Origin of the sequence: Crenobacter luteus, from assembly GCF_004345725.1 — a bacterium.
GTDB lineage: Bacteria > Pseudomonadota > Gammaproteobacteria > Burkholderiales > Chromobacteriaceae > Crenobacter > Crenobacter luteus.
Map to the genome: position 1 here is coordinate 1 of NZ_SLXG01000020.1, position 48719 is coordinate 48719.

54 protein-coding genes and 8 tRNA genes are annotated in these 48719 nt (G+C 67.3%); 41 read left to right on the forward strand and 21 right to left on the reverse strand.

What is annotated here, in order from left to right; translation table 11 throughout:
- Window positions 1-90 precede the first annotated feature (90 nt).
- Window positions 91-339: a DUF5677 domain-containing protein gene (locus tag EV683_RS11350; protein ID WP_131862845.1), complete on the reverse strand. Its 249-nt coding sequence runs from the start codon at window positions 337-339 to the stop codon at window positions 91-93.
- 356 nt (window positions 340-695) lie between these two features.
- Between EV683_RS11350 and EV683_RS14310 the strand changes: the two genes are divergently transcribed.
- Window positions 696-863, forward strand: a complete 168-nt coding sequence (locus tag EV683_RS14310; RefSeq protein WP_165916822.1) for a hypothetical protein — start codon at window positions 696-698, stop codon at window positions 861-863.
- A gap of 384 nt (window positions 864-1247) precedes the next feature.
- Here EV683_RS14310 and EV683_RS11355 read toward each other — a convergent pair whose 3' ends face one another.
- From EV683_RS11355 to EV683_RS11370, 5 genes are all read right to left on the reverse strand, one after another.
- Window positions 1248-1589 carry a hypothetical protein gene (locus tag EV683_RS11355; protein ID WP_131862846.1) on the reverse strand — a complete coding sequence of 114 codons (342 nt, stop codon included), beginning with the start codon at window positions 1587-1589 and terminating at the stop codon, window positions 1248-1250.
- Window positions 1589-2224, reverse strand: a complete 636-nt coding sequence (locus EV683_RS11360; RefSeq protein ID WP_131862847.1) for an AAA family ATPase — start codon at window positions 2222-2224, stop codon at window positions 1589-1591. The genes EV683_RS11355 and EV683_RS11360 overlap by 1 nt, the downstream gene beginning before the upstream one ends.
- A gap of 50 nt (window positions 2225-2274) precedes the next feature.
- Entirely contained in the window at window positions 2275-2445 is a 171-nt protein-coding gene (locus EV683_RS14315; RefSeq protein WP_165916823.1) for a hypothetical protein, read from the reverse strand.
- Window positions 2446-2805: 360 nt separating this feature from the next.
- Window positions 2806-2896 (reverse strand) — tRNA-Ser (locus EV683_RS11365).
- A 69-nt stretch (window positions 2897-2965) separates the two neighbouring features.
- A complete protein-coding gene (locus EV683_RS11370; RefSeq protein ID WP_066609428.1) occupies window positions 2966-3295 on the reverse strand; it encodes a YegP family protein in 330 nt (109 codons plus the stop codon).
- Between the two features lie 84 nt (window positions 3296-3379).
- Between EV683_RS11370 and EV683_RS11375 the strand changes: the two genes are divergently transcribed.
- Window positions 3380-4537 (forward strand): pyridoxal phosphate-dependent aminotransferase, encoded by a 1158-nt coding sequence (locus EV683_RS11375; protein ID WP_165916824.1) that lies wholly within the window; start codon window positions 3380-3382, stop codon window positions 4535-4537.
- A 147-nt stretch (window positions 4538-4684) separates the two neighbouring features.
- On the opposite strand, the gene EV683_RS11380 is transcribed toward EV683_RS11375, so the two are convergent.
- The 3 genes from EV683_RS11380 to apbC all read right to left on the reverse strand — a co-directional run bounded on the left by EV683_RS11380 (window position 4685) and on the right by apbC (window position 6743).
- Complete coding sequence (locus EV683_RS11380; protein ID WP_131862849.1) at window positions 4685-4966, reverse strand: barstar family protein; 282 nt, start codon at window positions 4964-4966, stop codon at window positions 4685-4687.
- Window positions 4957-5418, reverse strand: a complete 462-nt coding sequence (locus tag EV683_RS11385; RefSeq protein ID WP_131862850.1) for a ribonuclease domain-containing protein — start codon at window positions 5416-5418, stop codon at window positions 4957-4959. Before EV683_RS11385 ends, EV683_RS11380 begins: the two co-directional genes overlap by 10 nt.
- A gap of 230 nt (window positions 5419-5648) precedes the next feature.
- Window positions 5649-6743: an iron-sulfur cluster carrier protein ApbC gene (gene apbC, locus EV683_RS11390; RefSeq protein ID WP_243694754.1), complete on the reverse strand. Its 1095-nt coding sequence runs from the start codon at window positions 6741-6743 to the stop codon at window positions 5649-5651.
- A 184-nt stretch (window positions 6744-6927) separates the two neighbouring features.
- Here apbC and EV683_RS11395 point away from each other — a divergent pair, with 184 nt between their 5' ends.
- The 15 genes from EV683_RS11395 to ribA all read left to right on the forward strand — a co-directional run bounded on the left by EV683_RS11395 (window position 6928) and on the right by ribA (window position 22145).
- Window positions 6928-7761: an aldo/keto reductase gene (locus EV683_RS11395; RefSeq protein ID WP_131862852.1), complete on the forward strand. Its 834-nt coding sequence runs from the start codon at window positions 6928-6930 to the stop codon at window positions 7759-7761.
- A 174-nt stretch (window positions 7762-7935) separates the two neighbouring features.
- On the forward strand, window positions 7936-9180 hold the full coding sequence (locus EV683_RS11400; protein WP_131862853.1) for an MFS transporter: 1245 nt from the start codon (window positions 7936-7938) through the stop codon (window positions 9178-9180).
- A gap of 52 nt (window positions 9181-9232) precedes the next feature.
- The gene (locus EV683_RS11405) at window positions 9233-9595 is read left to right on the forward strand and encodes a nucleotide pyrophosphohydrolase (RefSeq protein ID WP_066609422.1); all 363 of its coding nucleotides are present in this window, start codon (window positions 9233-9235) and stop codon (window positions 9593-9595) included.
- A gap of 95 nt (window positions 9596-9690) precedes the next feature.
- Window positions 9691-11754 (forward strand): methionine--tRNA ligase, encoded by a 2064-nt coding sequence (gene metG / locus EV683_RS11410; RefSeq protein WP_131862854.1) that lies wholly within the window; start codon window positions 9691-9693, stop codon window positions 11752-11754.
- Window positions 11755-11975: 221 nt separating this feature from the next.
- Entirely contained in the window at window positions 11976-12158 is a 183-nt protein-coding gene (locus tag EV683_RS11415; protein WP_066609420.1) for a hypothetical protein, read from the forward strand.
- 248 nt (window positions 12159-12406) lie between these two features.
- Window positions 12407-13573: an MFS transporter gene (locus EV683_RS11420; RefSeq protein WP_131862855.1), complete on the forward strand. Its 1167-nt coding sequence runs from the start codon at window positions 12407-12409 to the stop codon at window positions 13571-13573.
- A gap of 39 nt (window positions 13574-13612) precedes the next feature.
- Window positions 13613-14419, forward strand: coding sequence for a bifunctional hydroxymethylpyrimidine kinase/phosphomethylpyrimidine kinase (gene thiD / locus EV683_RS11425; protein ID WP_131862856.1), 807 nt, complete (start codon window positions 13613-13615; stop codon window positions 14417-14419).
- Window positions 14420-14576: 157 nt separating this feature from the next.
- A complete protein-coding gene (locus EV683_RS11430) occupies window positions 14577-14858 on the forward strand; it encodes an acylphosphatase (protein ID WP_131862857.1) in 282 nt (93 codons plus the stop codon).
- 274 nt (window positions 14859-15132) lie between these two features.
- A complete protein-coding gene (locus tag EV683_RS11435) occupies window positions 15133-16146 on the forward strand; it encodes a thiamine ABC transporter substrate-binding protein (protein WP_131862858.1) in 1014 nt (337 codons plus the stop codon).
- Entirely contained in the window at window positions 16146-17672 is a 1527-nt protein-coding gene (locus tag EV683_RS11440; RefSeq protein WP_066609416.1) for an ABC transporter permease, read from the forward strand. The genes EV683_RS11435 and EV683_RS11440 overlap by 1 nt, the downstream gene beginning before the upstream one ends.
- Complete coding sequence (locus tag EV683_RS11445) at window positions 17656-18609, forward strand: ABC transporter ATP-binding protein (protein ID WP_131862859.1); 954 nt, start codon at window positions 17656-17658, stop codon at window positions 18607-18609. Before EV683_RS11440 ends, EV683_RS11445 begins: the two co-directional genes overlap by 17 nt.
- The gene (locus tag EV683_RS11450) at window positions 18606-20123 is read left to right on the forward strand and encodes a sensor histidine kinase (protein ID WP_066609414.1); all 1518 of its coding nucleotides are present in this window, start codon (window positions 18606-18608) and stop codon (window positions 20121-20123) included. Before EV683_RS11445 ends, EV683_RS11450 begins: the two co-directional genes overlap by 4 nt.
- Window positions 20092-20706, forward strand: a complete 615-nt coding sequence (locus EV683_RS11455) for a response regulator transcription factor (RefSeq protein ID WP_066609413.1) — start codon at window positions 20092-20094, stop codon at window positions 20704-20706. Before EV683_RS11450 ends, EV683_RS11455 begins: the two co-directional genes overlap by 32 nt.
- 130 nt (window positions 20707-20836) lie before the next feature.
- A complete protein-coding gene (locus tag EV683_RS11460) occupies window positions 20837-21319 on the forward strand; it encodes a GlcG/HbpS family heme-binding protein (protein ID WP_131862860.1) in 483 nt (160 codons plus the stop codon).
- Window positions 21320-21521: 202 nt separating this feature from the next.
- A complete protein-coding gene (gene ribA / locus EV683_RS11465) occupies window positions 21522-22145 on the forward strand; it encodes a GTP cyclohydrolase II (protein WP_066609411.1) in 624 nt (207 codons plus the stop codon).
- A gap of 240 nt (window positions 22146-22385) precedes the next feature.
- On the opposite strand, the gene EV683_RS11470 is transcribed toward ribA, so the two are convergent.
- From EV683_RS11470 to EV683_RS11480, 3 genes are all read right to left on the reverse strand, one after another.
- Window positions 22386-22461, reverse strand: a tRNA-Ala gene (locus EV683_RS11470).
- Between the two features lie 249 nt (window positions 22462-22710).
- The gene (locus tag EV683_RS11475; protein ID WP_066609410.1) at window positions 22711-22923 is read right to left on the reverse strand and encodes a hypothetical protein; all 213 of its coding nucleotides are present in this window, start codon (window positions 22921-22923) and stop codon (window positions 22711-22713) included.
- Window positions 22924-23013: 90 nt separating this feature from the next.
- The gene (locus EV683_RS11480; RefSeq protein ID WP_131862861.1) at window positions 23014-23529 is read right to left on the reverse strand and encodes a DUF1269 domain-containing protein; all 516 of its coding nucleotides are present in this window, start codon (window positions 23527-23529) and stop codon (window positions 23014-23016) included.
- A gap of 284 nt (window positions 23530-23813) precedes the next feature.
- On the opposite strand from EV683_RS11480, the gene EV683_RS11485 reads away from it, so the two are divergent.
- The 5 genes from EV683_RS11485 to EV683_RS11505 are packed head-to-tail and all read left to right on the forward strand — an operon-like array spanning window position 23814 to window position 28345.
- Entirely contained in the window at window positions 23814-24932 is a 1119-nt protein-coding gene (locus EV683_RS11485) for a cytochrome c oxidase subunit II (protein WP_131862862.1), read from the forward strand.
- Between the two features lie 10 nt (window positions 24933-24942).
- Window positions 24943-26652, forward strand: coding sequence for a cytochrome c oxidase subunit I (gene ctaD, locus EV683_RS11490; RefSeq protein ID WP_131862863.1), 1710 nt, complete (start codon window positions 24943-24945; stop codon window positions 26650-26652).
- An 11-nt stretch (window positions 26653-26663) separates the two neighbouring features.
- Entirely contained in the window at window positions 26664-27233 is a 570-nt protein-coding gene (locus EV683_RS11495; protein ID WP_131862864.1) for a cytochrome c oxidase subunit 3 family protein, read from the forward strand.
- Between the two features lie 28 nt (window positions 27234-27261).
- Entirely contained in the window at window positions 27262-27945 is a 684-nt protein-coding gene (locus EV683_RS11500; protein ID WP_131862865.1) for a heme-copper oxidase subunit III family protein, read from the forward strand.
- A gap of 10 nt (window positions 27946-27955) precedes the next feature.
- Window positions 27956-28345, forward strand: coding sequence for a cytochrome C oxidase subunit IV family protein (locus EV683_RS11505; protein ID WP_131862866.1), 390 nt, complete (start codon window positions 27956-27958; stop codon window positions 28343-28345).
- A gap of 63 nt (window positions 28346-28408) precedes the next feature.
- Here EV683_RS11505 and EV683_RS11510 read toward each other — a convergent pair.
- The 6 genes from EV683_RS11510 to EV683_RS11535 form a co-directional block, all read right to left on the reverse strand.
- A tRNA-Glu gene (locus tag EV683_RS11510) sits at window positions 28409-28483 on the reverse strand.
- Window positions 28484-28489: 6 nt separating this feature from the next.
- Window positions 28490-28566, reverse strand: a tRNA-Arg gene (locus EV683_RS11515).
- 2 nt (window positions 28567-28568) lie between these two features.
- Window positions 28569-28644, reverse strand: a tRNA-Glu gene (locus EV683_RS11520).
- Window positions 28645-28669: 25 nt separating this feature from the next.
- Window positions 28670-28745, reverse strand: a tRNA-Ala gene (locus EV683_RS11525).
- A gap of 11 nt (window positions 28746-28756) precedes the next feature.
- A tRNA-Glu gene (locus EV683_RS11530) sits at window positions 28757-28832 on the reverse strand.
- A 58-nt stretch (window positions 28833-28890) separates the two neighbouring features.
- A tRNA-Ala gene (locus EV683_RS11535) sits at window positions 28891-28966 on the reverse strand.
- Between the two features lie 140 nt (window positions 28967-29106).
- On the opposite strand from EV683_RS11535, the gene hpnC reads away from it, so the two are divergent.
- The 8 genes from hpnC to EV683_RS11575 are packed head-to-tail and all read left to right on the forward strand — an operon-like array spanning window position 29107 to window position 35543.
- On the forward strand, window positions 29107-29919 hold the full coding sequence (hpnC, locus tag EV683_RS11540) for a squalene synthase HpnC (protein WP_131862867.1): 813 nt from the start codon (window positions 29107-29109) through the stop codon (window positions 29917-29919).
- 42 nt (window positions 29920-29961) lie between these two features.
- Complete coding sequence (hpnD, locus tag EV683_RS11545; RefSeq protein ID WP_131862868.1) at window positions 29962-30807, forward strand: presqualene diphosphate synthase HpnD; 846 nt, start codon at window positions 29962-29964, stop codon at window positions 30805-30807.
- Window positions 30804-32084, forward strand: a complete 1281-nt coding sequence (gene hpnE / locus EV683_RS11550; RefSeq protein WP_131862869.1) for a hydroxysqualene dehydroxylase HpnE — start codon at window positions 30804-30806, stop codon at window positions 32082-32084. The genes hpnD and hpnE overlap by 4 nt, the downstream gene beginning before the upstream one ends.
- Entirely contained in the window at window positions 32081-32839 is a 759-nt protein-coding gene (locus EV683_RS11555; RefSeq protein WP_131862870.1) for an SDR family oxidoreductase, read from the forward strand. The genes hpnE and EV683_RS11555 overlap by 4 nt, the downstream gene beginning before the upstream one ends.
- 35 nt (window positions 32840-32874) lie before the next feature.
- A complete protein-coding gene (locus tag EV683_RS11560) occupies window positions 32875-33378 on the forward strand; it encodes a hypothetical protein (RefSeq protein WP_066609399.1) in 504 nt (167 codons plus the stop codon).
- Between the two features lie 4 nt (window positions 33379-33382).
- Complete coding sequence (radA, locus tag EV683_RS11565) at window positions 33383-34744, forward strand: DNA repair protein RadA (RefSeq protein ID WP_131862871.1); 1362 nt, start codon at window positions 33383-33385, stop codon at window positions 34742-34744.
- Window positions 34745-34803: 59 nt separating this feature from the next.
- Window positions 34804-35364 carry a sigma-70 family RNA polymerase sigma factor gene (locus EV683_RS11570; protein WP_066609397.1) on the forward strand — a complete coding sequence of 187 codons (561 nt, stop codon included), beginning with the start codon at window positions 34804-34806 and terminating at the stop codon, window positions 35362-35364.
- On the forward strand, window positions 35361-35543 hold the full coding sequence (locus EV683_RS11575; protein ID WP_066609396.1) for a zf-HC2 domain-containing protein: 183 nt from the start codon (window positions 35361-35363) through the stop codon (window positions 35541-35543). Before EV683_RS11570 ends, EV683_RS11575 begins: the two co-directional genes overlap by 4 nt.
- 94 nt (window positions 35544-35637) lie before the next feature.
- Here the strand turns inward: EV683_RS11575 and EV683_RS11580 are convergent, their stop codons facing one another.
- The 3 genes from EV683_RS11580 to EV683_RS11590 form a co-directional block, all read right to left on the reverse strand.
- Window positions 35638-35988 carry a DUF2325 domain-containing protein gene (locus EV683_RS11580; RefSeq protein WP_131862872.1) on the reverse strand — a complete coding sequence of 117 codons (351 nt, stop codon included), beginning with the start codon at window positions 35986-35988 and terminating at the stop codon, window positions 35638-35640.
- Window positions 35989-36203: 215 nt separating this feature from the next.
- On the reverse strand, window positions 36204-36992 hold the full coding sequence (locus EV683_RS11585; protein WP_131862873.1) for a hypothetical protein: 789 nt from the start codon (window positions 36990-36992) through the stop codon (window positions 36204-36206).
- Window positions 36989-38677 (reverse strand): ABC1 kinase family protein, encoded by a 1689-nt coding sequence (locus EV683_RS11590; RefSeq protein ID WP_131862874.1) that lies wholly within the window; start codon window positions 38675-38677, stop codon window positions 36989-36991. Before EV683_RS11590 ends, EV683_RS11585 begins: the two co-directional genes overlap by 4 nt.
- Before the next feature lie 118 nt (window positions 38678-38795).
- On the opposite strand from EV683_RS11590, the gene EV683_RS11595 reads away from it, so the two are divergent.
- From EV683_RS11595 to EV683_RS11645, 11 genes are all read left to right on the forward strand, one after another.
- Window positions 38796-39650, forward strand: a complete 855-nt coding sequence (locus EV683_RS11595; RefSeq protein ID WP_131862875.1) for a C40 family peptidase — start codon at window positions 38796-38798, stop codon at window positions 39648-39650.
- 65 nt (window positions 39651-39715) lie between these two features.
- Entirely contained in the window at window positions 39716-39934 is a 219-nt protein-coding gene (locus tag EV683_RS11600; RefSeq protein ID WP_207910451.1) for a hypothetical protein, read from the forward strand.
- A gap of 13 nt (window positions 39935-39947) precedes the next feature.
- Window positions 39948-41195 carry a lipoprotein-releasing ABC transporter permease subunit gene (locus tag EV683_RS11605; RefSeq protein WP_066609390.1) on the forward strand — a complete coding sequence of 416 codons (1248 nt, stop codon included), beginning with the start codon at window positions 39948-39950 and terminating at the stop codon, window positions 41193-41195.
- Window positions 41188-41880, forward strand: a complete 693-nt coding sequence (gene lolD, locus EV683_RS11610) for a lipoprotein-releasing ABC transporter ATP-binding protein LolD (RefSeq protein WP_131862876.1) — start codon at window positions 41188-41190, stop codon at window positions 41878-41880. The genes EV683_RS11605 and lolD overlap by 8 nt, the downstream gene beginning before the upstream one ends.
- A 51-nt stretch (window positions 41881-41931) precedes the next feature.
- Window positions 41932-43251, forward strand: a complete 1320-nt coding sequence (locus EV683_RS11615; RefSeq protein ID WP_243694753.1) for a mechanosensitive ion channel family protein — start codon at window positions 41932-41934, stop codon at window positions 43249-43251.
- A gap of 2 nt (window positions 43252-43253) precedes the next feature.
- Complete coding sequence (locus EV683_RS11620; RefSeq protein ID WP_066609388.1) at window positions 43254-43895, forward strand: response regulator transcription factor; 642 nt, start codon at window positions 43254-43256, stop codon at window positions 43893-43895.
- A complete protein-coding gene (nudB, locus tag EV683_RS11625; protein WP_131862878.1) occupies window positions 43892-44344 on the forward strand; it encodes a dihydroneopterin triphosphate diphosphatase in 453 nt (150 codons plus the stop codon). The genes EV683_RS11620 and nudB overlap by 4 nt, the downstream gene beginning before the upstream one ends.
- Window positions 44332-45096, forward strand: coding sequence for an endonuclease/exonuclease/phosphatase family protein (locus tag EV683_RS11630; RefSeq protein ID WP_066609386.1), 765 nt, complete (start codon window positions 44332-44334; stop codon window positions 45094-45096). The genes nudB and EV683_RS11630 overlap by 13 nt, the downstream gene beginning before the upstream one ends.
- Before the next feature lie 495 nt (window positions 45097-45591).
- Window positions 45592-46938 carry a sigma-54 dependent transcriptional regulator gene (locus tag EV683_RS11635; RefSeq protein ID WP_165916825.1) on the forward strand — a complete coding sequence of 449 codons (1347 nt, stop codon included), beginning with the start codon at window positions 45592-45594 and terminating at the stop codon, window positions 46936-46938.
- Between the two features lie 68 nt (window positions 46939-47006).
- Window positions 47007-48158 (forward strand): transporter, encoded by a 1152-nt coding sequence (locus tag EV683_RS11640; RefSeq protein WP_131862879.1) that lies wholly within the window; start codon window positions 47007-47009, stop codon window positions 48156-48158.
- A 246-nt stretch (window positions 48159-48404) separates the two neighbouring features.
- The coding region (locus EV683_RS11645; protein ID WP_131862880.1) for a transposase at window positions 48405-48719 on the forward strand (315 nt) is incomplete at its 3' end.

The following is a 48719-nucleotide window of genomic DNA, read 5'->3' on the forward strand; positions in this document are numbered from 1 at the left end:
GCTCTTCCGTGAACCGCTTCTTCAAGTCCGTTCTCCTCGTATAAAACGAACTTTACTAAGTTTCAGGTGGCCCTGTTTAGGGGGAGCAGGTCAGTTCGCATGCTTGAGTCGCATCGCGTTGTCATGGCTCAGTAGCTCGTCGAAGGTAACCGCATTTTCCGCAATCGCGAGCATTACGAAACACGTTTCCAGTAGCCCCCGCGAAATCGTGAGCGATTCGATCGTCATCCCGCTTTCAGCAAGCAGGAGTCCGGCCTCGAAGTGCGACAGGGCGCGGGCGAAAAACTGGGAAACAACGATCTGCCTGCTTGCACGCGCCAGCGGCAATAGCGCCGACATGTCGAGTGCGACCCTAGTGCACTTGTCGGCAAAACAGAACAGAGACAAATGCTCTAGGTGCAGCCTAGCTCGAAGGTCTGCTGATCGAGTGTCAGCGCGGCCATTCTGTTCGAAGGTACCCACAGTTGCGTTCCCCCGTTTGTCTGCAGATGACGTTGGTTTTTGGCTCGGCATCTTGGGTTGCCTGTTGGTGCAAGAGGCTAAAGTCTACTGACCTCGTCTCCGCAATGGCTATCAGCAATGCTGTGGGGACTTTGTTCCTGGTAGGGGGCAGACAACATTTGTTAGCCCCCGGCGCGCGCCCTCGTGACCCCGCCACGCCCCCGCGCTTCATGTGTGGGAAAGCGTGCAGCTGCATGAACCGACTGGAAAGCCCGCCAGTGCTGGGCTTCCGGGCAGTGTATGCCATCCCTGAAAACTTGCAGATTCATGCAGCCATGCACTTGCAATCATGCACCGACTTTCCTGCAGAAGGGGTGGGGGCTCTCAAAAAAGGTAACCACGGTTATCGGCAGGTCGGTTGACTTGTAAGTCAATGATTGCAAATAAATTATCTGGTTACCTTTGTGGGGTAATCAGCGGTAACCAAAAAGGTAATATTTCCGTAAGCTATTGAATTTATTGGAACATTCGAAACGAGTAGGTGACGGTTTGAAAAGGTAATCTGGTTACCTAGAAATTACCTCTAGATTACCTTTTTGCATTTGTCGTGAAGCCCCGTCGCTATTGAGTTTTCTGGCCGAATTGCCGGGCAGGTTACCTTGGTTACCTTTTTTTCGACCCCCACCGACTTGGCGAAAAGTCCGCGCACGTGATGCACGAGCGCACGCGTATGACGTGCATGAACATCATCGAAGCGGACAACAAAAAGCCCCGATTGCTCGGGGCTCTTTCATTGGAGGGCTGGGTCATTCGCCACCCTTGATCTCCTTGGCCATCTCCTTCAGCCGAGGCAGCAGGATCGACTCCAGCAGCTTCTGCTTGCTCTTGGCCGTGCTGTGCTTGAACACAAAGTCCAGCTCCTGAAACACCGCCGGTGTGCAGCGGAATAGCACGGCCTCAGACAGCTTGCTGCCTTGGTCGTACTCCGGCACCGGGATGATCTTCAACGGCACCTGCTCGGCCGGAGTTGCCGCGGCTGGCTCCTGCTCATGCGCGTCAGCGCCCGCCGTGAACCTCGTCAGTGCCTCCGGGTCGACGGGTTGGCCGCCGCCGGCCGCCATGCCCCGCTTGAAACGATTGCCGCTCATCACCTCTCTCCGAAAATTTCGTTGGCCAGCAGCTGGATCTCGGCCCTGGCCTTGGTGTTGTCCATCTCTACCACACCGCGGCCCTCGAGGAGCGCGTCGCGATAGATCTTGCGATCGCGCACGATACTGCGCGCGAGACCGATCTCCGGGTAGTCAGCCAGCAGCTCGCGCGCCTCGGCCACCTCCGTGATGCTCGGGTTCGTCGGGGCACGGGCGATCATGGCCATCACCTCGAGCGTCGAGTTCATTGCCTTGGCCATCCCGATCACCTCGGCCATATGCTCGATCGTCTCCAGGTCGGCGATGCTCGCCTGGATAGGCATGAGCAGCAGATCTGCCGCCACCATCGCCGAGCGCAGCTCCTTGCTATCGCGGCCGCCGGCGTCGACGATCACGAGTTCATAGCGTTTGGCCAGATCATTGGCCGTTGCGTAGACCTCGCCGGTCTTCTGAGCGCAGTGGATCATTGGTAGCTCGGCTGCGTTGCGGCGCGCGACCCACTTGCTGGCCGTGCATTGCGGATCCGCGTCCAGCAGCATCACATCGACGCCACGTTGCGCCATCACCACCGCGAGATTCGTGGCAGTCGTTGTCTTGCACGAGCCGCCCTTTTCACCACCCACCAATAAGATCATAGGTATGCTCCGATATGATATGAAATCATACGATATGATATCACTTGATATCAAAAAAATAAGCGGACAGGTATATTTACCTGGTACTCGCCGGCATGCGGGGCAACGTTCACGCCACGAGCGCCCTCTGCCAGTTTCTGGCGGGCGTAGGCGATAGCTTCGGCTTGGCTGGGGAAGGCTACCAGTTTGCGCAGCAGCACGTTAGAGATGATGGTCGGCATGATTGCCTCCTGAGGATTTAGGAAGTCCACCCAAAGCGGGGTGGGGGCGCTCCTACGGCCTCAGAGCCGCCGGGGCATTGCTGCTACCCGACACCCCCCTCGATCGACATGCCACCGTACGTGCAGACGCACGTTGGCCGATAAAGAAGGCGCAAAAAATCCGCGTGACAGACGCGGGGCACTGCTGAGGCTTTAGGAGGTATCCAGCATGCCATCGGAGGTGGTGCTGGTCAAATCAACGAAGCGTTTTTTTAGAACGAAACTGATTTTTTTAGAACGAGCATGTGACGCCATTTGAGTGATGAAGGCGTGCCAAAAAACAAAAAAGCCCTTGAATAATCAAGGGCTTAATTGGCTGACTGGCGGAGAGGGAGGGATTCGAACCCTCGGTACGCTATAAACGTACGCCTGATTTCGAGTCAGGTACATTCGACCACTCTGCCACCTCTCCGCGGCGAATCAGTGGGGCGCAGTATAGACAGGGTGCCCCGGCCTGTCAACGTCTTTTTTCATATTTCGGTCAGATGTCGACCACGCTGGCATCCGGCGCGTGTTTTTTGACCGACTCGATGCCGTTCTCCATCGCCGCCTTGCTGCTGTAGTACTCGCTGCGGCCGATCTCCTGGTGGTTGGCGGCCTTGAGGATGAAGTAGGGCTCGCCGTTCTTGTTCTCGCGCCGCTCGTAGCGCTCGTCGTCCGGTGCGTTCTTCTTCACCGACTCGACGCCGTTCAGCGCCGCCGCGTGGGTCTTGTAGAGTTCGCTGGTCAGGATGACCTGGCCGTTGCTCGCCTTCAGGTTGAACATGAACTGGCCGTCTTTGGCGGTTTTGACTTCGAACTTGCCTGCCATGGTGGGCTCCCCCGGGGGTTGGTACACTCGACCTTCTCAGGTTGGATGACGGCGTCCCCTTTGTCATCCCTTGCGTAAAGGAGAGTGGCTTTGAAGTTGGCCGAGCGTATGCGGGAGATCGCCCCGTTCCGGGTGATGGCGATTCTGGAGGCGGCGCGCGCGCGCGAAGCGGCCGGGCGCGACGTGATCCATCTCGAGGTCGGCGAGCCGGACTTCGCGACGCCGCCGGCGATCGTCGAGGCGGGGCGCCGGGCCTTGGCCGAGGGGCAGACCTTCTACAGCGCGGCGCAGGGGCTGCCCGAGCTGCGCTGCGCGATCTCGCGCTGGTACGCCGAGCGTTACCGCGTCGACGTGTCGCCCGCGCGCATCCTCGTCACGCCGGGCGCGTCCGGCGCGCTGATGGTGGCGCTGGCGCTCCTGGTCGGCGACGGCGACGAGGTGGTGATGGCCGACCCGACCTACCCGTGCAACCGCCACTTCGTCAGCCTGTACGGCGGCACGCCGGTGTCGCTGCCGGCCGGTCCCGAATCGTGCTACCAGCTCACCGCGCCGATGTTGGCCGAGGCCTGGGGCGCGCGCACCGTCGCCGCGATGGTGGCGAGCCCGGCCAACCCGACCGGCGGCGTGCTGAGCGCGGCCGAGATCCAGGCGTTGGCCGAGGTCTGCCGCGACAGGGGAGGGGCGCTGATCGTCGACGAGATCTACCACGGGCTGACTTACGGCTGCGACGCGGCCAGCGCCTTGCAGGTCGCCGACGACGCGCTGGTGATCAACAGCTTCTCGAAGTATTTCCAGATGACCGGCTGGCGCCTCGGCTGGCTGGTGGTGCCCGAGGCGCTGGTCGAGCCGGCGACGCGGCTGGCGCAGAACCTCTACCTGTGCGCGCCGGCGCCGGCGCAGGCGGCGGCGCTCGCCGCGTTCGAAGCGGACACGATCGCCTTGCTCGAAGAACGCCGCGCCGAGTTCGCGCGCCGGCGCGACTTCTTGGTCGACGCGCTGCCGCGCCTGGGCTGGAAGCTGCCGGTGGTGCCGGACGGCGCCTTCTACCTGTACGCCGACGTGAGCGCCGTCACCGACGACAGCCTCGCCTACTGCGCGCGCATTCTGGAGGAGGCCGACGTCGCGATCACGCCGGGGCTGGACTTCGGCCAGCACCGCGCCAACACCCATGTGCGCATCGCGTACACGACCGGCGTCGACCGCTTGGCCGAGGCGGTCGAGCGCATCGCGCGGCTCGGTTGACGCGGCGCGAGAAAAAAGCCGGCCCGCGGGCCGGCTTTTTTGCGTCGCGACGGCGTGCACGACCGCACGCCGGGCATCTCGTCCGGCAGCCCGGCCGGCGGCCGGGTTGGCCGAGCCGGGCCAGAAATAAAGATCGCGAGCCGGGGCTCAGGGTTCGAGGCGCAGCGTGACGTCGTCGCGCTCGTCGGCGACTTCGCGCAAGAGGTCGATCAGGCTGTCGAACAGCGGCGCGCCGAGCGCGGCGCGCGCGGCAACGGTGTCGCGCCACTCGATCGCGAACGGGCCTTCGACGTCGTTGGCGAGGCTGTCGAACAGCGCGTCGAGGTTGCGGCCGAAGTGGGGCGGCAGGCCCAGTTGCGCGTCGAGCGCGCGGTAGACGTCGTCGAGCGAGCCGACGCGCTCGATCACGCAGGTTTTCGTCAGCGGCATGGCGGAATCTCCCGGAAGGTCTGGTAGTGGTCGACGGTGACGAAGCGCCGTCCCGAGTCGGCGAACAACAGCCGCTTGGCGTTGCGCTTGCCGCCCTGGTAGTCGAGGTCGGCTTCGCGCCAGTGCGCGTCGGGCAGTCGTCGTTCGCGGTTGCCGAAGCGGTCGCCGCCGATCGACTTGCCGTTCAGGCCGGGCACGCTCCACAGCCCGGTGCCGGGGCGCCAGCCGGCCTCGCGCGCCTCGCGCTTGGTGACGAAGCGGTCAGGCAGGCGGCCGTGCCGGTTCAGGCTGGTCAGCACCTCGGTCAGTTGGGGCTCGTCGAGCTGGCGGCCGAGTTCGCGGTTGAGCGAAGCGACCACGTCGCGGCAAGCCGGCGCGGCGTGCGCGCTGCCGACGATCAGGCCGAGCGCGAGGGCGGCGAGGCGAAGGGGGCGGGCGCCGAATGGGGGCATGTCGGTGAATCTCCGCAAAGTCTGTCGAACAGCGATGAGCGCGGGCCGGCCGTGGCGGCTGTCCTTCCCGGCGAGGGAGGGGCGACGTTGGCCGAGGTCTGCGCTCCGTCACGATAGCAGAGCCGCGGCGGTGGCGAGGGGAGAACGGCGCCGGGCGTGCCCGGTCCGGCGGGGTGAAAACGGACGGCCCGCGCAGGGCGGGCCGTCGGGGCAAGGCGGGGCGAAGCGCCTCAGTTGTTCTGGATCACGATCTTCGGGAACTTGGCGGAGAAGTCCTGCGCCTTCTCGCCGACCTTGACCGCGACGCGGCGCGCGATCGCCTTGTAGATGTCGGCGACCTGGCCGTCGGGGTCGGCGACGACGCTCGGCCGGCCCTCGTCGACGGCGAGGCGGATGCCGATGTCGAGCGGCAGGGAACCGAGCACCTCGACGCCGAAGTCGGCCGCCATCCTGGCCGCGCCGCCCTCGCCGAAGATGTGCTCGGCGTGGCCGCAGTTCGAGCAGACGTGGATCGCCATGTTCTCGACCAGGCCGATGATGGGCACGCCGACCTTGTTGAACATGGTCACGCCCTTGCGGGCGTCCAGAAGCGCGATGTCCTGCGGCGTGGTGACGATCACCGCGCCGGTCACCGGCACCTTCTGCGACAGCGTCAGCTGGATGTCGCCGGTGCCCGGCGGCATGTCGACCAACAGGTAGTCGAGCTCGTTCCAGCGCGTGTCGTTCAAGAGTTGCTGCAGCGCCTGGCTGACCATCGGGCCGCGCCACACCATCGCCTGGTCCGGGTCGACCAGGTAACCGATCGACATGGTCTGGACGCCGTGGTTCTCGACCGGGATCAGGTGCTTGCCGTCCTCGGTCTCGGGGCGTTGTCCGGCCAGACCCATCATCAACGGTTGCGACGGGCCGTAGATGTCGGCGTCGAGGATGCCGACGCGCGCGCCCTCGGCCGCCAGCGCCAGCGCGAGGTTGGCCGTGGTGGTCGACTTGCCGACGCCGCCCTTGCCCGAGGCGACCGCGACGATGTTCTTCACGCCGGGCAACAGCGGCACGCCGCGCTGCACCGAGTGGCTGACGATCTCGCTACGCACGTTGGCCGAGACGGCGCGGCCGCCGGCCAGCGGCGCGAGCGCGGCCTCGAATTCGGCCTTCACGCGTTCGAACTGGCTCTTGGCCGGGTAGGCGAGTACGACGTCGAGCGTGACGCTGTCGTCGCCGATCTTGAGGTTCTTCACCGCGCGGCTGGCGGCGTAGGTCTTGCCGGTGTTCGGGTCGACAAGGCCGGCGACGGCGTCGAGCACCTGGGCGTCGGTCAGGGCGGGCATGGTGGACGGGATCTCCTTGGCGGAATCGGAAAACAGTTTGCTCAGTCTGGAAAACATGGTGTCTCGGCCGGGGTGGGGCAATACCTGAGTATTTTACTCGCTTTTTCGGACGGCCGGCATCGCCCTACAATGATGGCCGGATGAGCGACCCACGCTGACATAACGCAAACAAAGAGGAGACAAAATGAAAACCGTCACGCTGCCTTCGGGCGTCAAGGTGCCGGCGCTCGGGCAGGGCACCTGGTTCATGGGCGAGCAACGCGCGCGCCGCGCCGACGAGATCGCCGCGCTGCAGCACGGCATCGACCTGGGCATGACGCTGATCGACACTGCCGAGATGTACGGCGACGGCGCGACCGAGGAGCTGGTCGGCGAGGCGCTCGCCGGCCGCCGCGACGAGGCCTTCCTCGTCAGCAAGGTCTACCCGTGGAACGCCAGCCGCAAGGGCACCCGCCAGGCGTGCGAACGCTCGCTCAAGCGCCTCAAGACCGACCGCATCGACTTGTACCTCTTGCACTGGCGCGGCAACGTGCCGTTCCGCGACACCATCGCCGCGATGGAGGAGCTGGTCGCCGAGGGCAAGATCCGCTACTGGGGCGTGAGCAACCTCGACACCGACGACATGGACGAGCTGTACGAGTTGCTCGACGGCGAGCGCTGCCAGGTCGACCAGGTGCTGTACAACCTGACGCGCCGCGGCCCGGAATACGATCTTCTGCCGTGGTGCCGCGAGCGCCGCATGCCGATCATGGCCTACAGCCCGATCGAGCAGGGCCGCGTGCCGGTCGACGGCGCCCTGGCCGACGTCGCCGCCCGGCACGGCGTCAGCCCCTACCAGGTCGCGCTCGCCTGGGTGCTGCGCGACGACAAGGTGATCGCGATCCCGAAGGCGGCGCGCGTCGAGCATGTCGCCGAGAACCGCGCGGCGCTCGACATCGCGCTCGACGCCGACGACCTGGCTGCGCTCGACGCCGAATTCCCGCCGCCCGACTGCAAGACGCCGCTCGAGATGCTGTGAGCCGGCCCCGGGCGATGCTTCCCGCATGGCCCGCCGCGCCGCGCTGGCCCGGGTCGCCGGTTTTCTATAGCATTCAAGGGCCTGACACGACGGGCGGCGACCGCGCCGCCCGCTCCCGAGCCGCCGACCCCACGAGGGTCAGGCGGCTTCTGTTCTTTGCGAAAAGGCCCCTTCATGCAAGAAAAATACGCGTCCCTGAGCCGCGCGACGCTGTGCTTCCCGCTCGCGCTAGTGCTGTTCGAATTCTCCGTCTACATCGGCAACGACATGATCCAGCCGGGCATGCTCGCGGTCGTGGCCGAGTTCGGCGTCGATTCCGGCTGGGTGCCGTCGTCGCTGACCGCCTACCTCGTCGGCGGCGCGATGCTGCAGTGGCTGCTCGGCCCGCTGTCCGACCGCGTCGGCCGCCGCCCGGTGATGTTGGCCGGCGTCGCCTTCTTCGTGTTGTCCTGCGTCGCGACCTTCTTCTCGCGCAGCATCGAAAGCTTCATGCTGCTGCGCGTGCTGCAGGGCATGGGCCTGTGCTTCATCACCGCGATCGCCTACGCCTCGGTGCAGGAGGCGTTCGAGGAGGCCGCCGCCGTCAAGGTGACCGCGCTGATGGCCAACGTCGCGCTGATCGCGCCCCTGGTCGGCCCGCTGGCCGGCGCCGCGCTGATCGCACACTGGCCGTGGCGCGTCATGTTCGGCCTGATCGCCGCCTGCGCCTTCGTCTCCTGGCTGGGCCTGATCCGCACGATGCCGGAAACGGTCGTCAAGCCGGCCGGCAGGCTGTCGGTCGCCGGCGTCGCGGGCGACTACCGTGCGCTGCTGAAAAACCGCCGCTTTGTCGCCGCCGCGCTGGTGCTGCCGCTGATGTCGCTGCCGCTGTTGGGCTGGATCGCGCTGTCGCCGGTGATGCTGATGGAAGGCGCGGCGATGAGCCCGACCGGCTACGGCCTCGCGCAGCTGCCGGTGTTCGGCGCGCTGATCGCCGGCAACCTGACGCTGGTGCGCCTGACCGACAAGGTGCCGCTCGGCCGCTCGGTGGTGTACGGCCAGGCTTTCCTGCTGGCCGGCGTCGCGACGATGGTCGCGACGAGTTGGTTGCCGCCGCTGGCCGCCGGCCTCGGCCTGATGGCGGGCGTCAGCCTGATGTGCTTCGGCGAGGGCCTGTCGTTCGCGGTGCTGTACCGCTTCGCGCTGACCGCCAGCGACGTCAGCAAGGGCACGATCGCCGCGACGATCGGCATGCTGTCGATGTCGGTGTACGCGGTCGGCATCGAGGCGTTCAAGCACGGCTACTTCGCCGTCGGCCCGTTCGGCTACGCGGCGCTGTCGCTGGTGTGCACGCTGCTGTTCTGGCGGCTGTCGCGCCGCGTGGTCGCCAGCGCGATGCGCGAGCGCGCCGACGGTGCGCTGGCCGCGCTGCGCGCGTGAGCGGTTGGGCTGGGCCGCGCTCGGCCAACTTTTTTCACCAAGGAGAACCCAGATGGACGAGGCCCAATTGGCCGACCTGACGGCGCGCTGCCGCGCCTTCCGCGACGCGCGCGACTGGGCGCGCTTTCATTCGGCGTTCAACCTGATCGTCAGCCTCAACCTCGAGGCGGCCGAGTTACTCGAATTCACGCAGTGGCAGACCGAGCAGGGCCTGGCCGAGCGGCTGGCGGGCGACGCGCAAGCGAAGGAAGCGCTGGCGCACGAGTGCGCCGACGTGATGATGTACCTCTTGATGCTCGCCGACGCCGCCGGTGTCGATCTTCATCGGGCCGTGCTCGACAAGCTCGCGATCAACGAGACGCGCTACCCGGTCGACAAGGCCAGGGGCGTTGCGACCAAATACCGCGAGCTGTGACGCGGCCTCGGCCAACGTCGTTCGGCCGGGGCCGGTGCTATACTCGGCGGTTTGCGATTTCCAGCGATTCCAAACCATTCAGGGGGAGCCCCGGCATGAGCCAACAACGCCAGATTCTGGTGACCAGCGCGCTGCCTTACGCGAACGGCGCGATCCACCTCGGCCACATGGTCGAGCACATCCAGACCGACGTCTGGGTGCGCTTCCAGAAAATGCGCGGCCACGAGTGCTACTACGTCTGTGCCGACGACACCCACGGCACGCCGATCATGCTGGCCGCCGAGAAGCAGGGCGTCACGCCCGAAGCGCTGATCGAGCGCGTGCAGGCCGAGCACCTGGCCGACTTCACCGGCTTCCACATCGGCTACGACAATTACTACAGCACCAACAGCCCGGAAAACCGCGAGTACGCGCGCAGCATCTACAACACGCTGAAGGCCAACGGCAAGATCGTGTCGCGCACCATCGAACAGCTGTTCGACCCGGAAAAGCAGATGTTCCTGCCCGACCGCTTCGTCAAGGGCGAGTGCCCGAAGTGTTCGGCCAAGGACCAGTACGGCGACAACTGCGAGGTGTGCGGCGCGACCTACAGCCCGACCGAGCTGAAGAACCCGTATTCCGCCGTATCCGGCGCGACGCCGGTGCTCAAGACTTCCGAGCACTTCTTCTTCCGGCTCGGCGACTGCGCCGACTACCTGAAGGGCTGGACCGCCGGCAGCAGCGTGCGCGGCGACGGCGAAACCCAGCCGCACCTGCAGGCCGAGTCGCTGAACAAGATGAACGAGTGGATCGAAGGCGGTCTGAACGACTGGGACATCAGCCGCGACGCGCCGTACTTCGGCTTCGAGATCCCCGACGCGCCGGGCAAGTACTTCTACGTGTGGCTGGACGCGCCGGTCGGCTACATGGCGTCGTTCAAGAACCTCGCCGACCGCATCGGCCTGAACTTCGACGACTGGTTCAAGCCGGACTCCAAGGCCGAGCTGTACCACTTCATCGGCAAGGATATCCTGTACTTCCACGCGCTGTTCTGGCCGGCGATGCTGCACTTCGCCGGCTTCAGGGCGCCGACCGGCGTGTTCGCGCACGGCTTTTTGACCGTCGACGGCCAGAAGATGTCCAAGTCGCGCGGCACCTTCATCACCGCCAAGTCCTACCTCGACTGCGGTCTGAACCCGGAGTGGATGCGCTACTACATCGCCGCCAAGCTGAACGCACGCATCGAGGACATCGACCTCTCGCTCGACGACTTCGTCGCGCGCGTGAACTCCGACCTGGTCGGCAAGTTCGTCAACATCGCCAGCCGCTCTGCCGGCTTCATCGCCAAGCGCTTTGGCGGCCAGTTGGCCGAGGCTGTCGCCGACGGCGAGATCCTCGCCAGGTTGCAGAACGAGGCGGCCGCCATCGCCGCCGCCTACGAGGCGCGCGAATACGCGAAGGCGCTGCGCGACGTGATGGGCCTGGCCGACCTCGTCAACGCCTACGTCGACGCGAACAAGCCATGGGAACTCGCGAAGCAGCAAGGGCAGGACGCGCGTCTGCAGGAAGTCTGCACCGTGCTGATCAACGCCTTCCGCCTGCTGACCATCTACCTCAAGCCGGTGCTGCCCAAGTTGGCCGAGGGCGTCGAGGCCTTCCTCAACGTCGCGCCGCTGACCTGGCGCGACGCCGACAGCCTGCTCTTGGGCCACACCATCGCGCCCTACCAGCACCTGATGCAGCGCATCGACCCGGCCCTGATCGAAAAACTGATCGAAGCGAACAAGCAGAGCATGGAACCACAAGCCGCGCCGGCCGCCGCCGGCAACTTCGAGCCCTTGGCCGACACCATCACCATCGACGACTTCGCCAAGCTCGACCTGCGCATCGGCAAGGTGCTCGACTGCCAGTTCATCGAGGGTTCGGACAAGCTGTTGAACTTCACCGTCGACCTCGGCTTCGAGACGCGCACCATCTTCTCGGGCATCCGCAAGGCCTACCCGGAGCCGGAAAAGCTGATCGGCCGCAAGGTGGTGGTCGTCGCCAACCTCGCGCCGCGCAAGATGCGCTTCGGCACCTCGTCCGGCATGATCGTCTGCGCGTCGGGCGCCGACGACGGCTCGGGCCTGTTCCTGCTGGACGCCGACCAGGGCGCCGCGCCGGGCATGCGCATCGGCTGATCGACCCCGGGTTGGCCGAGCGCCGACCTGTCCGCCCCGCCCGCGCCTGGTGCGCCGGCGGGGCGTTTTTGCGTCGGGCAAGTGCAATCAATCCGTCATCAATGTTTGTTATGTTGAGCCGGATTAAGGAACTTTTAGCGTATATTGTGTCTGATATGATGTTTCGATAAGCGTCGGCGGCAAGGATCGCCGGCGCACGATTGCGTTCAAGGAGAAAAATAGTGCGTATCAAACAACTGAAACCGGGCGTCACCATCCGCGACTGGCTGAACGGCAAGGTCATCCATTTCGAGGTGCTCGACGTCAAACCGGTCGGCTCGCGCTTCGAAGTCACCTTCCGCTCGCCGCTGGGCCGCAGCAGCGCCATCTACCCGGGCGACGCCTTCGTCGCCGTCGCGCAGTAAGCCCCGCCCAGCCGTTTTCCGGGCCGTGTCACGGCCCAAGCCCTCCGTCCCCGCTTCCCCCCGAGAGATCGCCGCGACCGGTGCCGCCGGTCGCGCACCCGTGCCTTTGACCCCTTCCGCCCGCGCGCTTCCACGCTGCGTGTTCGTACGGATGTTGCAATCGGACGGCATGTTGGACAATCATCCGATGTCTGGACCGCCACGCGCGACGCCAAGGGGGCGCAGCGGGCGCAGCCAGCTGGACAGTCATGGACAAGAGGATTTTCCTGCTCGCCTTCGCGAATTTCGCGATGGGCCTGGTCGAGATGTTTCCGGTCGGCATCCTGAGCCGCATCTCGAACGATTTGTCGGTACCGGTCGGCGCCGCCGGCCAGATGCTCGGCGTGTTCTCGCTGACCTTCGCGCTCGCCGCGCCCATCCTGCAGGTGCTGACCGCGCGCTTCGACCGCCGTCGCGTGCTGATGGCGGCGATCGCGGTGTTCTCCGCCGGTACGCTGTGGGCGTGGTTCGCCGACGGCTTCACCGGCCAGCTCGCCGCGCGCGTGGTGCAGGCGGCCGCCGGCGGCCTGATGTGCGGCACCGCCTTCGGTCTCGCCGCGCATCTGGCCGCGCCGAGCTTCCGCGGCCGCGCGATCGCGCTGACGGCGATGGGCATCAGCAGCTCGATCGTGCTCGGCGTGCCGCTCGGCATCCTGGTCGCCGAACAGATCGGCTGGCGCGCGATGTACCTGATCACCGCCGCCTGCGCGCTGTTGGCGCTGGCCGGCGTGTGGCGCTGGCTGCCGCCGGTGGCCGGCAGCGGCGCGGTGCCGATCTCGCAGCAGTTGCGTACGCTCAGGAGCGCCAAGCTGTTGTCGGCGCACGGCGTGACCTTCCTGTTGATGTGGGGGCACTTCGCGATGTACGCGTTTCTGGCGCCGTTCATGGAGCAGGTGGTGGGGCTGGACGCGCACTGGATGAGCGTCGTCTACCTCGCCTTCGGCGCGGCCGGCATGAGCGGCGGCTTCCTCGGCGGCTACAGCAGCGACCGCTGGGGCGGCGTGCGCGCGGCGATGGGCGCCGGTTGTGCGCTGGCGGTCGCGCTGGCGCTGTTGCCGTTCGCCTCGGCCAGCGTCTGGCTGGTGCTGCCGGTGGTGGTGGTGTGGGCGATGTCGGCGTGGGGCTCGACGCCGTCGGTGCAACACTACATCACCGCGACCTCGCCCGAGACGGCCGGCATCCAGCTAGGGCTCAACCTCGCCGCGCTGAATTTCGGCATCACGATGGGTTCGGCGGTCGGCGGGCTGACGCTGGAGTTCGTCTCGGTACGCTACAACCCGTGGGTCGGCGCCTTGGTGGTGATCGCCGGCGTGCTGCTGGCGCGCTACTCGGCCAGCCTGCCGCGTACCCGGCTCGCAGCGGCGCGCGCGGTGTAAACTCGGCGCCGTTCCCTTATCGATCGCGAGGAGCGCCGCATGGCGAGCTACAACGTCCTGACCGTCGCGGGTTCCGACTCCGGCGGCGGCGCCGGCATCCAGGCCGACCTGAAGACCTTCTCGGCGCTCGGCGTCTACGGCGCCAGCGTGCTGACCGCGCTGACCGCGCAGAACACGCGCGGCGTCGCCGCCGTACACGCGGTGCCGGCCGACTTCGTCGCCGCGCAGCTGGACGCGGTGTTCTCCGACATCCGCGTCGACGCGGTCAAGATCGGCATGCTCGCGACCGCCGACATCGTCGCGGCGGTCGCCGAGCGCTTGCGCCACTGGCAGCCCGCCGTCGTCGTGCTCGACCCGGTGATGGTCAGCAAGGGCGGCGCGCCGCTTCTGGCGCCCGAGGCCGAGGCGGCGATCCGCGCGCATCTCTTGCCCTTGGCCGACATCGTCACGCCCAACCTCGGCGAGGCGGCGGCCCTGCTCGGCGTGCCGGTCGCGGCCGACGAGGCGGCGATGCTCGCGCAGGCCGAGGCGCTGCTCGCGCTAGGCGCGCGTCGCGTGCTGATCAAGGGCGGGGCGCTCGCCGGTGCGAGCGACAGCCCCGACTGGCTGGTCGGCGCGAGCAGCGGCCGCGTGCGGCTCGACGGCGCGCGCGCGCCGCACGGCTACACGCACGGCACCGGCTGCACGCTGTCGGCGGCGCTGGCGGCGCTCTACCCGCTGCGCGGCGACTGGAGCGCGACCGCGCGCGACGCCAAGGCCTACCTGAACGCGGCGCTGGCGGCGGCCGACCGGATCGAGGTCGGCGGCGGCATCCACCCGGTGCACCACTTCCACGCCTACTGGTGAGCGCGACGTCGGCCGCAGCGCCTCGGCCAACGCGGGTGGGCATATCGGGGAAGGCCGCGATGGCGCGCGACGCGACGGCGCGGCATCATCGCCGGCGTCGTCATTCGTCCGGCGACGCCGGCCGCCGTCGCGGCCCGCGCCGGGCCAGGAGTCCGAGATGAATCCCGTTTGCAAACGTTTGACCATCCACGGCCGCGTGCAGGGCGTCTACTACCGCGACAGCGCGGTCGAGGCGGCCGCGCGCCTGGGCGTCGCCGGCTGGGTGCGCAACCGGCGCGACGGCACGGTCGAGGCGCTCGTCTGCGGCCAGAGCGACGCCGTCGCCGCCTTCGTCGCCTGGGCGCACGAGGGGCCGCCGGCGGCACAGGTCGCGCGCGTCGACGTCGCCGACGCGGCGGTGCCGCCGCCCGAGGGCTTTAGCCGGCTGCCGACCGTCTGAGCCTATACTCGAAGGGTCCGCGCCGCGGACCCTTCGCCTTTGCGGCGGGCACCCGTCACGGCAGCCGCGACGAGCGTGCAGCCGGCGTCGCGACGTTCCGCCGCTTGTGTCGGCGTTTGTGTGGGGCAGGCCGGGCGTGTCCCTCGACGACCGCTCGCTCGAGCCGTCACCCGATGTCGCGCTGCCGGCCCGGGGCGGGCGGCGGAGGCGGCGGTCGCGGTATACTCGGGGGTTTGCCCGCACGAAGCGGGCGCTGTTCACGTCCGGAGTCTTCATGTCCTTGTTGCGTCGCCTGCTGCCGCCCCTGCTCGTCGCCTGCGCCGCGTTCGGCGTCCAGGCCGCCGAATTGCGCCTGATTACCCATTCCTCGTTCGATCTGCCCAAGCCACTGATCGCCGACTTCGAGAAGCGCGCCGGCGTGAAGCTGGTGGTGGTCAAGGCCGGCGACGCCGGCGAGATGCTGAACAAGCTGATCCTGACGCGTGCCAACCCGATCGCCGACGTGGTCTACGGCATCGACAACACGCTGGCGGCCAAGGCGGTCAGGGCCGGCGTGATCGAGGCGGCGCCGTCGGCCCGGACCGCGCACACGCTGCCCGGCGGCCTGGCGGCGATCGACTACGGCGTCGTCACGCTGAATATCGACAAGGCGTGGTTCGCCAGGCACAAGAAAGCGCTGCCCAAAACCCTGGCCGAGCTGGCGACGCCGGCGTACAAGGACCTCGTCGTCGTGCCGAACCCGGCGACCTCGAGCCCCGGGCTCGCCTTCCTCGTCGCCACCGTCGACGCGCTGGGCGAGGAGGGCGCCTTCGCGTGGTGGGCGCGACTGCGCGACAACGGTGTGAAGGTCGCCAAAGGGTGGAGCGAGGCCTACTACACCGACTTCTCGCGCAACGGCGGCGCGCGCCCCATCGTCGTCAGCTACGCGACCAGCCCGGCCGCCGAGGTGTTCTACGCCAAGGAAAAACCGGCGGCGCCGCCGACCGCGACCCTCGCGCTGCCGGGCGGCAGCTTCCTGCAGGTCGAGGGCGCCGCGCCGGTGGCGGGCGGGCGCGAGCCGGCGGCGGCGAAGGCCTTCGTCGCCTGGCTGCAGGGCGCGCCGGTGCAAAAGGCGCTGCAGACGACGATGTGGATGTACCCGGCGGTGCCGGGCACGCCGCTCGACCCGGTGTTTCGCCACGCGCCCGAGCCGGCCGGCGTCAAGCCGGTCGACGCCGGCCGCATCGACGCGAACGCGCCGCGCTGGGTCGCGCGCTGGACGCGCGTGGTGCTCAAGGGCGGCCGTTGATGCTCGCGCGCCGCGCGCTGTGGCTGCCGTCGGCGGCGCTGCTGGCGGCGGGCCTCGTCGCGCCGCTGTTGCGGGTGTTGGCCGAGGGCGCCGGCGGTTTCGACCTCGCGCTGCTGCTCGATCCTTATCTGGGCTGGCGCGTCGCCTGGTCGCTGATCCAGGCGACGGTGACCTGCGCGCTTGCGCTCGTCTTCGGCCTGCCGCTCGCGTGGGCGCTGGCGCGCTTCGACTTCCCGTTGCGCGCCTTCGTGCTGCGCGCGCTGATGCTGCCCTTCGTGATGCCGACGCTGGTCGCCGCGATCGGCGTGCTGGCGCTGTTCGGCCCGCACGGCGTCACCGGGCTGAACCTGCAGGACACGCCGTGGCTCCTGCTGTACGGCAACCTGTTCTACAACTTGCCGCTGGTGGTGCGCGCCGGCGTCGACGGCTTCGCCGCGGTGCCGGCCTCGCAGCTGGCGGCGGCGCGCACGCTCGGCGCCTCGCGCCTGCGCGCGTTCTGGCGCGTCGAGTGGCCGCTGGTGCGGCCGTGGCTCGCGTCGGCGCTGTGCCTGGTGTTCGTCTACTGCTTCGCCGGCTTCGGCCTCGCGCTGCTGCTGGGCGGTCAGCGCTACGCGACGGTCGAGGTCGAGATCTACACGCTGGTCGCCTACGAGCTCAATTTCGCCGACGCCGGCCTGCTGGCGCTGCTCAACCTCGTCGTCAGCTTCGCGGTCGCGCTCGCCTACGCATGGCGCGAGAGGACGCTGGCGGTCGCGCTCAAAGTCGAGCGCTTGGCGCCGCAAAAGCCGCGCACCTTGGCCGAGCGGCTGGCCCTTGCCGCCGCGCTCTCGACGCTGCTCTTTACCAGCTTCGCGCCGCTGGCGGCGGTCGCCGCGTCGGGGCTGTCGGCGGGCTGGGACGTGTGGCGCGGCTTGTGGAGCGAAGAGGGGCGGCTCGCCGCCTTCAACACGCTGCGTTTCACCGCGCTCGCGACGCTGTGCGCCGGCCTGTTCGGCGTCGCGCACGCGCTGGCGGCGCGCCGCTCGCTCGTCTGGCGCGCGGCGGCCAACCTGCCGTTCATCGTCTCGCCGGTGTGCGTCGCCTTCGGCCTCTTGCTGCTGTATCCGGCCTACGCCGCCAGCCTGCCGCTCCTGCTGGCCGCCTACGTGCTGCTGGCCTACCCCTTCGTCGCCAAGAGCCTCGCGGCGGCGCTCGACGCCGAGCCGCCGGAACTGGCGCGCGCGGCGCGCACGCTCGGCGCGAGCCCGTGGCGCGCGTTCCGGCGCGTGCGCTGGCCGCTGCTGCGCCCGGCCTTGTCGCGCGGCCTCGCGTTCGCGGCGGCGACCGCGGTCGGCGAATTCGCGGTCACGCTGTTCCTGTCGCGCCCCGAGTGGCTGACGCTGACGACGTGGATCTACCAACTGCTGGGCCGTCCGGGCTCGGCCAACCTCGCCGCCGCCCAGGCGCTCGCCACCGTGCTGATGGCGCTGTCGCTCGTGGCGTTCTGGCTGATCGAAAGGCAGACCGACCATGCTCGAACTCGTTGACGTCCGTAAGCGTTACGGCGGCCGCGTCGTCGCCGAGGCGGTGTCGCTGGCGCTCGCGCCCGGCGAGCTCGTCGCGCTCTTGGGCCCGTCCGGCTGCGGCAAGAGCACGCTGTTGAACATGGTCGCCGGCCTCGTCGCGCCCGACGCCGGCGAGATCCGCTTCGCCGGCGCGCGCGTCGACGCGCTGCCGCCCGAGCGGCGCGGCTTTGCGCTGATGTTCCAGGACTTCGCGCTGTTCCCGCACCTGGACGTGCTCGACAACGTCGCCTTCGGTCTGGTCGAGCGGCGCGTGCCGCGTGCGGCGGCGCGCGAGCGCGCGAGGCGCGAGCTGGCTGCGGTCGGCCTGGCCGGTTTCGAGACGCGCCGCGTCGCCGCGCTGTCCGGCGGCGAGAAGCAGCGCGTCGCGCTGGCGCGCGCGCTGGCGACCGACCCGCGCCTGCTGCTGCTCGACGAGCCGTTCTCCAGCCTCGACGCTCACCTGAGGGCGAGCCTGCAGGTGGCGACGCGGCAAAGGTTGGCCGAAGCCGGCATCCCGGCGCTCCTGGTCACCCACGACCGCGACGAGGCGCTGGCGATGGCCGACCGAGTCGCGGTGCTCGACGCCGGTCGCGTCGCGCAGCTGTCGCCGGCCGCCGAGCTGATGGCGAAGCCGGCGAACGAGCGCGTCGCGCGCTTTCTGGGGCTCGCCAACGTCACCGGCCTCGGCTACTGGCCGCAGGCGGCGCTGCGGCTCGGCAGCGGGGGCGACGCGCGGGTGCTCGCCGCGACGCCGCGCGCCGGCGGGCTGACGCTGGAGCTCGCGCTGCCCGAGGGGCGTTTCGTGCTCGAATTGTCGGCGCGCGAGGCGGCGGCGTTGGCCGAGCCGCCGACGGTCGGCGCGCGCGTGCCGGTGACGCTCGACGCGGCGGCCTTTTGCCGTTTCGGGGCGGGCGCATGAGCCGCCAGCTGCAGCTGATCCTGTTGTGGATCTTCATCCAGGCGACCTTCGCCGGCTGGATGCTGAGCAGCCGGCTCGACGCGCTCGAGCTGCAGTTCGAGCAGGACGCGCGTATCGCGCACCGGCTGCTGAGCCAGGAGGCGGTCGAACTCGACGCGGTGCTCAACACGCTGGTCGCCGCGCGACCGCCGGCCGACACCGACGCGGCGCTGGGCACGCTCGCGCACAAGCTGACCGCGGTCTACCCGCAGATCGTCGACGTCGCCTTCTTCCTGCCGGCGCGCGGCTGGCGGCGCGCCGGCGGTGCGGCGACGCCGGGCGCGCTCGACACCGCCTACGCGCGCAGCCAGACGTTGTCGCGCAGCGTGATGACGCGGATGGCCGGCGCGCCGGTGCGCTACTGGCTGGTGCGCACCCGCGACGACGGCGCCGCCTACGCGCTGTGGCTGGAGCCGGCGCGTTTCGTCGCGCGCGCCGAGTGGCCGAAAACGCTCGCGCCGGTGCTGCTGCGCGACGGGCGCGACACCCTTGCGCTGGTGGCGCCGGGCGCCGACTCGCGCTTCGCGGTGCGGCTGGTCGACACGCGCAACCTCGCCAGCGTCAGCCAGCCGCTGGTGGTGCAGGCCGAGACGCGCATCCTGCCGGCGCAACTGCCGTGGGCGCCGGCGGCGAGCCTGGCGCTGGCGACCGGTTTCATCCTGTGGGGGCTGAACGCCTTCCTCGACCAGCGCGAGACGGTGCGCCGCGCGAGGCGGCAGGCGCGCTTCGTGCAGGTCGCGCGGCTGAACACGCTGGGAGAGATGGCCGCCGGCATGGCGCACGAGCTGAACCAGCCCTTGACCTCCATCCTCGCCAACTGCCAGGCCTCGCTACGCATGCTCGACGACGACGAGCCGGACGCGGCGCTGATCCGCGAGGCGCTGTCGCTGTCGGTCGCGCAGGCCAAGCGCGCCGGCGAAATCATCACGCGGCTGCGCGGCGACGTGCTGCGCCCGCGCGAGGCGCGTCGCACCCAGCTCTTGCCGCTGGCGCAGGTGGTCGACGAGACGGTCTTCCTCGTCGAGCCCGAGTGCCGCGCGCGCGAGGTGCGGGTCAAGTTCGCGCGCCGCGACGACAGCCTTTGCGTGCGCGCCGACCGCGTCGCGCTCGAGCAGGTGATCCACAACCTGCTCTCGAACGCGATTGAGGCGATGCGCGACACGCCGCCCGAGCGCCGGCTGATCGAGCTGACGGTGCTGCCGCGCGGCAAGGAAGCGGTGCTCACCGTCACCGACCGCGGCCCGGGCATCCCGCCCGAGGTGCTGCCGCGGCTGTTCGAACCTTTCTTCACCACGCGCCAGACCGGCATGGGTCTGGGCTTGTCGATCTGCGAGACGCTGATCGGCGAAATGGGCGGCGTGATCGCCGCCGACAACCGAGCCGTCGGCGGCGCGCGCTTCGTCGTGACGCTGCCGCGCGGCGACACCAAGGACAAGCGCCAACATGGACCACTCCCCGATCATCTATCTGGTTGACGACGACGACGCGGTGCGCCAGAGCCTGAGCCTCTTGATCCGCACCGTCGGCCTCAGGGCCGAGGTCTTCGCACGACCGGACGACTTTCTCGCCGCCTACGACGCCAACGCCATCGGCTGCGTGGTGCTCGACATCCGCATGCCCGGCATGAGCGGCTTCGAGGTGCTCGAGCGCCTCGCCGAGGCGCGCGTCACGCATCCGGTGGTGATGGTTACCGGCCACGGTAGCGTCGATTTGTGCCGGCGCGCGTTCAAGACCGGCGCGATGGAGTTCCTGCAAAAGCCGATCGACGACCAGCTCTTCCTCGACACGCTGCAAAAGGCGGTCAAGCAGCACATCGCGACGCGCGAGAAGCAGCGCGTCTCGCACGAGGCGCGCCAGAAGTTCGACCGGCTCTCCGAGCGCGAACGCGAGGTGTTCGCGCTGATGGCCGAGGGCCTGTCGACCAAGCAGATCGCCAAGGAGCTCGGCCTGTCGCCGCGCACCGTCGAGACCCACCGCGCCCACCTGTTCGCCAAGCTCGAGGTCGAGTCGCTGGTCCAGCTGATCCGCGTTTATTGCGGTTTGTTATCGGAAGAATAAGACCGCTGCGGCCGTGCAGGCCTTATGCTCGTCCCGTCCGTAGCAATACGGATGCGCGAGCGTAGCCGAACGGATAGGCGCCGTCGGCGCCGACGACTACGCTACACGGAAGACGAGAGGGGCAAGCCCAATGCACAAGATCCTGATGACCGCAGCGCTGTTGTCCGCCGCCGTGGCCGCGCACGCCGAGGTACGCAGCGAGAAGAACATGTCGGCCGCGCTCGCGCAGACGCTGGCGACCGATACCGTCGCCGCCTGCCGCGACAAGGGCTACGCGGTGACCGCGACGGTGGTCGACCGCGCCGGCCAGGTCCGCGCGGTGCTGCGCGGCGACAACGCCGGTCCGCACACGCTCGAGGCCAGCCTCCGGAAAGCCTATACCGCCGCGTCGGCCAAGAGCGCGACGTCGGCGATGATGGAAAACGCCCAGAAGAACCCGGGCGCGCAGAATCTGACCGACATTCCCGGTTTCCTGCTGCTCGGCGGCGGCCTGCCGGTGAAGGTCGGCAACGAGGTGATCGGCGCGATCGGCGTCGGCGGCGCCCCGGGCGGCCACCTCGACGAGCAGTGCGCGCAGGCCGCGCTCGACAAGGCCCGCGCCGCGCTCAAGTAAATCCCGAACCCCGCGCAGTCGGTGTGATTACCGACGGTTTTTCCTGCCCCGGCAACCCCGGGGCATTTTTTTTGTCCGAAGCGGGAGGGGGCCCGGTCGCGCCGGCGAAAAACCCTGGCGCCGCCGGCTTTTCTTCGACGATCAGGCCCGTTACCATCTGGCCCTTCATTTCGCCAGAATCCGTATCCAGCAGGAAAACATCATGCAACAGCAATCCGCCGCCGCGCCGAACGCGCCGCTGGTCCGCCATGTCGCCCGCTGCAAGCTGCCCACGCAGTGGGGCGAATTCACCATGCACGGCTTCGAGGAAGTCGGCACCGGCAAGGAGCACGTCGCGCTGACGATGGGCGATTTCCACGACGGCGAGCCGGCGCTGGTGCGCCTGCACTCCGAGTGCCTGACCGGCGACGCGCTGTTCTCGCTGCGTTGCGACTGCGGCTTCCAACTGGCCGCCGCGCTCGACGCGATCGCCAGGGAAGGCCGCGGCGCCTTGCTGTATCTGCGCCAGGAGGGCCGCGGTATCGGCCTGATCAACAAGATCCGCGCCTACCGGTTGCAGGACGGCGGCGCCGACACCGTCGAGGCCAACGAGCAGCTCGGCTTCCCGGCCGACGCGCGCGACTTCCGCATCGCGCACGACATGTTGGCCGAGCTCAGGATCGGCAAGGTGCGCGTGATGACCAACAACCCGCGCAAGATCGACACGCTGCGCCGCGTCGGTATCGAGGTGGTCGAGCGCGTGCCGCTCGAGGTCGGGCGCAACCCGCACAACGACAAGTACCTCGACACCAAGGCCGAGAAGCTCGGCCACCTGTTCGGTCTGTAGATCGGGGCCGGATTCCGGCCGCAGACGACGCCCGGCCCGGGCGTTTTCGCGCACGGGTCCGGATGCCGCATGCCCGCGCGGGCGGGGCGTTCGTCCCGTAACCCATGCGAGTGGGGTCGTGTCGTCGCGTGCGTGAAAGCCGGTGGAGCGTGGCCGGCACGTTGGCCGAGCCGCCGGCGGGCAAGGCGGCCGCCGCATGCGGACATGAAAAAACCCGGGGCCTAGGCCCCGGGTTTTGTCTGGTGGAGGTAAGCGGGATCGAACCGCTGACCTCTTGCATGCCATGCAAGCGCTCTCCCAGCTGAGCTATACCCCCAGAAATCGGCTGACGACCCGCCTGCGGCGTTGTCGTTCGAGAGGACGGCACTATAACCCGACCGCATCGCCGCGTCAATGCCCCGTGTGCGCATCGTCGCGCCGCTCGGCCGCGGGCCCGTCGCGGGGAATCACCGGCGTTGCTGCGATCGAACGGGGCGACGCCAGGGAGGGCTCCCTGTCCCGCGACGCACGGTTCGTCGGACGCCGAAGGCGCCGGCGGGGGCGGGTAGGCCGCGGTCCGGCGCCGCTAGAGGAAGGTTTCGAGCGGCCTGACCGCCCAGTGGCCGGTGTAGTTGGCCTTGCGCTGCGCGACTTCGAGCAGCTTGTGCACGCTGATCACGTCGCCGGCGGCGATGTCGCCGTAAGCTTCGACGACCACCACCGCGTAGCGGTAGCCGTCGGCCAAGAGTTCGCGTGCGTGCGGCGCGTCGAGCACGATCTTGTCGGAGTGTTTTCCCACGGGGCGGTCCTGGAGCGGATAAGGCTGGGTCGGGCCGACATTATGCGGTGCCGCGGCGCCAGCGAAAAGCGCCCGGCCAGGGCCGTGGCGTCAGGGAAAGGCTGGTATGGTCGGCTCGGTTCCTTCGAGGTGGGCCTCGGGGTGGATTTTCTTCAGCAACTGCTCGATCGCCTCGACCTGGTCGTGCGGCACGTCGACCATCAGCAGGATCTTGCCGGCGTCGATCGCCGGGCGGAAGGGCTTGAGCCGGCTGTTGGGCACCGAGCTGCCTATCATGCTCGCCGCCCACGCGCCGAACAGCGCGCCGAACAGGCAGGTGACCAGCACGATGCCCCCCCACGGCAGGCCGCTGTCGGACAGGATGAAAAAGGCGGCCGCGAAGCCGGTGAACAACCCCGTCATGCCGCCGACCGCCAGCCCCATCTCGGCGCCGTGCACGATGTCGGACTCCTGCAGCAGGTTGGCGCGGTGTAGCGTCGACAGGTCGCTGCCCTCGCGGGCGAGAAAGTGGATGTGTTTTTCCTCGATACGCGCGAGCAACAGGTCATTCATGACCCGCTTGGCGCTGTCGAGGTCGGGTATCAGGTAGTAGATCCGTTTGCGCATGTCCGCCTCCAGTGGGGCCGTTGACGAACTCGGGACAACAGGCGTTTTCCCGTAAGCCTATGTATATACCCCGGCTGCCGGAGCTTCAAACCCGGTCGGCGGTTTACACGTTTGGGTTGAAAATTTTGCAAAAACAAGGAGATATGCTTGGTTTTTTGCGGTGCGGCGTTGCGCTGCCGTGTCCGTTGCAGACGGTGTGCTAAGTTGAGAAAACGAAGCCGGAATCGCCGCGAAGCATCGCGGTCCCCTGGGGGGCGGCGCGGGCATCGGAGGGGGCGGCAGCCGTGGCAATCGCAATCGTCTTGATCGTCATCGTGATCGCCGCGCTCGCCTTCCACGCGCTGAGCCCGTGGTGGCTGACCCCGCTCGCGTCCAACTGGGGGTTGATCGACGACACGCTGACGGTCACGTTGCTGATCACGGGCGCCGTCTTCGTCGCGGTCAACCTGTTCATCGCCGTCGCGGTCATCCGCTATCGTCACCGGCACGGGCGGCGCGCCGCCTACGAGCCGGAAAACCGCAAGCTAGAGCATGGCCTGACCTGGCTGACCGCCGTCGGCATCGTCGCGATGCTGGCACCCGGCCTCGTCGTCTACGCCGAGCTGATCTCGCCGCCGAAAGATGCCCTGGTGGTCGAGGTCGTCGGGCAGCAGTGGCAGTGGGCCTATCGCTTCCCCGGCGAGGACGGCCGGCTGGGCACGTCGGCGATGCGTTTCGTCGGCGCCGACAACCCGCTCGGTCTGAATCCGGCCGACCCCGCAGGACGCGACGACGCGCTGGCGGTGGGGCCGGAGCTGCACCTGCCGCTCGGCCGGCCGGTGCGGGTCTTGCTGCGCTCCAAGGACGTGCTGCACAACTTTTTCGTGCCACCCATCCGCACCCGGATGGACATGGTGCCGGGCATGGTCACCGAGTTCTGGTTCACGCCTACCCGCGCCGGCCGTTTCGACATCCTGTGCGCCGAGTTGTGCGGCGTCGGCCACTACAATATGCGCGGCGTGATGGTGGTCGAGCCGCAGGCCGACTTCGAGCGCTGGCTCGCCGGCCTGCCGCGCTTTGCCGCCGCCCGGCAGGTGGCCGCGACGCCGCCGGGAGGCGATCTGGCCGCGCGCGGACGCGGCATCGCCCAGGCGCGTGGCTGCTTCGGTTGCCACAGCGTCGACGGCGCGGCGAGCGTCGGGCCGGGCTGGCGCGGCCTGTTCGGCCACGAGGTCGAGCTGGCCGACGGCAGCCGCCTGAAGGCGGACGCTGCCTATATCGCCGAGTCGATCCGCGCGCCGGCGGCCAAGCTGGTCAAGGGTTATCCGCCGATCATGCCCCCTTACGCGCTAGACGACGGCGAGGTTGCGGCGATCGCCGCCTACATCGCCTCGCTCGACGGCGCGGCGGACGGGACTCGCTAGGGAGGCCGCGATGCACGACAGCCACGACGCGCCGCACGGTTTCTGGACCCGCTACGTGTTCAGCCAGGACCACAAGGTGATCGCCATCCAGTACACGGTCACCGCGCTCGCCGTCGGCCTCGTCGGTCTGGTGCTGTCCAATCTGATGCGGCTGCAGCTCGGCTTTCCCGGCCACTTCGACTTCATCGACGCCAACCGCTACTACCAGTCGCTTACCCAGCACGGCATGATCATGGTGGTCTACCTGCTGACCGCGATCTTGCTCGGCGGCTTCGGCAACTACCTGATCCCGCTGATGATAGGCGCGCGCGACATGGTGTTCCCCTTCCTGAACATGCTGTCCTACTGGGTCTACCTGGTCGCGGTGCTGGTGCTGCTGGCAAGCTTCGTCGTGCCGGGCGGCCCGACCGGCGCGGGCTGGACCCTCTATCCGCCGCAGTCCATCCTGCCCGGCACGCCGGGCGCCGACTGGGGCATCATCCTGATGCTGGTGTCGCTGCTGATCTTCATCGTCGCGGCGACCATGGGCGGGCTCAACTATGTGACCACGGTGCTGCAGGCGCGCGCCGAGGGCATGACGCTGTTCCGCCTGCCGCTGACGGTGTGGGGCATCTTCATGGCGACCATCCTGGCGCTGTTCGCCTTCCCGGCGCTGTTCGTCAGCGGGGTGATGCTGCTGTTCGACAAGGTGCTCGGCACCAGCTTCTTCATGCCGGCCATCGTGTCGATGGGTCAGCCGCTCGCCTACGAGGGCGGCAGCCCGCTGCTGTTCCAGCACCTCTTTTGGTTCTTCGGCCATCCCGAGGTCTACATCGTCGCGCTGCCGGCCTTCGGCATCGTGTCGGACCTGATCAGCACGCACGCGAGGAAGAACATCTTCGGCTACCGGATGATGGTGTGGGCCATCGTCGCGATCGGCGTCCTGAGCGTCGTGGTGTGGGCGCACCACATGTTCGTCAGCGGCATGAACCCGGCTTTCGGCTTTTTCTTCGCGGTGACCACGCTGATCATCGCGGTGCCGACAGCGATCAAGGTCTACAACTGGCTCTTGACGCTATGGCGCGGCGACATCCATCTGACGGTGCCGATGCTGTTCGCGCTCGGCTTCATCAGCATGTTCGCGATCGGCGGGCTGACCGGCCTTTTCCTCGGCAACGTCAGCGTCGACATCCCGCTGTCCGACACCTACTTCGTCGTCGCGCACTTCCACATGGTGATGGGCGTCGCGCCCATCCTGGTGATCTTCGGCGGCATCTACCACTGGTTTCCCAAGGTCAGCGGCCGGATGATGAACGACACGCTCGGCCGCTGGCACTTCTGGCTGACCTTCGTCGGCGCCTACGCGATCTTCTTCCCGATGCACTACCTCGGCTTTCTCGGCATGCCGCGGCGCTATTACGCCTACGAGAACTACGCCTTTATTCCCGAGTCGGCGCACACGCTGAACGCCTTCATCACGGTCGCGGCGCTCGTGGTCGCCGCGGCGCAGCTGCTGTTCCTGTTCAACCTGGCCTGGAGCGCCCGGCGCGGTCGGCTGGCCTCGGCCAACCCCTGGGGCGCGACGACGCTCGAGTGGCAGACGCCCGACACGCCGCCCGGTCACGGCAACTGGGGGGCGCAGGTGCCGGTGGTGCACCGCTGGGCCTACGAGTTCAGTCCACCCGGACAGGCGCGCGACTTCGTGCCGCAGAACGCGCCGCCCGACGCGCCGGTTGAATGAGGAGGGCCGCGATGGAAGCGTCTATCGACCTGGCAAGGCCGGCGCGGCCGGCGACGGCGCGCGTCGCGGTATGGCTGTTGCTCGGCGTCGTGTTCGTGCTGTTCGTGCTCTGCCTGCTCGCCTACGCGATGCGCATGCGCCTGGGGGACTGGCGCGCGCTGCCATTGCCGTGGCAGCTGAACGTCTCCACCGCTATGCTGATTCTGAGTAGCGCCTCGCTGCAGTGGGCGAGTGTGGCGGCACGGCGCGGCGGGCGGTGCGCAAGAGGCGCGCTGTTTGCCGCCTTCGTGTTCGCCGCGGCCTTCCTCGCCGCGCAGGCCTGGGCGTGGCAGGCGCTGGTGGCGCAAGGCCGGCTTGCCTCGGCCAACCCTTCCAACGGCTTCTTCTTCCTGCTGACCGGCCTGCACGCCCTGCACGTGCTCGGCGGCATCGTCGCGCTGCTGCTTGCCGGTCGGCGGGGTGAGCGGCTTGGCCTGTGCGCGCTCTACTGGCACGGTTTGCTGGCGGTGTGGTTGCTGCTTTACGCGACGATGGCCTGGCTGACGCCCGCCATCGTCGACTTCATCTGCGGCGTAGCCTGAACAGGCAGCCGCGCGGGAGGTGGACGAGATGGCGCACGAGAGCTCGGACAGTCCATTGGGCACGACGGCGTGGCGGGACTTCGTCGCCGACTGGTCGGCCGACCGGGTCGCGTTCAGGGTGCCGTGGGGCAAGGCGATGATGTGGCTGTTCCTCGTCAGCGACACCTTCGTGTTCAGCTGTTTTCTCGTCGCCTACATGACGGTGCGCACCTCGACGCCGGTGGCGTGGCCGAACGCCAGCGAGGTGTTCGCGCTGACGATAGGCGGCGTCGAGCTGCCGCTGATCCTGATCGCGATCATGACCTTCGTGCTGATCAGCAGCAGCGGCACGATGGCGATGGCGGTGCGCGCCGCCGCGCTCGGCCGGCGGCGCGAGGCCGGTATGCTGGTGTTGCTCACCGCCGCGCTCGGCGCGTCCTTCGTCGGCATGCAGGCTTTCGAATGGAGCAAGCTGATCGTCGAGGAAGGCATCCGTCCGTGGGGCAACCCGCTCGGCGCGCCGCAGTTTGGCGCGGCCTTCTTCACCATCACCGGTTTTCACGGCCTGCACGTGTCGGCGGGCGTGCTCTACCTGCTCGTCGTCGCGATCCGGCTGCTGACGCGGGGCGCGGCGGCGGCCGACGGCGGGCAGGGCGTCGAGATCGCCGGACTCTACTGGCACTTCGTCGACCTCGTCTGGGTGTTCATCTTCGCGTTTTTCTATCTGTGGTGAGGGAGGGGCGATGGACGCGCTATCCCCGTCGGCGGGCGGCCACGGCCAGCAGCACCCGATCGGCGTCTACCTGAAGGTGTGGGGGCTGCTGTTCGTGCTCAGCACGCTCTCTTACCTGGTCGACTATTTCCACGTCGGCGGCGTGCTGCGCTGGGCCTTGATCGTCGCCTTCATGCTCGCCAAGGCGGGGTTGATCGTCGCGGTCTTCATGCACATGAGATGGGAGCGGCGCGCGCTCCTGGTGGCGGTGCTGCTGCCGCCGCTATGCCTTCTGGTGTTGGCCGGTCTGATGTGGGCCGAAGCCGAGCACACGCGGCAGACGCGCAACGTCTACTTCGTCGCCGAGTCGGGCGCTGCCGGGCATGGGGCGGCGGACAAGGCGGACGGCGCGGCGCGATGAGCGCGCCGGCGGGGATGGCGGATGCGAAAAAGCCAGCGCATGCGCTGGCTTTTTCGTTGAAGTTGGCGTCCCCACGGGGAATCGAACCCCGGCTACCGCCGTGAAAGGGCGGTGTTCTAACCGCTAAACTATAGGGACTGATTGTGGCGCACCCGGAGCGATTCGAACGCCCGACCCTCTGGTTCGTAGCCAGATACTCTATCCAACTGAGCTACGGGTGCGCTGGCGTCCCCACGGGGATTCGAACCCCGGTACCTACCGTGAAAGGGTAGTGTCCTAGGCCTCTAGACGATGGGGACGTCGTGCTTCTCTTTCGAGAAACGGTGGTGGAGCTAAGCGGGATCGAACCGCTGACCTCTTGCATGCCATGCAAGCGCTCTCCCAGCTGAGCTATAGCCCCACGAAACTTGTTGGCGTCCCCACGGGGATTCGAACCCCGGTACCTACCGTGAAAGGGTAGTGTCCTAGGCCTCTAGACGATGGGGACACGTCAAAACTTACTTCACCGCGCCAGGCTTCGTCACTGCCTGCCGCGTCAAATCCGGTGGTGGAGGTAAGCGGGATCGAACCGCTGACCTCTTGCATGCCATGCAAGCGCTCTCCCAGCTGAGCTATACCCCCACGGGCATTTGCGTTACGGTCTGTTTCGCAAGTGGAGGCGGATTATAGGGAGCGATTTCGGGCTTGTAAAGGGGGTTTTGCAAAAAATATGAAGGCCGGCTCGGTTATAATGGCCGGCTTCGGGTTTTGGGGTTTTGACGATGGGCGTCGGCCATTACGAGAACTTCCCGGTCGGCTCGCTCGCCTTGCCGCGCCGGTTGCGCCGTCCGGTGCACGCGATCTACCGCTTCGCGCGCACCGCCGACGACATCGCCGACGAGGGCGACGCGACGACGGAGCAAAGGTTGGCCGAGCTTTCCGCCCTGTCGGCCGAGCTCGACCGCATCGGACGGGGCGAGGTGCCGCAGACCGCGCTGATGCGCGAGCTGGCCGATGCGATCGCCGCGCACCGGCTGCCGCTGCAGCCCTTTTACGATCTGCTGTCGGCGTTCCGCCAGGACGTGGTGAAGACGCGCTACGCGAACTTCGCCGAGCTGGTCGACTACTGCCGCCGCTCGGCCAACCCGGTCGGCCGGCTGATGCTGGCGCTTTACGGCGAGACCGATCCGAAGAGCGTCGCGATGAGCGACGGCATCTGCACCGCCTTGCAGCTGATCAACTTCTGGCAGGACGTCGCGATCGACTGGAAGAAGGGGCGCGTCTACCTGCCGCAGGACGACCTGGCCAAATTCCGCATCCGCGAGGAGCAGATCGCCGCCGGCGATACCGGCGGGCTGTGGCGCGCGCTGATGCTGAAAGAGATCGAGCGCGCCCGCGCGATGCTGGCCGCCGGCGCGCCGCTGGGGCGCAAGCTCAAGGGCCGCATCGGCTTCGAACTGCGCATGATCGTGCTCGGCGGCGAGCGCATCCTGAAAAAACTGCACGAATCGGGCGGCGACGTGTTCGGCCAACGCCCCGTGCTCACCTGGCGCGACTGGGGCTACATCGTGTGGCGCGCCGTGCGGGCGAAATAGGCGCGGTCCGACGCAACCGCAACAAGAGACAAGGAGTGGCGCGTGACGCCAGACGAGTACTGCGAGGACAAGGCCGCCCGGAGCGGCTCCAGTTTCTATTACAGCTTCCGCTTCCTGCCCGAGCCGCAGCGGCGCGCGCTGACCGCGCTGTACGCGTATTGCCGCGAGGTTGACGACGTCGTCGACGAGTGCAAGGACGAGGCGGTGGCGCGCGCCAAGCTCGCCTGGTGGCGGCTGGAATTGTCGAGGCTTTACACCGGTAGCCCCAACCATCCGGTGACGCGCGCGCTGGCGCCGCATATCGAGGCTTTCGACCTGCCCGAGGCGTGGTTCCTCGAGATCGTCGACGGCATGGAGATGGACCTCGACTACGCGCGCTACGCGAGCTTTGCCGACCTCTTGCTGTACTGCCACCGCGTCGCCGGCGTGGTCGGCCAGCTGTCGGCGCAGATCTTCGGCTACAGCGACCGCCAGACGCTCAAGTACGCGCACGAGCTCGGCATCGCCTTCCAGCTGACCAACATCATCCGCGACGTCGGCGAGGACGCGCGCCGCGGCCGCATCTACCTGCCGGTCGACGAGCTCGAGCGCTTCAACGTGCCGGCCGCCGACATCCAGCACTACCGCGAGACCGACGCGTTCAAGGCGCTGATGGCGTTCCAGATCGAGCGCGCCGAGGACTACTACCGGCGCGCGTGGGAGCTGCTGCCGGCGGTGGACCGCAAGCCGCAGAAGGTCGGCCTCGTGATGGCGGCGATTTACCGCGCGACCCTGGCCGAGATCAAGCTCGACGGCCCGGCCAAGGTGCTCAACCAGCGCCTGTCGCTGACGCCGCTGCGCAAATTGTGGCTCGCCTGGAAGACGGCGACCTTCGGCTACAAGGCGTGAGCCGGCCGCGTGTCGCCGTGATCGGCGCCGGCTGGGCGGGGCTGGCCGCCGCGGTCGAGCTCGCGCCGCTGGCCGAGCTGACGGTGTTCGAGGCCGGTCGCGTCGCGGGGGGCAGGGCGCGCGCCGTCGACGCCGACGGCGTCGCGCTCGACAACGGCCAGCACATCCTGATCGGCGCCTACCGCGAATGCCTGCGCTTGATGCGCGCGGTCGGCATCGACCCGGACGCGGTCTTGCTGCGCCTGCCGCTGCAGTGGCGGCAGGCCGACGGCGTCGCGATGCGCTGCCCGGGCCTGCCGGCGCCGTGGCACCTGGCGGCGGGGCTGGCGTTCGCGCGCGGCTGGCGCTGGCGCGACAAGCTCGCGCTCGCGCTCGCCTTGTCGTCGCTCAAGAAAGACAACTGGCGGGTGGACGACGCGCTGACCGTCGCCGAGTGGCTGGCCGCGCTCGGCCAACCCGCGCGGCTCATCGACACCTTCTGGCGGCCGCTGGTGCTCTCCGGCATGAACACGCCGCTGGCGCGCGCGTCGATGGCAGCCTGCGCGGCGATGCTGCGCGACAGCCTCGGCGCCAGCCGCGCCGACGGCGAGCTGCTGCTGCCCCGAACCGACCTCTCCCGCCTGTTCCCGACGCCGGCGTTGCGCTGGCTGGCGGAGCGGGGCGCGACGCTCCGGCTCGGTCGGCGCGTCGGCCGGCTCGACGCGCGAGCCGGCGGCGTGACGGTCGACGGCGAGGCGTTCGACGCGGCGGTGCTGGCGGTCGCGCCCTACCACGCGGTGAAGCTGACCGTGCCCTTGCCGTGGCACGACGAGGTCAAGCGTTGGCGTTTCGAGCCGATATACACCGTATACCTGCGTTTCGCGCGCGCGCCGCGCCTGCCGTCCCCGATCACCGGGCTGGCGCGCGGCACCGCGCACTGGCTGTTCGACAAGGGCGCGCTGACCGGCGACGCCGGCTGGCTTGCCGCCGTGGTCAGCGCGGCCGGCGAGTTGGCCGAGGCCGCGCACGGCGAGGTCGTCGCGCGCGTGCTGGCCGACCTGCGCGGCGTCGACCCGACGCTCGGCCAACCCTTGCAGGCGCGCGTGATCGCCGAAAAGCGCGCCACCTTCGCCGCCGAGCCCGGCCGGTGCCGCCCGGACGTGCGGCTCGCGATACAATACGCTTACCTGGCCGGAGACTGGATGCATCCGGAGTACCCGGCCACGCTGGAAGGCGCGGTGCAAAGCGGCGTGACCGCCGCCCGCGCCCTGATCGACGACTTGGGCTTAAGTGCATGAACGATAAAGAATTTGGCGCGAACCGGCTCGACGGCCGCGTGATCCTCGTCACCGGCGCGACGCAGGGCGTCGGCCGCGCGGCGGCGCTCGACTTCGCCCGCCGCGGCGCGACCGTGGTGCTCTTGGCGCGCAGCCAGCGCAATCTCGAGGCGGTGTACGACGCAATCGTCGCCGCCGGCGGCCCCGAGCCGGTGGCGATCGCGCTCGACCTGTTGACCGCCAGCGACGACGAATTCATGAACCTCGCGATGCAGATCAAGCAGACGCTGGGGCGTCTGGACGGCATCCTGCACTCGGCCAACCATTTCTACGCGGCGTCGCCGCTGGTCGACCAGCGCATCGACGAGTGGATGAATCAGTACCGCATCAACACCGTCGCGCCGTTCGCGCTGACGCGCGCCTGCCTGCCGCTGTTGAAGGCGGCGCCGGACGCGTCGGTGCTGTTCGTCGGCGAGACGCACGGCCTGAAGGCCGGCCCGTTCTGGGGCGCGTTCGGCGCGTCCAAGGCCGGCCTCGTCTACCTGACGCAGGTGGCCGCCAACGAGTGGGACGGGTGGCCGAACCTGCGCGTGAACCTGCTGGTGCCGGGCCCGATCGATTCGCCGTTGCGCACGCGTACCCACCCGGGCGAGGCCCGGAGCGAGCGCGGCGCGATCGCCGACCTGCTGCCGCACCTGGCGCACTGGCTCGGGCCGGAAAGCGCCGGGCAAAGCGGCCGGATCGTCGAACTGGACCTGCGCCCGCGGCGGGACTGACGGGCGCGGCGTGCGAGAAGCGTTAAGGAGGCGACATGCGTTACGCACTGTGGTGGCCGCTGCTGGGCCTCTTGGCCGGCTGTAACTGGTTCAACAACGTCACCGGCCTCAGCCACGAGGCCAACAAGGCGATCGGCGCCGCCTGCCGCCAGACCGGTCGCTCGCTCGAGGCTTGCTACCAGTTGAACCCGGACGCCGACAAGGCGCAGATCTACGCCGGCTGGCGCGAAATGCACGAATACATGGAAAAGCACAAGCTCGAGACGATGGCGCCCGCCGCGCCGCCGCCCGCGGTCAAGGACGCGGCTTCGGCGCCGCCCAGCAAGCCGGCGCCGTCGGCCGCGCCGCGTGCGCCGCTGAGCGACGAGGCCGCCGACAAGGCGGCGCAGACCGACCCGCAGGTCGAAGCGGTGCTGTCGGCGATCCGCGCCAAGACGCGCGCGCCGGACGGCGACGCGAGCGAGCAGGGCCGCCTGCTGAACCTGATCAACGAGCTGAACGACGCGCCGGCGGCCGCCAGGGCCGCGGCCAGCAGCTGACGCCATGGCCAGGATCAAGACCGTCTACAGCTGCGGCGAGTGCGGTGGGCAGAGCCCGAAGTGGCAAGGCCAGTGCCCGCACTGCGGCGCGTGGAACACGCTGACCGAGACCACGGTCGCGCCGCCCTCGGCCAACTCGCGCTTCCAGACCTGGACCGCCGCCGCCAGCCCGGTGCAACGGCTGTCCGAGGTGCAGGCGGAGGAGCTGCCGCGCACGCCGTCCGGCATCGACGAGCTCGACCGCGTGCTCGGCGGCGGCATCGTGCGGGGCGCGGTGATCCTGCTCGGCGGCGACCCGGGCATCGGCAAGTCGACGCTGCTGTTGCAGGCGCTCTCCAGCCTCGGCGCGACGAAGAAGGTGCTCTACGTGTCGGGCGAGGAGTCGCCGCAGCAGATCGCGCTGCGCGCGAGCCGGCTGGCGGTCGACCCGGGCCGCGTGCACCTGTTGGCCGAGATCCGCATGGAGGCGATCCTCGCCACCTTGCAGGCCGAGGCGCCCGAGGTGGCGGTGATCGACTCGATCCAGACGCTGTACACCGAGGCGGTGACTTCGGCGCCCGGCTCGGTCAGCCAGGTGCGCGAGTGCGCGGCGCAACTGACGCGCGTCGCCAAGCAGAGCGGCACGACCATCCTGCTGGTCGGCCACGTCACCAAGGAAGGCGCGATCGCCGGCCCGCGCGTGCTCGAACACATCGTCGACACCGTGCTCTACTTCGAGGGCGACGCGCATTCGAGCTACCGGATGGTCCGCGCGATCAAGAACCGCTTCGGCGCCGCCAACGAGCTGGGCGTGTTCGCGATGACCGAGCGCGGCCTCAAGGGCGTGTCCAACCCGTCGGCGATCTTCCTGTCCTCCTACCGCGACGACGTGCCCGGTTCCTGCGTGCTGGTCACGCAGGAGGGCTCGCGGCCGCTGTTGGTCGAGGTGCAGGCGCTGGTCGACGACGCGCACGGCTTCCAGCCCAAGCGGCTGGCGGTCGGGCTCGAACAGAACCGGCTGGCGATGCTGATGGCGGTGCTGCACCGCCACGCCGGCGTCGCGGTGTTCGACCAGGACGTGTTCCTCAACGCGGTCGGCGGCGTCAAGATCGGCGAGCCGGCGGCCGACCTGGCGGTGGTGCTGGCGATGGTGTCGTCGCTGCGCGACCAGCCCCTGCCGGACAAGCTGGTGGTGTTCGGCGAGATCGGCCTGTCCGGCGAGGTGCGCCCGGTCGCGCGCGGCCAGGAAAGGCTCAAGGAGGCGGCCAAGCTCGGCTTCACGCGCGCGATCGTGCCTGCCGCCAACCGGCCGCGCCAGCCGATCGACGGCATGGAAGTGATCGCCGTCGAAAGGTTGGCCGAGGCGGTCGACTACTGCCGCGGCTAGCGTCTGCAGCCTGGCGGCATCGTGCAAACGCCGGGCACGCCCGGGCGCGGGGAGGGGGCATGGCGACACCGGAGATGATCGAGGCCGAGCGCGACTACCTGCTGCGCTACGCGCTCGCCCAGTTGCGCGACCGCGCGGCCGCCGAGGAGGTGGTGCAGGAGACGCTGCTGGCGGCGCTCGAATCGCTGGCGAGCTTCAAGGGCGCGTCAAGTCTGCGCACCTGGCTGACTTCGATCCTGCGCCACAAGCTGCTCGACGCCTTGCGCGCGAAAAAGCGCGACGAGCGCTTCGAGCCCTTGCCGGACGAGATCGACGACGCGGACTTCGACGGCCTGTTCGACGCCCGTGGCCGCTGGCGCGAGCCGGTCAGGGCCTGGGGCCGGCCGGAGGAGGCGCTGATCGCGCGCGAATTCTGGACGGTGTTCGAGCGCTGCTCGCAGGCGATGCCGCGTCGCACCGCGATGGTGTTCGTGATGCGCGAGCTGATGGGGCTGGAGATCGCCGACATCTGTCAGCAGATGGAGATCAGCGCGACCCACTGTTCGGTGCTGCTGTACCGCGCGCGCATGAGCTTGCGCGAGTGCTTTTCGACGCGTTGGCCGGGAGGGGAGGTGCGATGATCATCCATTGCCGCGCGGCGAGCCGGCTGATTTCCGCCGCGCTCGACCGCCCGCTCACCGTGCGGGAGGCGTGCCAGCTGCGCTTTCACCTGCTGCTGTGCCGCGACTGCCGCGCCTTTTCGCGCCAGCTGGGGCTGATCCGGCGCGCCGCGCGCCGCGCCGGCAACGGCGAGTCCTGAGCGCTGCATTCGACCGCGGCCATTTTCAAACTGACAACGACGTTGGCCGAGCCCTCGATGAGGCTCGGCCAACGTCGTTTGCGCGTCGCGGCGCCTATTTGCGGTTTTTCCGCTTCGCCGCGGCCGCGTTCGGGCAGCTCGCGCAGCGCACGCCGTCGCCGAGGCCGCAGCCTTCGAGCGACTGTTTCAACGCACACACCGAGCGGCGGCAGGCGATGAAGCGGATGTTCTCGGCGTTGGCCAGCTCGCGAAAGTGCTTCATCACGTTGTGGCCGAGGAAGTCGGTGAACAGGATCAACAGGTCGGTACCCGCCGGCAGGCGGTCGACCTTGCGCTGATGCGAGCTGTTGCGCCCGGTCAGGTGACGATGGATGTCGATGCCGAAGCCGTTCAGCACGTCGGGGATGTTGCCGAGTTGATCGGCGCCAACCAGCATGGCTTTCATGGGCTGCTCCTGGTGAGATCGGTGCTAAGTGATATCAATGATAATTACTATCATTTGCATCGACAAGCGTCGTGACGCGCGCTACGGCAAAATCTCATGACAAGAGGCTTGAAAAGCCACAGCGTACGCACCCAGGCCAGGCCTTTGATAAGCAAACGGCCTTTTGCCCGTCTGCTCGGGCGATGAAGTGGGTGCGGGGAGGGGCGCGGAGGAGCTCAGGGCAGGCGGGTGACGCGCAGCCGGAAGGCGCGCTCGAGGCGCTCGTGCGTGGCCCCGGCGCCGAACAGTGCGACCGCGCCGCCGTCGCGTGCGGCGCCGACGCCGCCGAGCAAGATCCACTCGCCGAGCCGGCCCTCGACGGTGGTCGCCAGCCGCGCGCGTTCCTGCGAGCGGCCGCGGAAGGCGTCGTCGCGGGTCGCGATGTCGACCCGCACGCGGTCGCCGCCGATGAGGCGCGGCCGTACGTGAAAGCCGCGGATTGCGTCGCGGTACTCGACGCCGCCGACCGGGCCGTGCGGGCCGTACAGCCGCCACGGCATCGGCCGGCTGTCGCCGATCGCGATATAGCCGCTGCGGTTGTCGAGCAGGCGCAGCGTCTGGCGGCTTGCGGTGCGACGGTCGCGGCCTTCGGCGCGCAGGTCGACGCCGCTGTCGTCGCCGGAGCCGGTGGCGCTGCCGCTGCGTCGGCCGCCCCAGTCTATGCTGGCCGCACCGCCGGCGCGGCGGCTGTCGGTCTCGACCTCGACCAGCAGCGAGGCCGGCCGCACGTCGAGCGTCGCGACCAGGCGGCGCAGCTCGGCGGCGCGCGCCGGCGGCACGTCGACGATCAGCTTGTCGTCGAGCGCGCTGGCCGTTTCGCCCGGCCGCAGGTGCGGCGCGAGCGCGTCGGCGACGTCCTGCGCGTCGCGCCACGACAGCGCGATCACCTCGATCGCCTGTGCGGCCTGGCCGAGCGTCAGCGCGATCAGCGCAGCGGCCAGCGTCGCTCGTCGGGATGGTCTCATGTCCACTCCTTGCCGGCGCGCCAGATCGACCATATCAGCCACAGGCTGTTGAAGAAGGCGACCATGAAGCCGAGAAAGCCGAAGAAGGGCAGGCCGAACAGCTTGGGACCGGCGTCGACCGTCATCACGATCGACGAGCCGATGATCAGGCAGCCGGTGACGATGCCCATCGTCAACCGGTTGGCGCTCTTGTCGAGCTGATGGCCGAACTGGTCGAGGCGCTTGAGGTCGAGGTTGACGCGGAACTTGCCGTGCCGTACGTCCTTGCCGATGCGGATCAGGTCGCGCGGCAGCGAGGCGAGCATCGACACCGTCTCGGCCAGCGTGTGCTTGCCGCGCTGCAGCAGCGCCTTCGGGTGGTAGCGCGCGACCATCAGTTCGCGCACGAAGGGGGTGATGTGGTCGACCAGCTGGAAGTTCGGGTCGAGCTGGCGGCCCAGCCCTTCTAGCGTGATCAGCGCCTTGAACAGCAGCGTCAACTCCGACGGCAGCACGATCGAGTGCTCGCGCACCAGCGCCATGATGTCGTTGATCAGCTGGCTGAGGTTGAGGTTTTTCAGCGGCACGTGCTCGTAGGCGAACATCAGCTCGCCGATGTCGTAGGCGAACTTCTGCTCGTCGACCGGGCTCGTGCCGGTCCATTCGATCAGTACGTCGAGCATCGCGCGCTCGTCGCGGTCGGCCAGCGCCGCCAACAGGTCGACGATCTCGTCGCGCCGCGCGTGGCTCAAACGGCCGACCATGCCGAAGTCGATGAAGGCGAGCCGGTTCTCGGGCAGGAAGAACACGTTGCCCGGGTGCGGGTCGGCGTGGAAGAAGCCGTTGACGAGGATCATGCGCAGCACCGCGTCGGCGCCGCGTTGTGCCAGCCGCACCGGGTCGAGCCCGGCGGCGCGGGCCTCGCCCTGCTGGGTCGCCGGCAGGCCGTCGATATAGTCCTGCACGTTGATCGCCGCGTTGGTGCAGGCCCAGTAGACGCGCGGTACGGTGATGTCGGGGTCGCCGGCGAAGTCGCGGCCGAAGCGCTCCATATTGCGCGCCTCGACCGCGAGGTCGAGCTCGCGCCGCAGCGAGCGGGTGAACTGCTCGACGATCTCGGTCGGCTGGTAGCGGCGGCTGTCGGGGAATTCGAGCTCGACCAGGTGCGCGATGTGGCTGAGGATGCGCAGGTCGGCCTCGACCTTGTCGACGATGCCGGGGCGGCGCAGCTTGACCGCGACCACGGTGCCGTCGAGCAGCTCGGCGCGGTGCACCTGCGCGATCGACGCCGAGCCGATCGGTGCGGCGTCGAAACGGCGAAAGACCGCCTCGACGGGTTGGCCGAGCGCGCCGGTCAGCAGGCGCGGGACGTCGCCCGGCGGAATCGGCGGCACGCGGCTTTGTAGCTTTTCGAATTCGGCGATCCACTCCGGGCCGAAGACGTCGACGCGCGTCGACAGGATCTGGCCGAGCTTGATGAAGGTCGGGCCGAGTTCTTCGAAGGCGAGCCGGACGCGCACCGGCGTCGGCAGCGCCGCCTCGGCTTCCGAAGGCTGCGCCAGGTGCAGCCATTCGCCGGCCTTCTCCAGCGCGCGCGGCAGGCCGAGCCGCTGGGTGAACTCGCCCAGGCCGTGGCGGATCAGGATGCCGCTGATTTCCTTCAGTCGCGGCAGGTCGCGCATGGCGATCAGGGTTTCGCGGAGCATGGAGGATTCCGTCGCCAGTCATTCCGTCTATCGCCCCGCGGGCGCGGGGTCTGACAGCAGCATAACACGCCGGCTTGTCGGCTTTACACGCCTAGCCTCGTTCGTTAGAGTGCAGTCCATGAAATTGCACCTGCGCCTATTCGCCATGCTGCTGGTCGCGTTCACGGCCTTCGCCCACGCGGCGCCGGAGCGCTCGCAGGGCGACGACGACCCGATCGCCAAGTTCGCCTCGCCCGGAGAAGAAGCGGTGGGTGACTTGCTGCTGCAGGCGATGAGCCTGATCGGCGTCGCCTACCGCTTCGGCGGCAGCACGCCCGATTCTGGCCTCGACTGCAGCGGCTTCATCCAGTATGTGTTCAAGAAGTCGCTGCGCGTGAACCTGCCGCGCACCGCCGCCGAGATGGCGCGCGTCGGAAAGCCGGTCGACCGGGGCGAACTTGTGCCCGGCGACCTGGTCTTTTTCAATACGCGCGGTTTTGCGTTTTCGCACGTCGGCATCTACATGGGCAACGGCCGCTTCATCCATTCGCCGCGCAGCGGCAAGAGCGTCGAGATCACCAGCATGGGGATCGACTACTGGGTGCAGCGCTACAACGGCGCGCGCCGCGTGCAGCGCGGCTCGGCCAACCTGGCCGCGGAGTTGACCGATCGCCCCCCCGCCGACAAGCCGCAGCGTGCGGCGGCGAGCGTGCGCGCTACCGAGCCGCGCCGTGCGGTGGCCCAGCGGGAGGAGGAGGCGCCGGCGCGCGGCCGCTACCGTCGCGTCGAGGTCGAGACGCAGGCCAAGTGCCCGCGCGGTCGCGACTGCCCGGCGCCCAAGGCGGCGGTCGAACGCCGCGCCGACGAGCGCAACAAGAAATCGCGCGACGAGGAAACGCGCGGCCGCCGCAAGGCCGAGGCCACCGAGCCGCCGAAGGCCAAGCGCAAGGACGCGTCGGAAAAACGCCCGACCCAGCAGAAGGACCGCGGCTAGCGGTTCCCGGATCAACCCGCGATGCCCGCGATGCGCGGGCATCGCCGTTTTGAAGTGCAAACACGATGAGCAGCAATCTCGACATGCCGGTCTGGCGCGATCCGCAGGGCAACACCGTCGCCTGCGTGGAAAAGATCAAGGTGATGCGCGAAAACCTCGAGGAGCTGGCGCAACTGGCGCAGGACGCGTTCGAGGACGCGATCCTGATGGGCTGCGACGAGAGCCAGGTGCGCGACTTCCTGGTCCAGTTGATGCAGCGTCTCGAAAATCCCTACCAACCCTGACCCAAAGGCCCGCATGACCCTCCCGTTCGAGGCCTTCATCGGCTTGAGATACCTGCGCGCTCGCCGCAGCAACGGCTTCATTTCCTTCATCTCGCTGGTGTCGGTGCTCGGCATCGCGCTCGGCGTCGCCGCGCTGATCATCGTGCTGTCGGTGATGAACGGCTTCCAGAAGGAAATCCGCGGCCGCATCCTCGGCGTCGCGTCCCACCTGGAAATCAGCAGCTACGATGCGCGCCTGCCCGACTGGCCGGCCTACGCGAAGTTGGCCGAGCGTGAACCCGAGGTGCGCGCGGTCGCCCCCTTCGTCAACGCGCAGGGTCTGCTGACCTCGCGCGGCGTGGTGCGCGGCGCGCTGGTGCGCGGTGTCGAGCCGGCGCGCGAAGACCAGGTGGTCGAGGTCGGCCACAAGATGCTGGCCGGCCGGCTGTCCGACCTGAAGCCCGGCGGCTTCGGCATCGTGCTCGGCGTCGAGCTGGCGCGCCAGCTGGGCGTGGCGGTCGGCGACAAGGTGACGCTCCTGACGCCGCAGGGCAACGTGACGCCGGCCGGCCTGATGCCGCGGCTCAAGCAGTTCACCGTGGTCGGCGTGTTCAAGGTCGACATGTTCGAGTTCGATTCGTCGCTGGCGATGGTCGACCTGCGCGACGCGCAGCTCTTGTTCCGCATGGGCGACGCGGTGTCGGGCGTGCGGCTCAAGCTGTCCGACCCGATGCTGGCGCCCGAGCTGAAGGCGCGCTTTGCCGGCAAGCTGCCGCCGGAGGCGACCGCGACCGACTGGACCGACATGAACGCCAACTACTTCCGCGCGGTGCAGATCGAGAAGCGGATGATGTTCATCATCCTGACGCTGATCGTCGCCGTCGCCGCGTTCAACCTGGTGTCGACGCTGGTGATGGTGGTCACCGACAAGCGGGCCGACATCGCGATCCTGCGCACGCTCGGCGCCAGCCCGGCCAGCATCATGAAGATCTTCGTGATCCAGGGCTCGGTCTCGGGCATCCTCGGCACGCTGTCGGGCGTCGCCGGCGGCGTGCTCGTCGCGCTGAACCTCGACGTGATCGTGCCGGCGATCGAGCGCGTGCTCGGCACCCGGCTGATCTCGGGCGACGTCTACCTGATCGACCACCTGCCGTCGCAGGTGCTGTCGGGCGACGTGACGACCATCGCGCTGATCTCGCTGGCGCTGTCCTTCCTCGCCACCCTGTACCCGAGCTGGCACGCCGCGCGCCTGCAACCGGCGGAGGCGCTGCGCTATGAGTAAGCCGAACACCGTGCTGGAAGCCTTCGACCTCGCCAAGAGCTACGAGGAGGGACGGCGTGCGCTCAAGGTGCTGGCCGGTATCGACCTGCGCGTCGACAAGGGCGATACGCTGGCGGTGGTCGGCGCGTCCGGCTCCGGCAAGAGCACGCTCTTGCACCTCTTGGGCGGGCTGGATACGCCGACGCAGGGCAGGGTAGAGCTGGCCGGCGAGAACCTGTTCGCCGTGTCGGAAAAGCGCCGCGGCCAGCTGCGCAACCACCACCTCGGCTTCGTCTACCAGTTCCACCACCTGTTGCCCGAATTCTCCGCGCTCGAGAACGTGATGATGCCGCTCCTGATCCGGCGCCAGCCGCGCGGCGAGGCGGCCGAGGCCGCCAGCCAGATGCTGGCGCGCGTCGGCCTCGGCGCGCGGCTCGAGCACAAGCCGGGCGAGCTGTCGGGTGGCGAGCGCCAGCGTGCGGCGATCGCGCGCGCGCTGGTGACGCGGCCGGCCTGCCTTTTGGCCGACGAGCCGACCGGCAACCTCGACCGCGGCAACGCCGAGGCGGTGTTCGAGCTGATGCTGGAGCTGAACCACGGCCTCGGCACCGCGCTGGTCATCGTCACCCACGACCCCGAGCTGGCCGCCCGCACCGGCCGCGTGCTGAGGCTCACCGAGGCGGGCCTGTCGGAAGACGACGACTGAGCCGGCTCGGCCAACCTGTTCCTTTACTATCGATACGGAGACGCGACTTTGTTGTTATTTCGTCGTGACGAATGGTCTGTCGACGTGCTGTGGCAGGCGCTGCGCACGCAGTGGGGTCTGACCGAACTGGGCATCGCGCTGGCCTGCTTCGGCCTGGGCTGGCTGGCGGCGCGCGCGGTCTACCATCGCGTGTTCGCCGCCCACCCGGAGCGCTTCGACCGCTTCCTGCCCTACGTCGGCTTCCGCGTCGTGATGCCGCTGGTCGCCCAGGTGCTGGTGATCGGCGCGGCCAGCGTGTGGGTGCTGGCGCTGGCGCGGCCGGCGCACGTGCTGCCGGTGGCGTCGGCGATGCTGTTCTGGCTGGCGGCGATCCGCGTGCTGGCGGCCATGCTGCGCCAGGCCTTTCCGGCGGGCAAGTTCGAGCGCGGCAGCGAGCAGTCGCTGTCGGCGGTGCTGTGGGTGGTGTTCATCACCTGGGCGATCGGCGCCGACAGTCTGGTGATCGACTGGCTCGAGTCGGTGCACCTCACCGTCGGCAAGTCGCGGCTCGACCTGCTGATGGTGATCACCGCCATCCTGTGGGTCGCGGTGATCCTGGTCGGCGCGATGTGGGTGGGCCGCCTGGTCGACCAGCGGCTGATGCGCATCGGCGAGATCGACCTGAACCTGCGCATCGTGTTCTCCAAGCTCGCGCGCACCATCCTGATCATCGCGGCGGTGCTGATCGCGCTGCCCGTCGTCGGCATCGACCTGACCGTGCTGTCGGTGTTCGGCGGCGCGCTCGGCGTCGGCCTCGGCTTCGGTCTGCAGAAGATCGCCAGCAACTACGTGTCCGGCTTCATCATCCTGCTCGACCGCTCGATCCGCATCGGCGACCGGCTGATGGTCGACAACCGCGTCGGCTACGTGTCGCAGATCACCGCGCGTTACGTGGTGCTCAAGGGGCTGGACGGCTCCGAGGCGCTGGTGCCGAACGACACGCTGATCGCCAACACGGTGATCAACCAGTCCTACTCGGACAAGGCGATCTGGACTAGCCTGCAAGTGCAGGTGGCCTACGACACCGACCTCGACCTCGCGCTGGCGCTGATGCGTGCCGCCGCCGCCGACCATCCGCGCCTGCTGAAGGATCCGGCCCCCTCGGCCAACGTGACGCTGTTCGGTGACAACGGTATCGCGCTCGACCTGGGTTTCTGGGTTGCCGACCCCGAGAACGGCTTCATGGGCCTGAAGTCGGAGCTGAACCTGGCGATCTGGCGCAGCTTCAAGCAGCACGGCGTCCAGATGCCGTTCCCGCAGCGCGAGGTGCGCATCCTCAATCCCCTGCCGACGGCGGCCGAGACCGCCGCAGGGTTACGACCCGGAGAGTAGACGTGCCGCACAGACTGGCGATCATCGACGACGACGCGGCGGTCCGCGACGCCCTGCTGTGGTTGCTCGAAGACCACGGCTACGCCGCCGACGGCTACGACAGCGCCGAGGCCTTCCTCGACGCCGCCGTGCCCGACCTTTACCAGTGCCTGGTGCTCGACCTGAGGCTGACCGGCATGAGCGGCATCATGCTGCTCGAAAGGTTGGCCGAGCTGCCTTACGCGCCGCCGGTGATCATGCTGACCGCGCACGGCGACGTACCGCACGCGGTGTCGGCGCTCAAGCTCGGTGCGGCCGACTTCCTCGAGAAGCCATTCGACAACGCGCGCCTGCTCGGTCTCGTCGAGACCTGCATCGCGCAGGACGCGGCGGCGCGCGACAAGCACCGGCGTCTCGCCGGCGTCGCGGACGCGCTCGCCTCGCTGACCGAGCGCGAGCGCCAGGTGATGGCGCTGGTGCTGGCCGGCAAGCTGAACAAGCAGATCGCCGACGCGCTGGCGATCAGCATGAAGACGGTCGAGGTTCACCGCGCGCGGGTGTTCGACAAGATGGGCGTCAAGTCGGCGGTCGAGCTCGCGAACCGGGTCGCGGTGCTCGGCGAGGACGCGGTGCGCCAGCTCAAGGCGGACGGGGAGGCGGCATGAGCTACAAGCAACCCGTTTCCGTCCTGGTGGTGATCTACACGCCCCAGCTCGACGTGCTGCTGATCGAGCGCGCCGACAAGGCCGGCTACTGGCAGTCGGTAACCGGCAGCCGCGAGGGCGAGGAAACGCTGGCCGAGACCGCGCGGCGCGAGCTCTATGAAGAAACCGGTCTGGACGCCTCGCGCTACCTGCTCGAGGACTGGCGCTATACCAATACCTACGAGATCTTCGACCACTGGCGTGCCCGCTACGCGCCGGGGACGACCCACAACGTCGAACATGTATTCGGCCTGCGGGTGCCGTCGCGGTTGCCGGTCACCCTGGCGCCGGGCGAGCATGTCGCCTACCAGTGGCTGCCCTGGCGCGAGGCGCTCGACCGGGTGTTCTCGCCGTCCAATGCCGACGCGATCGCCCGCCTGCCGGCGCGGGTGTCGGTATGCGCCCGCTGAACATCACCACGCTCAATATGCACAAGGGCATGTCGCCGCTGAACCGGCGCGTGCAACTGCCCCGCATCGCCCACTGCCTGTCCAACCTCGAACCCGACGTGGTCTTCCTGCAGGAAGTGCAGGGCAAGAACATGCTGCGTTCGCTGCGCTTCGCCGACTGGCCCCAGGAAGGACAGCACCATTACCTGGCGCGCAAGCTCGCCCACAAGGTCGCCTACGGCCTCAACGCCTCCTATAACCACGGCCACCACGGCAACGCCATCCTGTCGCGCTACCCGCTCAGCACGCGCTGCAACGTCGACATGTCGGTCAACCGCCTCGAGCAGCGCGGACTGCTGCACTGCGACCTGCAACTGTCCGGCTGGCCGGTCCGGGTGGCCGCGCTGTGCGTCCACCTGAACCTGCTGGCGCACGATAGACGCAAACAGATCGTCAAGTTGCGCCACTACATCGACCATGCCATCCCTGACGATACGGCGCTGATCGTCGCCGGCGACTTCAACGACTGGCGGGGCGAGATCAGTGCCATTCTGGCCGGCGAGCTGGGCATGACCGAGGTGTTCGAGTCGCTCTACGGCCGCCATGCCCGCAGCTATCCGGCGCGGCTGCCGGTGTTGCCGCTCGACCGCATCTACGTGCGGGGGCTCTCGGCCGTGAGCGCCCAAGTCCATCAGGGCTTGCCGTGGGCGAGCCTGTCCGATCACCTCCCGCTGTCGGCATTGCTCGTGCCCGAATCGACGTCGCGCAGCTAGAAGTTATCCTCTATACATAAGCATGTCCCCCGGGTCGACTATGCCTCTCGGTTGACCGCCTTTCGCAAGATATTCTTGAAATTTTTCCAATGTAATCAAGGCTTGACGCATAGCTTGTCTATTTCCTTGATTTCACTTCTGGCATGAACCATCCTGCTCTTAAGAGCCGCTAACAAAACCTACTTTCCCCGCGAGCCGGTGCATGCCGGATCAAGACCTTACGGTTGCTCGATTGAGGTTTTGTTAGCGGCTCTAAGAGGCCGTGAACACGTCTTGTCGCATACTTCCGACGGGCGTCGGTCTCGGCAATTGAGGGCAATGTCCTGCCCTCGAACGTTTCGGTCTTGACGCCGAATCTTCGATTGTGAGGCAGCCGCGCGGGCAGGGTGACGGTAGAGCAAATCTGCTGCAGAACGCGGGGTATGGCAAACCAAGTCATGGTCTCCATGCCTCGCGTCCCGGAAATGCGCGGGACGCAAATTTAGGGGTGGCAGCGTGGGTCAGCGTGATGTTCTCGTACTCGGTCAGCAGTGTGCCGGGGTCGCTGCGCAACTGCGACAAGTGCTCCCGGGCTGGCGGGTAATCGCCGCAGAAACCGTCGGCGAAGCCGTCGCCGGTATCGGTGAGGCGACGCGCCCGGTGGTCGGTCTGCTGCAACTGGATCAAAACGGTGCCGAGTTGTTCTACGCGCTCGAAGACATCCACTCGACGGCTGGTACCATGGAGTGGATCGCCTTGGTCGAAAGGTCCAACTTGGGGACCGGGCAGATCGGCAATTTCATCTCCAATCACTGCTACGACTTTCATACCCTTCCACTCGATGCGTCGCGTTTAGCAATTACGCTTGGACATGCGCACGGGCGTGCCGAGTTGCGTCTGCGACATGCCAAAAAAACTATCATCCCGAATCAATTCAATATGGTGGGAAGCAGTCCTGCCATGCAGAAGTTGTTTGCCAGCCTTGAGAAAGTCAGCGCGAGCGAAGCTCCGGTACTGATCCACGGCGAAAGCGGTACCGGTAAGGAGTTGGTCGCCAGGGCTGTCCACAATAATTCCGGGCGCGCAAAGGGGGCCTTTATCGCCGTGAACTGCGGTGCGATCCCCGCCCACCTTGTCCAGACCGAGTTGTTCGGTCATGAAAAGGGGGCATTTACCGGGGCTCATCAACGGAAGATCGGCTTGATCGAGTCGGCAGACGGAGGAACCATTTTCCTCGATGAGATAGGAGACTTGCCGCATGACCTCCAGGTCAACCTGCTGAGGTTCCTGCAGGAAAAAACGATCGAGCGGGTAGGGTCGACACAGCGGTTCAATGTCGATGTGCGGGTGATCGCGGCAACCCATGTCGATCTGGAGGCGGCTGTTGCGGATAGAAAGTTCAGGGAAGACCTGTATTACAGATTGAATGTTTTGCGTTTGAATGTGCCTGCCCTGAGGGATAGGGGCGATGATGTCGAGTTGTTGGCAAAGTGGTGCTTTGATCAGTTTTATTCCGAAAAAAATGCCGCAGTACAAGGGTTCAGCGCAAAAGCCATGAAGGCAATTCGCAACTATGGTTGGCCGGGCAATGTAAGGGAACTGATCAATAGGGTGAGAAGTGCGATGGTGATGAGTGAAAGCCGCTTGATCAAGCCAGAAGACTTGGGCCTGGACGGCCGTATTGGCGAAAAATGCTCCCAAGAAGCCGTTTGTCTCGACGAAGCTCGAGATCGCCTCGAAAAAGACATGATTAGTCAGGTTCTCAACTTGAATAAACAAAACGTAACGGCCACGGCAAGGCAGCTTGGCCTTTCGAGGTCCACGTTGTATCGGATGATGAATAAATTGGAGTTGCAGAAGTAGAAAGCGGTTTTGGGAGTTGGTCAAGTCAGTGGTTTGTCTGTTGCGTTTGATTTTTTTAAGGGGGATGTATGAGAAATATGCTTCGGGTCCAGGCAAAACCATTGGCTTCGCTCGTTGTGGCGGCAAGCGCTTTGGCGGGCGGTACGGCCATGGCCGCAGAGAAAAGCCCTTGGGTAAAAGAATCGGCCGGTCATGAAAATTTTCCAATCATTCTGGCTCAAAATGAAACAGAGCTGATGGTTTCCGATAAAGCGGCTGCAAGCGGCAGCAATCAGGCAGATGGGGTTAGTGTGCCTGATAAGGTGAAAGATATCGCCATGTCTTTTGAGCGGCCTGGCGTTCTTACCCCTAAGGGTACTTTTCTATTTGATCCGTCGCTCCAGTTTTCGACCTCTTCATCGAATCGAATTTCTATCTTGGGCTATACCATCGTCCCGGCAATCACAGTCGGCCTAATCGACCTTCGGTCGCTGACGCGAAACTCAATAGTCGCCTCGCTTGAGGGGCGTTATGGTGTGACCAATCGGTTAGAAGTGGAGGGGCGGATTCCTTATGTCTGGCAGTGGGATAGAGATAGATCTAGGCCAGTTAATCAAGGGGCGCCGGCTGATGAAACTTTTAATACCAGAGGGAGCGGGTTGGGTGATGTCGAGTTTGGTTTTCGCTATCAGTTGAACGATCCATTGGATGGTGGGGCTTATTACATCGCAGGTCTTAGGGCAGTCGCCCCGACAGGTAAAGGGCCATTTGATGTCGAATATGGTGATGACAGTCTGCAGAAAGAAATACCAACAGGGTCTGGTTTTTGGGCGGTTCAGCCTTCTATCGGGGTTGTTATTCCAAGTGATCCGGCTGTTTTTTATGGCAGGGCTGCTTATCAATGGAATATTAAAAAGAAAGTTGACAAGCAGATTTCTGCCTCGGGCGACAGTGTCGGAACAGTAGATCCTGGTGATATATTGAGTTTTAACTTTGGTATGGGATTTGGTATTAATGAAAAGGCATCATTTAGTATTGGTTATGACCATGCTTTTGTGCTGAAGTCAAAAATAGACAATAAAACACCAGATGGTGCGTCAACCGTTCAGGTTGGCTCCTTGGTGTTTGGTTTTTCCTATAAGTTTAATAGCAGGGAAACGGCTAATATTTCCTTGGGGGTTGGGGTGACAGACGATGCACCGGATGTGCAGTTGACGCTTAGAGCACCATACTCGATGTAATCTGTAGTGTGTTTTTCTTTGCGAGAGCCTTGATTATATAATCAAGGCTATTTTTGTTGAATCGTCCCAGTGAATTGTGAATCGTCCGGGACTAGATGTTGCATCCCGGACGATCATCTGTGCAAACGCATCGGGAAACTGACCCTTGCCCGCGAGGGTTTGGGTAAGCTTCTGCAAACGCTACCGGCTGAGAGTCGCTAACAAAACCTCCTTGATGCTGAGCACGCGAGGCCCCATCTGGTCGGCATGAGGCGAAGTGTCGTCAGCCAGAAACTGTGGAAATCGTTGCAACCGTTGCTGCCCAGCCCGCCCCGTTCACGACGGGGCGGGCGTCCCCGCCTGGATGACCGGGCGGCGTTGAACGGCATCCTGTTCGTGCTCACCACCGGGATCCCGTGGGAGGAGGACCTACCGCAAGAACTGGGCTTCGGCAGCGGCATGACCTGCTGGCGACGCCTGCGTGACTGGCAAGCCCAAGGCGTCTGGGACCGCCTGCATCTGGCGCTGTTGACCCAACTGCGGCAATGCGACCAGATCGACTGGAGCCGGGCCTGCATCGAC

Coding starts and splice junctions, on each gene's coding strand:
- EV683_RS11350 (WP_131862845.1), bottom strand. CDS start 339: ATGTCGGCGCTATTGCCGCTGGCGCGTGCAAGCAGGCAGATCGTTGTT.
- EV683_RS14310 (WP_165916822.1), top strand. CDS start 696: ATGAACCGACTGGAAAGCCCGCCAGTGCTGGGCTTCCGGGCAGTGTAT.
- EV683_RS11355 (WP_131862846.1), bottom strand. CDS start 1,589: ATGAGCGGCAATCGTTTCAAGCGGGGCATGGCGGCCGGCGGCGGCCAA.
- EV683_RS11360 (WP_131862847.1), bottom strand. CDS start 2,224: ATGATCTTATTGGTGGGTGGTGAAAAGGGCGGCTCGTGCAAGACAACG.
- EV683_RS14315 (WP_165916823.1), bottom strand. CDS start 2,445: ATGCCGACCATCATCTCTAACGTGCTGCTGCGCAAACTGGTAGCCTTC.
- EV683_RS11370 (WP_066609428.1), bottom strand. CDS start 3,295: ATGGCAGGCAAGTTCGAAGTCAAAACCGCCAAAGACGGCCAGTTCATG.
- EV683_RS11380 (WP_131862849.1), bottom strand. CDS start 4,966: ATGCCGCTGACGAAAACCTGCGTGATCGAGCGCGTCGGCTCGCTCGAC.
- EV683_RS11385 (WP_131862850.1), bottom strand. CDS start 5,418: ATGCCCCCATTCGGCGCCCGCCCCCTTCGCCTCGCCGCCCTCGCGCTC.
- apbC (WP_243694754.1), bottom strand. CDS start 6,743: ATGCCCGCCCTGACCGACGCCCAGGTGCTCGACGCCGTCGCCGGCCTT.
- EV683_RS11395 (WP_131862852.1), top strand. CDS start 6,928: ATGAAAACCGTCACGCTGCCTTCGGGCGTCAAGGTGCCGGCGCTCGGG.
- EV683_RS11400 (WP_131862853.1), top strand. CDS start 7,936: ATGCAAGAAAAATACGCGTCCCTGAGCCGCGCGACGCTGTGCTTCCCG.
- EV683_RS11405 (WP_066609422.1), top strand. CDS start 9,233: ATGGACGAGGCCCAATTGGCCGACCTGACGGCGCGCTGCCGCGCCTTC.
- metG (WP_131862854.1), top strand. CDS start 9,691: ATGAGCCAACAACGCCAGATTCTGGTGACCAGCGCGCTGCCTTACGCG.
- EV683_RS11420 (WP_131862855.1), top strand. CDS start 12,407: ATGGACAAGAGGATTTTCCTGCTCGCCTTCGCGAATTTCGCGATGGGC.
- thiD (WP_131862856.1), top strand. CDS start 13,613: ATGGCGAGCTACAACGTCCTGACCGTCGCGGGTTCCGACTCCGGCGGC.
- EV683_RS11430 (WP_131862857.1), top strand. CDS start 14,577: ATGAATCCCGTTTGCAAACGTTTGACCATCCACGGCCGCGTGCAGGGC.
- EV683_RS11435 (WP_131862858.1), top strand. CDS start 15,133: ATGTCCTTGTTGCGTCGCCTGCTGCCGCCCCTGCTCGTCGCCTGCGCC.
- EV683_RS11440 (WP_066609416.1), top strand. CDS start 16,146: ATGCTCGCGCGCCGCGCGCTGTGGCTGCCGTCGGCGGCGCTGCTGGCG.
- EV683_RS11445 (WP_131862859.1), top strand. CDS start 17,656: ATGCTCGAACTCGTTGACGTCCGTAAGCGTTACGGCGGCCGCGTCGTC.
- EV683_RS11450 (WP_066609414.1), top strand. CDS start 18,606: ATGAGCCGCCAGCTGCAGCTGATCCTGTTGTGGATCTTCATCCAGGCG.
- EV683_RS11455 (WP_066609413.1), top strand. CDS start 20,092: ATGGACCACTCCCCGATCATCTATCTGGTTGACGACGACGACGCGGTG.
- EV683_RS11460 (WP_131862860.1), top strand. CDS start 20,837: ATGCACAAGATCCTGATGACCGCAGCGCTGTTGTCCGCCGCCGTGGCC.
- ribA (WP_066609411.1), top strand. CDS start 21,522: ATGCAACAGCAATCCGCCGCCGCGCCGAACGCGCCGCTGGTCCGCCAT.
- EV683_RS11480 (WP_131862861.1), bottom strand. CDS start 23,529: ATGCGCAAACGGATCTACTACCTGATACCCGACCTCGACAGCGCCAAG.
- ctaD (WP_131862863.1), top strand. CDS start 24,943: ATGCACGACAGCCACGACGCGCCGCACGGTTTCTGGACCCGCTACGTG.
- EV683_RS11495 (WP_131862864.1), top strand. CDS start 26,664: ATGGAAGCGTCTATCGACCTGGCAAGGCCGGCGCGGCCGGCGACGGCG.
- EV683_RS11500 (WP_131862865.1), top strand. CDS start 27,262: ATGGCGCACGAGAGCTCGGACAGTCCATTGGGCACGACGGCGTGGCGG.
- EV683_RS11505 (WP_131862866.1), top strand. CDS start 27,956: ATGGACGCGCTATCCCCGTCGGCGGGCGGCCACGGCCAGCAGCACCCG.
- hpnC (WP_131862867.1), top strand. CDS start 29,107: ATGGGCGTCGGCCATTACGAGAACTTCCCGGTCGGCTCGCTCGCCTTG.
- EV683_RS11555 (WP_131862870.1), top strand. CDS start 32,081: ATGAACGATAAAGAATTTGGCGCGAACCGGCTCGACGGCCGCGTGATC.
- EV683_RS11560 (WP_066609399.1), top strand. CDS start 32,875: ATGCGTTACGCACTGTGGTGGCCGCTGCTGGGCCTCTTGGCCGGCTGT.
- radA (WP_131862871.1), top strand. CDS start 33,383: ATGGCCAGGATCAAGACCGTCTACAGCTGCGGCGAGTGCGGTGGGCAG.
- EV683_RS11570 (WP_066609397.1), top strand. CDS start 34,804: ATGGCGACACCGGAGATGATCGAGGCCGAGCGCGACTACCTGCTGCGC.
- EV683_RS11575 (WP_066609396.1), top strand. CDS start 35,361: ATGATCATCCATTGCCGCGCGGCGAGCCGGCTGATTTCCGCCGCGCTC.
- EV683_RS11580 (WP_131862872.1), bottom strand. CDS start 35,988: ATGAAAGCCATGCTGGTTGGCGCCGATCAACTCGGCAACATCCCCGAC.
- EV683_RS11585 (WP_131862873.1), bottom strand. CDS start 36,992: ATGAGACCATCCCGACGAGCGACGCTGGCCGCTGCGCTGATCGCGCTG.
- EV683_RS11590 (WP_131862874.1), bottom strand. CDS start 38,677: ATGCTCCGCGAAACCCTGATCGCCATGCGCGACCTGCCGCGACTGAAG.
- EV683_RS11595 (WP_131862875.1), top strand. CDS start 38,796: ATGAAATTGCACCTGCGCCTATTCGCCATGCTGCTGGTCGCGTTCACG.
- EV683_RS11600 (WP_207910451.1), top strand. CDS start 39,716: ATGAGCAGCAATCTCGACATGCCGGTCTGGCGCGATCCGCAGGGCAAC.
- EV683_RS11605 (WP_066609390.1), top strand. CDS start 39,948: ATGACCCTCCCGTTCGAGGCCTTCATCGGCTTGAGATACCTGCGCGCT.
- lolD (WP_131862876.1), top strand. CDS start 41,188: ATGAGTAAGCCGAACACCGTGCTGGAAGCCTTCGACCTCGCCAAGAGC.
- nudB (WP_131862878.1), top strand. CDS start 43,892: ATGAGCTACAAGCAACCCGTTTCCGTCCTGGTGGTGATCTACACGCCC.
- EV683_RS11630 (WP_066609386.1), top strand. CDS start 44,332: ATGCGCCCGCTGAACATCACCACGCTCAATATGCACAAGGGCATGTCG.
- EV683_RS11640 (WP_131862879.1), top strand. CDS start 47,007: ATGAGAAATATGCTTCGGGTCCAGGCAAAACCATTGGCTTCGCTCGTT.